Annotated in this window: 52 protein-coding genes and 1 pseudogene; 42 read left to right on the forward strand and 11 right to left on the reverse strand. The window is 69.9% G+C overall.

Translation table 11 applies throughout. The annotated features are described in order from the left end of the window. Nucleotides 1–58 precede the first annotated feature (58 nt). Nucleotides 59–718, reverse strand: coding sequence for a response regulator (locus ABD120_RS36405; protein ID WP_343954921.1), 660 nt, complete (start codon nucleotides 716–718; stop codon nucleotides 59–61). Beyond that, nucleotides 715–1,836 (reverse strand): sensor histidine kinase, encoded by a 1,122-nt coding sequence (locus ABD120_RS36410; RefSeq protein WP_343954922.1) that lies wholly within the window; start codon nucleotides 1,834–1,836, stop codon nucleotides 715–717. The genes ABD120_RS36405 and ABD120_RS36410 overlap by 4 nt, the downstream gene beginning before the upstream one ends. 139 nt (nucleotides 1,837–1,975) lie before the next feature. On the opposite strand from ABD120_RS36410, the gene ABD120_RS36415 reads away from it, so the two are divergent. The 9 genes from ABD120_RS36415 (at nucleotide 1,976) to ABD120_RS36455 (ending at nucleotide 9,100) form a co-directional block, all read left to right on the forward strand. After that, nucleotides 1,976–3,139 (forward strand): acetoin utilization protein AcuC, encoded by a 1,164-nt coding sequence (locus ABD120_RS36415; RefSeq protein WP_343954923.1) that lies wholly within the window; start codon nucleotides 1,976–1,978, stop codon nucleotides 3,137–3,139. 7 nt (nucleotides 3,140–3,146) lie between these two features. Next, nucleotides 3,147–3,929 (forward strand): phosphatase, encoded by a 783-nt coding sequence (locus ABD120_RS36420; RefSeq protein WP_343954924.1) that lies wholly within the window; start codon nucleotides 3,147–3,149, stop codon nucleotides 3,927–3,929. Between the two features lie 311 nt (nucleotides 3,930–4,240). Further along, complete coding sequence (locus tag ABD120_RS36425; protein ID WP_026214222.1) at nucleotides 4,241–4,444, forward strand: helix-turn-helix domain-containing protein; 204 nt, start codon at nucleotides 4,241–4,243, stop codon at nucleotides 4,442–4,444. 175 nt (nucleotides 4,445–4,619) lie between these two features. Beyond that, entirely contained in the window at nucleotides 4,620–4,718 is a 99-nt protein-coding gene (locus ABD120_RS36430; protein WP_018654693.1) for a 30S ribosomal protein bS22, read from the forward strand. 24 nt (nucleotides 4,719–4,742) lie between these two features. After that, nucleotides 4,743–5,729, forward strand: a complete 987-nt coding sequence (locus ABD120_RS36435; RefSeq protein WP_343954925.1) for an NAD-dependent epimerase/dehydratase family protein — start codon at nucleotides 4,743–4,745, stop codon at nucleotides 5,727–5,729. Then, the gene (locus ABD120_RS36440) at nucleotides 5,726–6,565 is read left to right on the forward strand and encodes a lysophospholipid acyltransferase family protein (protein WP_343954926.1); all 840 of its coding nucleotides are present in this window, start codon (nucleotides 5,726–5,728) and stop codon (nucleotides 6,563–6,565) included. The genes ABD120_RS36435 and ABD120_RS36440 overlap by 4 nt, the downstream gene beginning before the upstream one ends. A 127-nt stretch (nucleotides 6,566–6,692) precedes the next feature. Then, the gene (locus ABD120_RS36445) at nucleotides 6,693–7,493 is read left to right on the forward strand and encodes an SDR family NAD(P)-dependent oxidoreductase (RefSeq protein ID WP_343954927.1); all 801 of its coding nucleotides are present in this window, start codon (nucleotides 6,693–6,695) and stop codon (nucleotides 7,491–7,493) included. A gap of 60 nt (nucleotides 7,494–7,553) precedes the next feature. Next, on the forward strand, nucleotides 7,554–8,135 hold the full coding sequence (locus tag ABD120_RS36450; RefSeq protein ID WP_343954928.1) for an RNA polymerase sigma factor: 582 nt from the start codon (nucleotides 7,554–7,556) through the stop codon (nucleotides 8,133–8,135). 2 nt (nucleotides 8,136–8,137) lie between these two features. After that, nucleotides 8,138–9,100 (forward strand): LCP family protein, encoded by a 963-nt coding sequence (locus ABD120_RS36455; protein WP_343954929.1) that lies wholly within the window; start codon nucleotides 8,138–8,140, stop codon nucleotides 9,098–9,100. A 4-nt stretch (nucleotides 9,101–9,104) separates the two neighbouring features. Here the strand turns inward: ABD120_RS36455 and ABD120_RS36460 are convergent, their stop codons facing one another. The 3 genes from ABD120_RS36460 to ABD120_RS36470 form a co-directional block, all read right to left on the reverse strand. Continuing rightward, on the reverse strand, nucleotides 9,105–9,977 hold the full coding sequence (locus ABD120_RS36460) for an HAD family hydrolase (RefSeq protein ID WP_343954930.1): 873 nt from the start codon (nucleotides 9,975–9,977) through the stop codon (nucleotides 9,105–9,107). A 10-nt stretch (nucleotides 9,978–9,987) separates the two neighbouring features. Then, on the reverse strand, nucleotides 9,988–10,680 hold the full coding sequence (locus ABD120_RS36465; RefSeq protein ID WP_343954931.1) for a DUF5667 domain-containing protein: 693 nt from the start codon (nucleotides 10,678–10,680) through the stop codon (nucleotides 9,988–9,990). Between the two features lie 62 nt (nucleotides 10,681–10,742). After that, nucleotides 10,743–11,381 (reverse strand): sigma-70 family RNA polymerase sigma factor, encoded by a 639-nt coding sequence (locus ABD120_RS36470; protein ID WP_343954932.1) that lies wholly within the window; start codon nucleotides 11,379–11,381, stop codon nucleotides 10,743–10,745. 178 nt (nucleotides 11,382–11,559) lie between these two features. On the opposite strand from ABD120_RS36470, the gene ABD120_RS36475 reads away from it, so the two are divergent. Further along, nucleotides 11,560–13,200, forward strand: a complete 1,641-nt coding sequence (locus ABD120_RS36475; RefSeq protein WP_343954933.1) for a hypothetical protein — start codon at nucleotides 11,560–11,562, stop codon at nucleotides 13,198–13,200. Nucleotides 13,201–13,206: 6 nt separating this feature from the next. Here the strand turns inward: ABD120_RS36475 and ABD120_RS36480 are convergent, their stop codons facing one another. Beyond that, nucleotides 13,207–13,443: a glutaredoxin family protein gene (locus ABD120_RS36480; RefSeq protein WP_343954934.1), complete on the reverse strand. Its 237-nt coding sequence runs from the start codon at nucleotides 13,441–13,443 to the stop codon at nucleotides 13,207–13,209. Nucleotides 13,444–13,557: 114 nt separating this feature from the next. Between ABD120_RS36480 and ABD120_RS36485 the strand changes: the two genes are divergently transcribed. From ABD120_RS36485 to hemL, 7 genes are all read left to right on the forward strand, one after another. Continuing rightward, nucleotides 13,558–14,235 (forward strand): redox-sensing transcriptional repressor Rex, encoded by a 678-nt coding sequence (locus tag ABD120_RS36485; protein WP_343954935.1) that lies wholly within the window; start codon nucleotides 13,558–13,560, stop codon nucleotides 14,233–14,235. Continuing rightward, complete coding sequence (locus ABD120_RS36490) at nucleotides 14,232–15,488, forward strand: glutamyl-tRNA reductase (protein ID WP_343954936.1); 1,257 nt, start codon at nucleotides 14,232–14,234, stop codon at nucleotides 15,486–15,488. The genes ABD120_RS36485 and ABD120_RS36490 overlap by 4 nt, the downstream gene beginning before the upstream one ends. Further along, nucleotides 15,485–16,390 carry a hydroxymethylbilane synthase gene (gene hemC / locus ABD120_RS36495; protein ID WP_343954937.1) on the forward strand — a complete coding sequence of 302 codons (906 nt, stop codon included), beginning with the start codon at nucleotides 15,485–15,487 and terminating at the stop codon, nucleotides 16,388–16,390. Before ABD120_RS36490 ends, hemC begins: the two co-directional genes overlap by 4 nt. A gap of 26 nt (nucleotides 16,391–16,416) precedes the next feature. Continuing rightward, nucleotides 16,417–17,928, forward strand: a complete 1,512-nt coding sequence (locus ABD120_RS36500) for a bifunctional uroporphyrinogen-III C-methyltransferase/uroporphyrinogen-III synthase (protein WP_343954938.1) — start codon at nucleotides 16,417–16,419, stop codon at nucleotides 17,926–17,928. Nucleotides 17,929–17,940: 12 nt separating this feature from the next. Then, nucleotides 17,941–18,924: a porphobilinogen synthase gene (hemB, locus tag ABD120_RS36505; RefSeq protein ID WP_343954939.1), complete on the forward strand. Its 984-nt coding sequence runs from the start codon at nucleotides 17,941–17,943 to the stop codon at nucleotides 18,922–18,924. 130 nt (nucleotides 18,925–19,054) lie between these two features. Continuing rightward, nucleotides 19,055–19,696, forward strand: coding sequence for a bifunctional DNA primase/polymerase (locus ABD120_RS36510; RefSeq protein ID WP_343954940.1), 642 nt, complete (start codon nucleotides 19,055–19,057; stop codon nucleotides 19,694–19,696). Nucleotides 19,697–19,731: 35 nt separating this feature from the next. Then, nucleotides 19,732–21,021, forward strand: a complete 1,290-nt coding sequence (gene hemL, locus ABD120_RS36515) for a glutamate-1-semialdehyde 2,1-aminomutase (RefSeq protein ID WP_343954941.1) — start codon at nucleotides 19,732–19,734, stop codon at nucleotides 21,019–21,021. Nucleotides 21,022–21,053: 32 nt separating this feature from the next. Here the strand turns inward: hemL and ABD120_RS36520 are convergent, their stop codons facing one another. After that, a complete protein-coding gene (locus ABD120_RS36520) occupies nucleotides 21,054–21,941 on the reverse strand; it encodes an EamA family transporter (protein ID WP_343954942.1) in 888 nt (295 codons plus the stop codon). Nucleotides 21,942–22,161: 220 nt separating this feature from the next. Between ABD120_RS36520 and ABD120_RS36525 the strand changes: the two genes are divergently transcribed. After that, nucleotides 22,162–23,061: a LysR family transcriptional regulator gene (locus ABD120_RS36525; RefSeq protein ID WP_343954943.1), complete on the forward strand. Its 900-nt coding sequence runs from the start codon at nucleotides 22,162–22,164 to the stop codon at nucleotides 23,059–23,061. Here ABD120_RS36525 and ABD120_RS36530 read toward each other — a convergent pair. Next, a complete protein-coding gene (locus tag ABD120_RS36530; protein WP_343954944.1) occupies nucleotides 23,054–23,911 on the reverse strand; it encodes an EamA family transporter in 858 nt (285 codons plus the stop codon). The genes ABD120_RS36525 and ABD120_RS36530 overlap by 8 nt on opposite strands. A gap of 209 nt (nucleotides 23,912–24,120) precedes the next feature. Here ABD120_RS36530 and ABD120_RS36535 point away from each other — a divergent pair, with 209 nt between their 5' ends. The 5 genes from ABD120_RS36535 to ccsB all read left to right on the forward strand — a co-directional run bounded on the left by ABD120_RS36535 (nucleotide 24,121) and on the right by ccsB (nucleotide 28,597). Further along, nucleotides 24,121–24,762, forward strand: a complete 642-nt coding sequence (locus tag ABD120_RS36535; protein ID WP_343954945.1) for a histidine phosphatase family protein — start codon at nucleotides 24,121–24,123, stop codon at nucleotides 24,760–24,762. A 63-nt stretch (nucleotides 24,763–24,825) separates the two neighbouring features. Next, the gene (locus ABD120_RS36540; RefSeq protein ID WP_343955024.1) at nucleotides 24,826–25,386 is read left to right on the forward strand and encodes a TlpA family protein disulfide reductase; all 561 of its coding nucleotides are present in this window, start codon (nucleotides 24,826–24,828) and stop codon (nucleotides 25,384–25,386) included. Further along, nucleotides 25,379–26,101 carry a cytochrome c biogenesis CcdA family protein gene (locus ABD120_RS36545; RefSeq protein WP_343954946.1) on the forward strand — a complete coding sequence of 241 codons (723 nt, stop codon included), beginning with the start codon at nucleotides 25,379–25,381 and terminating at the stop codon, nucleotides 26,099–26,101. The genes ABD120_RS36540 and ABD120_RS36545 overlap by 8 nt, the downstream gene beginning before the upstream one ends. Then, nucleotides 26,101–27,672 carry a cytochrome c biogenesis protein ResB gene (gene resB, locus ABD120_RS36550; protein ID WP_343954947.1) on the forward strand — a complete coding sequence of 524 codons (1,572 nt, stop codon included), beginning with the start codon at nucleotides 26,101–26,103 and terminating at the stop codon, nucleotides 27,670–27,672. The genes ABD120_RS36545 and resB overlap by 1 nt, the downstream gene beginning before the upstream one ends. After that, complete coding sequence (gene ccsB, locus ABD120_RS36555; protein ID WP_343954948.1) at nucleotides 27,662–28,597, forward strand: c-type cytochrome biogenesis protein CcsB; 936 nt, start codon at nucleotides 27,662–27,664, stop codon at nucleotides 28,595–28,597. Before resB ends, ccsB begins: the two co-directional genes overlap by 11 nt. A 5-nt stretch (nucleotides 28,598–28,602) precedes the next feature. On the opposite strand, the gene ABD120_RS36560 is transcribed toward ccsB, so the two are convergent. After that, nucleotides 28,603–28,926, reverse strand: coding sequence for a PLD nuclease N-terminal domain-containing protein (locus ABD120_RS36560; RefSeq protein ID WP_343954949.1), 324 nt, complete (start codon nucleotides 28,924–28,926; stop codon nucleotides 28,603–28,605). Between the two features lie 308 nt (nucleotides 28,927–29,234). Here ABD120_RS36560 and ABD120_RS36565 point away from each other — a divergent pair, with 308 nt between their 5' ends. Both ABD120_RS36565 and ABD120_RS36570 read left to right on the forward strand, forming a co-directional pair. Next, on the forward strand, nucleotides 29,235–30,086 hold the full coding sequence (locus tag ABD120_RS36565; RefSeq protein WP_343954950.1) for a hypothetical protein: 852 nt from the start codon (nucleotides 29,235–29,237) through the stop codon (nucleotides 30,084–30,086). A gap of 10 nt (nucleotides 30,087–30,096) precedes the next feature. Next, entirely contained in the window at nucleotides 30,097–30,339 is a 243-nt protein-coding gene (locus ABD120_RS36570) for a hypothetical protein (RefSeq protein WP_343954951.1), read from the forward strand. A 269-nt stretch (nucleotides 30,340–30,608) separates the two neighbouring features. Here the strand turns inward: ABD120_RS36570 and ABD120_RS36575 are convergent, their stop codons facing one another. Beyond that, the gene (locus tag ABD120_RS36575; protein ID WP_157248821.1) at nucleotides 30,609–30,830 is read right to left on the reverse strand and encodes a BldC family transcriptional regulator; all 222 of its coding nucleotides are present in this window, start codon (nucleotides 30,828–30,830) and stop codon (nucleotides 30,609–30,611) included. A 279-nt stretch (nucleotides 30,831–31,109) separates the two neighbouring features. Here ABD120_RS36575 and ABD120_RS36580 point away from each other — a divergent pair, with 279 nt between their 5' ends. Then, the gene (locus ABD120_RS36580) at nucleotides 31,110–31,328 is read left to right on the forward strand and encodes a DUF4229 domain-containing protein (protein WP_343954952.1); all 219 of its coding nucleotides are present in this window, start codon (nucleotides 31,110–31,112) and stop codon (nucleotides 31,326–31,328) included. On the opposite strand, the gene ABD120_RS36585 is transcribed toward ABD120_RS36580, so the two are convergent. After that, on the reverse strand, nucleotides 31,325–32,536 hold the full coding sequence (locus ABD120_RS36585; protein ID WP_343954953.1) for a hypothetical protein: 1,212 nt from the start codon (nucleotides 32,534–32,536) through the stop codon (nucleotides 31,325–31,327). The two genes, ABD120_RS36580 and ABD120_RS36585, sit on opposite strands and share 4 nt — an antisense overlap. Nucleotides 32,537–32,614: 78 nt before the next feature. Between ABD120_RS36585 and ABD120_RS36590 the strand changes: the two genes are divergently transcribed. The 16 genes and pseudogenes from ABD120_RS36590 to ABD120_RS36665 form a co-directional block, all read left to right on the forward strand. Then, nucleotides 32,615–33,331, forward strand: coding sequence for a demethylmenaquinone methyltransferase (locus ABD120_RS36590; protein WP_343954954.1), 717 nt, complete (start codon nucleotides 32,615–32,617; stop codon nucleotides 33,329–33,331). A gap of 200 nt (nucleotides 33,332–33,531) precedes the next feature. Continuing rightward, nucleotides 33,532–34,785, forward strand: a complete 1,254-nt coding sequence (locus tag ABD120_RS36595) for a geranylgeranyl reductase family protein (RefSeq protein ID WP_343954955.1) — start codon at nucleotides 33,532–33,534, stop codon at nucleotides 34,783–34,785. Nucleotides 34,786–34,862: 77 nt separating this feature from the next. Next, nucleotides 34,863–35,258, forward strand: coding sequence for an NADH-quinone oxidoreductase subunit A (locus ABD120_RS36600; protein WP_343954956.1), 396 nt, complete (start codon nucleotides 34,863–34,865; stop codon nucleotides 35,256–35,258). A 2-nt stretch (nucleotides 35,259–35,260) separates the two neighbouring features. Beyond that, nucleotides 35,261–35,812: a NuoB/complex I 20 kDa subunit family protein gene (locus ABD120_RS36605; RefSeq protein ID WP_343954957.1), complete on the forward strand. Its 552-nt coding sequence runs from the start codon at nucleotides 35,261–35,263 to the stop codon at nucleotides 35,810–35,812. A 47-nt stretch (nucleotides 35,813–35,859) separates the two neighbouring features. After that, nucleotides 35,860–36,465, forward strand: a complete 606-nt coding sequence (locus ABD120_RS36610) for an NADH-quinone oxidoreductase subunit C (RefSeq protein WP_343955025.1) — start codon at nucleotides 35,860–35,862, stop codon at nucleotides 36,463–36,465. Continuing rightward, nucleotides 36,462–37,787, forward strand: coding sequence for an NADH-quinone oxidoreductase subunit D (locus ABD120_RS36615; RefSeq protein ID WP_343954958.1), 1,326 nt, complete (start codon nucleotides 36,462–36,464; stop codon nucleotides 37,785–37,787). Before ABD120_RS36610 ends, ABD120_RS36615 begins: the two co-directional genes overlap by 4 nt. Further along, nucleotides 37,784–38,440 (forward strand): NADH-quinone oxidoreductase subunit NuoE, encoded by a 657-nt coding sequence (gene nuoE, locus ABD120_RS36620; RefSeq protein WP_343954959.1) that lies wholly within the window; start codon nucleotides 37,784–37,786, stop codon nucleotides 38,438–38,440. Before ABD120_RS36615 ends, nuoE begins: the two co-directional genes overlap by 4 nt. Beyond that, nucleotides 38,437–39,726: an NADH-quinone oxidoreductase subunit NuoF gene (nuoF, locus tag ABD120_RS36625; protein ID WP_343954960.1), complete on the forward strand. Its 1,290-nt coding sequence runs from the start codon at nucleotides 38,437–38,439 to the stop codon at nucleotides 39,724–39,726. Before nuoE ends, nuoF begins: the two co-directional genes overlap by 4 nt. Nucleotides 39,727–39,749: 23 nt before the next feature. Continuing rightward, a complete protein-coding gene (locus ABD120_RS36630; RefSeq protein WP_425564097.1) occupies nucleotides 39,750–42,098 on the forward strand; it encodes an NADH-quinone oxidoreductase subunit G in 2,349 nt (782 codons plus the stop codon). Then, on the forward strand, nucleotides 42,095–43,444 hold the full coding sequence (gene nuoH, locus ABD120_RS36635) for an NADH-quinone oxidoreductase subunit NuoH (protein ID WP_343954962.1): 1,350 nt from the start codon (nucleotides 42,095–42,097) through the stop codon (nucleotides 43,442–43,444). The genes ABD120_RS36630 and nuoH overlap by 4 nt, the downstream gene beginning before the upstream one ends. Then, complete coding sequence (nuoI, locus tag ABD120_RS36640; RefSeq protein ID WP_343954963.1) at nucleotides 43,431–43,946, forward strand: NADH-quinone oxidoreductase subunit NuoI; 516 nt, start codon at nucleotides 43,431–43,433, stop codon at nucleotides 43,944–43,946. The genes nuoH and nuoI overlap by 14 nt, the downstream gene beginning before the upstream one ends. After that, nucleotides 43,939–44,697, forward strand: coding sequence for an NADH-quinone oxidoreductase subunit J (locus ABD120_RS36645; RefSeq protein WP_343954964.1), 759 nt, complete (start codon nucleotides 43,939–43,941; stop codon nucleotides 44,695–44,697). The genes nuoI and ABD120_RS36645 overlap by 8 nt, the downstream gene beginning before the upstream one ends. Further along, the gene (nuoK, locus tag ABD120_RS36650) at nucleotides 44,694–44,990 is read left to right on the forward strand and encodes an NADH-quinone oxidoreductase subunit NuoK (protein ID WP_343954965.1); all 297 of its coding nucleotides are present in this window, start codon (nucleotides 44,694–44,696) and stop codon (nucleotides 44,988–44,990) included. The genes ABD120_RS36645 and nuoK overlap by 4 nt, the downstream gene beginning before the upstream one ends. Nucleotides 44,991–44,999: 9 nt before the next feature. Then, complete coding sequence (nuoL, locus tag ABD120_RS36655) at nucleotides 45,000–46,907, forward strand: NADH-quinone oxidoreductase subunit L (RefSeq protein ID WP_343954966.1); 1,908 nt, start codon at nucleotides 45,000–45,002, stop codon at nucleotides 46,905–46,907. Beyond that, nucleotides 46,907–48,466, forward strand: a complete 1,560-nt coding sequence (locus ABD120_RS36660; protein ID WP_343954967.1) for an NADH-quinone oxidoreductase subunit M — start codon at nucleotides 46,907–46,909, stop codon at nucleotides 48,464–48,466. The genes nuoL and ABD120_RS36660 overlap by 1 nt, the downstream gene beginning before the upstream one ends. Further along, nucleotides 48,463–48,785 (forward strand): annotated as a pseudogene (locus ABD120_RS36665) (NADH-quinone oxidoreductase subunit NuoN); the annotation flags it as partial. The gene ABD120_RS36660 and the pseudogene ABD120_RS36665, both read left to right, overlap by 4 nt.

The following is a 48,785-nucleotide window of genomic DNA, read 5'->3' on the forward strand; positions in this document are numbered from 1 at the left end:
CCCTTCGTCATGCCCGCACTACACGACTCCGTGACTTAGGACTTACTCGTCTAGGGGTTCAGGACAGCTCTCCCGGTGTGATCAGGCCGCACTCGTAGGCGACGATCACCGCCTGGGCCCGGTCGCGGGCGCCGATCTTCGCGAACAGTGAGGTCACGTGGTTCTTGACGGTGCTGGGGGAGACGTCGAGGACCCTGGCGACCTGCGCGTTCGACAGCCCCCTGGCGATCATGACGAGCACCTCGGACTCGCGCTCGGTGAGGTCGGCGATCGACACGGCGCGGGCGCGTGAGCGCGTCGTGCGGACGAAGGTGCCGATGAGCCTGGTCAGCAGCCGGGGTGCGACGGCGGACTCGCCCCTGTGGACGACGCGCACGCCCTCGACGAGTTCCTCGGGGGAGATGTCCTTGGGCAGGAAGCCTCCCGCGCCCGCCCGGAGCGCCGCGAGGACGTTCTCGTCCAGGTCGAAGGTGCTGAGCGCGAGCACGCGGACCTCCGGCAGCTCTTCGGTGATCAGCTGCGTGGCGCGCACGCCGTCCATCTCGGGCATGTGGAGGTCCATGACGACGACGTCCGGCCGCAGCTCACGGGCCAGCCGTACGGCCTGCGCCCCGTCGGCCGCCTCCCCGATCACCTCGATCCCCTCTGCGGAGTTCAGCATGAGCCTGAACCCGGTGCGGACGAGGGCCTGGTCGTCGACGAGCAGCACGGCGATCACAACGGTAGCCTCGCATGAACCCGGAAACCGCCTCCACTTCGCGGCCCGGTAGCGAGCGTCCCGCCGCAGAGCGCCACCCGCTCGGCCATGCCGCGCAGCCCGAAGCCGGGCGGCATGCTCGCGACCGAGGGCACACCGTCGTCGAGGACCTCGACCTCGACCCCGCCCTCGTCGTACGCCAGCCGGACACTGGCCCGCGCGCCCTCGGCGTGCTTCCTGGTGTTGGTCAGCGCCTCCTGGACGATCCGGTAGACGGCGTGGTCGACGTTCGCGGGCAGCGGGAGGCTGTCGCCGCTCACCTCCAGGCTGGTGGGCAGGCCCGCGCCGCTCGCCTCGGCCACGAGCGAGGGCAGCCGCGCGGCGCCCACCCCGGTCGAGGCGTCGGCGCCGTCGGTGCCGTCCGCCCTGAGCACGTGCAGGAGTTGCCGCATCTCGTCCAGCGCCTGCCGCGCGGTCTGCTCGGCGCCTGACAGCGCTTCCTTGGTGGTCTCGTGGCCGGGGGGCAGGCTCGCGCGCGCGCCGCCGACCAGCGCGTTGACGACGGTGAGGTGGTGGGCGACGACGTCGTGGAGCTCGCGGGCGATGCGCCGCCGCTCGTTGCTGACGGCCGCGTCGGCGAGTTCCTTGCGCGAGCGGGCGCGCAGTTCGGCGCGCAGCCGGAAGAGCTGGCCGATGACGACGGCCATCAGGATCCCGAGGGAACTGGAGGAAGACCCGGCCAGGTCACGGTCGAGGTCGGCCAGCACGGAGCCGGTGCCGTAGGCGACCATGCCCAGCACGAGGGCGGCCAGCATCCGGCGGCCCGAGGTGTGCCGGCCCACGCTGTAATAGGCGACCATCACCGCGACTCCGCCGAAGTTGTCGGTGGAGACGAACTTCAGCAGGATCTCGGCCGCCGTGACGAAGGCCGCCACGAGAAGCGGGTGACTGCGGCGGGCCAGCAGGGCGCCGAAAGAGATCAGGGAGATGACGAGCGAGGACGCCGGAGGGAGTTCGAGACCGGTGGCGATCGTCGAGACGATCCCCAACGTCATGATCAGGACCAGGACGACCACGGGTGCGATGTCGTAGACGCGTGGGGAGGTGAGGGCGCGCCAGGCCGCCTTAACGCGTCGCATGACGGGCAGGCTATGCGATGGACACAAACCGTGAAGTGCCGATAAGTGTGATCGTTTCTGGAAATTTCGGGATAATGCGGGGGAGGTCACCGGCCCGTCGCCTGGACGGCGCCCGTTGACGCTGCGATACCGTCGGCCCATGAGCCAGTCGGTGCGTGTCATCTGGGACGACGCCCTCGTGACCTATGATTTCGGCCCCGAGCACCCCCTCGCGCCCGTCAGGGTGGAACTGACCATGGCGCTGGCCCGCGAGCTGGGCGTCCTCGACCGGGTCGAGGTGACCGGGTGCGCGCCCGCCACCGACGACGACCTCGCCCTGGTCCACGACCGAGGTTACGTCGAGGCCGTCAAGCGGGTGTCGGCCACCGGCGAGCCCGACCTGTCCGCCGGCCTCGGCACCTCGGACAACCCGGCCTTCGCCGGGGTCCACGAGGCGTCCGCGCTGATCGCCGGTGCCTCCCTGGCCGCCGCGAGGGCGGTGTGGAGCGGCGAGGTCGAGCACGCCGTCAACGTCGCGGGCGGCCTCCACCACGCCATGCCCGCCGCCGCCAGCGGCTTCTGCGTCTACAACGACCCGGCCGTCGCCATCGCCTGGTTGCTGGCCCAGGGCGCCGAGCGGGTGGCCTACGTGGACGTGGACGTCCACCACGGCGACGGCGTGCAGGCCATGTTCTACGGCGACCCCCGGGTGCTCACCATCAGCCTCCACGAGAGCCCGCGCACGCTCTTCCCCGGCACCGGGCGGCCGGAGGAGACCGGCGCCGACGGCACCGCCGTCAACGTGGCGCTGCCCGCCGGGTGCGGCGACTCCGGGTGGCTGCGCGCCTTCGACGCCGTGGTGCCGCCGCTGCTGCGCGAGTTCCGGCCCGAGGTCCTCGTCACCCAGCACGGCTGCGACAGCCACGCTCTCGACCCGCTGGCCCACCTCATGCTCAGCCTGGACGGCCAGCGCACGGCGTACGCGGCGCTGCACCGGCTGGCGCACGAGACGGCGGGCGGGCGCTGGATCGCCACCGGCGGCGGCGGTTACGAACTCGTGCACGTGGTGCCGAGGGCCTGGACACACCTGATCGCCGAGGTGTCCGGCCACCCCCTGGATCCGGCGACGCCGACGCCCGAGTCCTGGCAGCGGCTCGTGCGGGAGCGTACGCGTGAGAGCCCCCCGCTGACGATGACGGACGGCCGTCATCCGGAATTTCGTGACCTGTCGGCTGGTTATGACCCAGCGGACCCCATTGACCGTGCGATCATGGCCACGCGCAACGCGGTGTTCCCCTTGCACGGCATCGACCCCCTGCCCTAGGAGTGCTGTGCTCACCCGCGACGAACTCCGAGAGCATGTGATCCGCACCCGCATCGCGGGTGACGTGGCAACGCCTCGTGAGAACAACCTCGACCACTACAGTTCGCTCGCCAACCGCGACCCTCACTACATGCTCGGGCTGAGCCTGTCGCAGCCCTGGCCGTACCGCGACATCCTGGCGCTGATGGCCAAGTCGGCGGGGGTGGTGGCCGATGCCGGACACCGTACCGGGCAGGACACCATCGACCCTGACCGGACCATCGACACCCTCGACGCGATGGCCGACCGCATCGCGGCGGCGCTGCGCGAGCCGAGCCCCCGGCTGCTGTTCGCGACCGGGCATCCGACGGGGCTGCTGGCCGTGCACATGCCGCTGGCGCGGTTCGCCGCAGAGCGCGGCGCGACGCTGCTGACCCCGGCGGAGGGCTGGACGTACTGGGGGCAGGGATTCGGCCGCAAGCGGCGCATCCGCTACCTGATGGACGTCGCGCTGCTCGACGACCGGGGTGATCTCGTGCACACCCACGACGCGGCGCCGATGCGGGCGATGCTGGAGGAACTGGGCGGTGACCGTCCCGACCTGGTGATCGCCGACCACGGGTGGGCCGGGGCCGCGGGCGAGGCGGGCGTGCCGACGGTGGGCTTCGCCGACAGCAACGACCCCGCGCTGTTCGTCGGCGAGGCCGAGGGCAAGATCGAAGTGGTCGTCCCGCTCGACGACAACGTGCTTCCGCGCCACTACGGGCCGTTGACGGACTATCTGGTCACACGGGTCTCACAGGCCCTTTGAGTCGATTTCGGTCATCCCCATACCGTCTTTTCGCGCCTGCATTCCAAGAGGCTCGTCGTCCCTTTGCCAACTTTTGTGGGGCGCGGGGACACCCTTATGTGTATGAAGTTGGACAGTTCCAATGCCCTGGAGAGGGGGCCTGTCCGTGGCTGGCCAGCGAGTTTGCTGGTTCGGCTGGCAGGGGGCTCCGCCAACTGAGAAAATAGGGGGTTTGCGCACTCGGAGTCCCGACTTACGCTGACGGCAGTACACGTGCGTGAGCGATGGCACCAGTGGGGATAACCCGGAAACACGTGCGGAAGAGGCGTCCGATGGGTGCAGGCGAAAGACCTCTCAGCGAGGTTAAGTTCCTGACGGTGGCCGAAGTGGCCACGGTCATGCGAGTGTCCAAGATGACGGTGTACCGGCTCGTGCACTCTGGCGAGTTGCCGGCTATCAGGGTCGGCCGCTCGTTCAGGGTTCCTGAGCAGGCGGTGCACGACTATCTGCGAGAGGCCTACATCGAGGCCGGTTGAGTCCGAGTAGCGGCGCCGGAACCGGCCCGCGAATGCGCGGAGGGAGAGTCCTGGCCGACCGCGAACGGCCGGGCTCTCACCCCCAAGGGGCGATCTACCGTGGATCGCCGGTAGTCTGTGTGCCGGCGTGCGCTCGCACGTCGGTTCAGACTTGCTATCAGTACCTGGGGGTCCCGTGGGCTCTGTGATCAAGAAGCGCCGCAAGCGGATGGCCAAGAAGAAGCACCGCAAGCTGCTCAAGAAGACGCGCATCCAGCGGCGTAACAAGAAGTAGTAAAGAAGTAAGCGTGAGGCGCTGATGACCCACACCGTGCTCGTCACCGGGGTCTCGCGCCACATCGGCGCCCGGGTGGCGAGCGTGCTCGCCGCCGATCCGGACGTCGGCCGCGTCATCGGAGTGGACACCGCACCGCCCACCTCGCTCACGCGAGAAGGCGGCGGTTCCCTCGGCCGGACGGAGTTCGTCCGGGTCGATCTGCGCAGCCCCGACATCGCCCAGGTGATCGCGGCCGCCGACATCGACACCGTCGTGCACATGAGTCTGGTGAGCGCCCCGTCACGGGGCACTGGCCGCTCGCTCATGAAAGAGCACAACGTCATCGGCACCATGCAACTGCTCGGCGCCTGCCAGCGGTCGGCGACCGTGCGTCGCGTGGTGGTCCGCTCCACCACGGCCGTCTACGGCTCGTCCCCCAAGGACCCGGCCGTCTTCACCGAGGACGTGGAACCGCACGAGGGGCCCGTCCACGGCTATGCCAAGGACGCCGCCGAGGTCGAGGGCTACGTGCGCGGGTTCGCCCGCCGCCGCCCCGACGTCACGGTGTCCACGGTGCGTTTCGCCAACTTCATGGGGCCGGGCGTCGACTCGCCGCTGACGCGCTACTTCACCCAGCCGGTCCTGCCGACCGTGTTCGGCTTCGACCCCCGGCTGCAGTTCGTCCACGAGGACGACGCGGTCGAGGTGTTGCGGCGGCTGGCGACCGAGAACCACCCCGGCACGTTCAACGCCGCCGGGGCCGGAGTCATGCTCCTGTCCCAGTGCGTACGCCGGGCGGGCGGCCTCGGCCTGCCGCTTTTCTCCCCGGTCTTCCGCACACTCGGCGAGCTGGCGCGGCGCTCCGGGCTGGTCGCCTACTCGCCCGAGCAACTGCGGCTGATGTGCTACGGCCGGGCCGTCGACTCCACCCGCCTCACCACCGCGCTGAGCTGGACGCCGAAGTACACCACCGAGGCCGCCTTCGACGACTTCCTGCGCACCCGCGAGCTTGGAGCCGCACGTCCATGACCGAGCCGGTTCCCCTCGCCGAGGGCCTCGCGTTCCTGCGCAGACGCCTCGCCGGCGACTACGAGGTCGACGAGTTCGGCTACGACGCCGAACTCACCGACAAGGTGCTGCTCGAATTCCTTCGGCCGCTCTACCGCGACTGGTTCCGGGTGGAGACGCTCGGGGTGGCGAACGTGCCGCAGCGGGGCGGGGCGCTGCTCGTCGCCAACCACTCCGGCACCCTGCCCATTGACGCGCTCATGGCCCAGGTCGCCGCCCACGACGAGGTCGGCCGGCCGCTGCGCCTGCTCGGCGCCGACCTCGTCTACCGGCTTCCGGTGCTGGGGGAGCTGGCGCGCAAGTCCGGCCACACCCTGGCCTGCCGCGAGGACGCCGACCGGCTCCTGCGTACGGGGGAGCTGGTGGGGGTGTTCCCCGAGGGGTACAAAGGGCTCGGCAAGCCGTACGCGGAGCGCTACCGGCTCCAGCGGTTCGGCAGGGGCGGTTTCGTGGCGTCCGCGATCCGGGCGGCGGCCCCGATCGTGCCCGTGGCGATCGTGGGGGCCGAGGAGATCTATCCCAAGATCGGCGACCTCAGAACCCTCGCCCGGTTGCTCGGGCTGCCCTATCTGCCGATCACGCCGCTCTTCCCGTGGCTCGGCCCGCTCGGGCTGGTGCCGCTGCCGTCGAAGTGGATGATCGAGTTCGGCGAGCCGATCAGGACCGACGAGTACGACCCGTCGGCCGCCGACGACCCCATGCTCGTCTTCAACCTCACCGACCAGGTACGCGAGACGGTCCAGGCGATGCTCGACCGGTTGCGCCTGCGCCGAGGGGGCGCGTTCGCCCGCATCTGAGCCCTGCCCGATGACCCTGCCCGTCGAGCACCGTCCGATGAGCACCTGTTCGTTGGGCACCTGCCCGTTTTTGAGCACTGTGCGATTCGTCCGTGGGTGCAACCGGGGTGCGGAAGCGGGTGTTCGGATGGGCATGGAACTCGAACTGGGCGGCCGTGTGGCCGTCGTCACCGGTGCCTCCAAGGGCATCGGCCTGGCCGTCGTCCGTACTCTCGCCGCCGAGGGCATGCACGTCGTAGCGGCCTCCCGTACCAGCTCGCCGGACTTCCCGGCCGATGTCCTGCACGTCCCGGTGGACCTCATGGAGCCCGGCGCCCCCGCCGAGGTGATCGCCCGCGCCGTGTCCGCGTTCGGCGGCCTCGACGTACTCGTCAACAACGCCGGCGGCCCGCCGCCCGGCGCCACCCTGCCCAGGTTAGGCTTCCTCACGCCGGACGATGACGACTGGCGGGCGATGTTCGAGTTCAACCTGTTCGCGGCCGTACGCGCCGTCCGCGCCGCGATCCCGGCGATGCTGGAGCGTGGCGGCGGCTCGATCGTCAACGTCTCCTCGACGGCCGCCAGGCAGGCGGCGGCGATGAACATCGACTACAGCGCCGCCAAGGCCGCGCTCAACTACGTCGGCAAGTCGGTGTCGGAGGAGTACGGCCCGCAGGGCATCCGCGTGAACACCGTCTCGCCCGGCGCCACCCTGACCGACTGGTGGACCAAGCCGGGCGGCGCGGCCGAGGTATTGTCCGGAGTGACCGGCGCCGGCGCCGACGCCGTCGTGAAGCAGGTGGCGCCCGAGATGATGCGCCTGTCCACCGGCCGGCTGGTGCACCCTCAGGAGATCGCGGACGTGGTGGCGCTGCTGGCCTCACCGCGCTCGGGCAGCACGACGGGCGCGGACTACGCGGTGGACGGGGGCTACCTGAAGGAGCTGTGAACCCGATGGGCGGGTTGTGGTGAAACACCGGTGACCTGTTCCCCCGGAAGAAGGGCGGAAATGATCACCGAACCCGCCACCCGGTCGAGCGACGCCCAACTGGTTCAGGCGTCGCTGACCGACCCGGAGGAGTTCGCGGCGCTCTTCGACCGCTACTCCGGCATGCTCTACCGGTACGTCTCCAAACGGCTGGGCCCGGAGCCCGCCGAGGACCTGGTGGGCGACACCTTCCTCGCCGCCTTCGCCAGAAGGGGCAGCTACGACCTGACCTACCCGGACGCCAGGCCGTGGCTGTTCGGCATCCTCACCAAGCTCGTCTCCCGCCACCACCGCAGGGAGGCCGCCCGGTACCGCGCGATGCGCAAGGCGCCCTACGACGGGAACGTGGAGCCGCCGGACGACCGGATCGCGACGGGCGTGAGCGCGCAGGCCGCACGGCCCGAACTCGCCGCGGCGCTGGCCGAGCTGCACGCCAGGGACCGCGACGTGCTCCTGCTCATCGCATGGGGCGGCCTCACCTACGAGGAGGTCGCCCAGGCCCTCGACATTCCCATCGGAACGGTACGCTCCCGCCTCAACCGGGGCAGGCGGAAGGTCCGGGCCGCACTGGGGGACACCAATCCGCTGAGCGAGGAGGAGTGACGATGGACGACCTGAAACTGCTCCGAGACCTCGGACGGGACCTGGAGCACGAACCCCCGCCGTCCCTGGCCCGGCAGCGGCGCCGGCTGCTGGAGGGCGGACGGCCGAGAACAGCGCGGCGCAGGCGGACGGGCTGGCTGACGGCGGGTCTCGTGGCCGCCGTCACCGCCTTGGTGGTCGCGGTGCCGACGGTGCTGCTCAGCGACCAGCGGTCGCGGGTGGGCGGCCCGCCGGCGGCGTCGGAGCCCGTCAATCTCCTGGTGATCGGCACAGACCGGCGCACGCCGGTCGGCAAGCGGGCCGAGAGCGTCCTGCTGGTCCACCTGCCGGCGGACGGTGGCCCGCCGAGGCTGGTCAGCGTGCCGCCCAACCTGCTGGTCGGGCTTCCGGACTGTGCCAGAGGCGGGGCCGAGGGGCAGATCGGCGCCGCCTTCGAGGGGGACAGGGGCGCCGAGTGCCTGGCCGGCGCCGTCGAGAAGCTGACGGACATCCGCGTGGACCATCGGATCGAGGTGAACTTCAGCGGGTTCGCGAAGCTCGTCGACACGGTCGGCGGGGTGGAGGTCACCCTCGGCCGGCCGATCGACCATCGCGCCTCCGGGCTGCGGCTGACGGCAGGACGGCAGGTTCTCGACGGGGCGAAGGCACTCGCGTACTCCCGGCTGCTCCTGTCCGGCGACGGGGCCCAGGACAGCCGGGCCAAGCGGCAGTACAAGGTGATGAGGGCGCTGCTGGAGCGGGCCGTGCCCGTCGCGAAGGACCCCGCCCGGCTGAAGCCGCTGCTCGACGCCGTGAACGGGGCGGTCACGACCGACCTCGACGTGGAGGCGATGGCCCGGCTGGCGGGCCGTACGGGGGAGCGGTGGCCGGTGTTCGCCACCGTGCCGTCCGCCTCGCAGGGGGGCCTCCCCACACTCCGGTTGAGAAAGCTGGAGGCCGAGCGCCTGTTCGACGAGCTGAGGTAGCCGCCTACCGCGTGCGGTAGTGCCTGCGCAGCGCGATGCCCGCCGCGATGCCGCCCGCGACGGCGCCGATCCCGGCGGCCACGGGCAGCGCGGCCAGCGTCGCCTTGCGCCCGGTGCGGAAGTCCTTGACCGGCCAGGCGTGCTTCCTGGCGTGCTCGCGCAGCTCGGAGTCCGGGTTGATGGCGACGGCGTGGCCGACCAGCGACAGCATCGGCAGGTCGTTGGCCGAGTCGCTGTAGGCGGTGCACCTGGTCAGGTCGAGGCCCTCGCGGCGGGCCAGCGCGCGCACCGCCTCGGCCTTGGCCGGGCCGTGCAGCAGGTCGCCCACGAGATGGCCGGTGTAGACGCCGTTCCTGGTCTCCGCGACGGTGCCGAGCGCCCCGGTCAGCCCCAGCCGCTGGGCGATCACCCGGGCCAGCTCGACCGGGGTGGCGGTGATCAGCCAGACCCGCTGCCCCATGTCCAGGTGGGACTGGGCCAGCGCCCTGGTGCCCGCCCAGATGCGGTCGGCCATGACCTCGTCGTAGATCTCCTCGCCGAGCCGTACGACGTCTTCCACCTTGCTGCCCGCGACGAAGGCGAGCGCGGCCTCGCGGGCGACCGCGATGTGCTCGGGGTTCTCGTTGCCGCGCAGGCGGAAGGCGGCCTGCCCGATGGCGAAGCGCATCAGGTCGGAGGTCGTGAACAGGCCCCGCGTGGCGAGCCCCCTGGCGAAGTGGTAGATCGAGGCGCCGCGCATCATGGTGTTGTCGACGTCGAAGAAGGCCGCCGCCTCCAGGTCGGGCTCCGCGGGCGCGGTCGTGACCGCCGCCGCGGCGGCAACCTCTCCGGCGACGTGCGCCTCAGTGTGGTGCGTTCGTCGCAGTAGCCGCCTCATGGACAGCAGCTTACCTAGGGGCAGCAAGGCCATCTATGTAGTGCAAATAGGTGTTCGCCTGGTCTTGCTCGGGGCCGTCCAGCCGCTCCAGCAGGGGTTCGACCAGATCACGTTGATCTTCGGCGAACCGGTTCAGCCGGGGCGAGCGCGGCTGGGCGCGTTCGAGGCGTTCGATGGCCGAGCGGGTCGAGCGGTCCATCTCCTTCAGCGTGGAGGACACCAGCGGGCCCTTGCCCGTGGAGTTGAGCAGTTCGGACACCTCCGAGGCCCGCTCGCGGGCCGAGACCAGCTCGCGCTCGCCGCGTTCGACCTCGTCGGAGCTGAGGCGGACGAGCGTGCTCTCCGCCGCCCGCTTGAGCGGGTAGAGCGTGTCGCCCGGCACCGCCTGGTAGGTGAGGTAGGCCATGGACACCATGGCCGCCGTCAGGCCCACGGTGACCAGCTGTGACACCCACGGCAGCCGGACCGGCCCGGCGTGCCGCCGCCGGCGGCGCTCCACGCGGCTGTCCTGCGGCTCCTCAGCGGCCTCAGCGGCCTCAGCGGCCTCGGCGCGCAGGAGCCGCTCGCGCAGGTCCGCACGGAAGTCCGTGCTCGGCCCGCCGCGCAGCGGTTGCTCACGCAGCTCCTCAAGCTGGTCCAGGACCCGTTCCTGCGATCTCCGGGTGGCGCCGAACGGCCGGCGGCCAGGTCGGGACCTACCCATGCCTGCTCCCTGTCGCCCCCGTCCTCAGTGACACCCTCCTAACGAGGCGCGGGGCTGGGAGGTTACGCGAGGTCGGGTCGCAGCGCCCGGCCCAGCGCGCGAATCGCACGGAACTGCAGCGCTTTGATCGCTCCACTCTTCTTCCCCATGATCAACGCGGTTTCGGCGAGTGTCAGGCCGTGCAGGAACCGCAGGACCACACATTCCTGCTGCTCCGGATTCAGATCTCGGACGGCACGCAGAACGCGGTCGTTGATGATGGCCGTGACCACGGCGTTCTCGGGAATGTGCGGCCCGTCGAGCGGTACGTCCAGCACTTCGCCGGTGGCGACCTCCAGGCGGTAGCGCCCGGACTTGAAATGATCGGTCACGAGATTGCGCGCGATGGTCACGAGCCAGGCGCCGAAATCGCGGCCCTGCCAGGTGAAGTCGGCGATTCTGCGGAGGGCGCGCAGGAATGTCTCGCTGGTGAGGTCCTCGGCCAGGGGATGGGAACCGACGCGGTAGTAGATGTATCGGTAGACGAGATCCACATATCGGTCATAGAGCGTGCCAAAGGACTCCGAGTCGCCGGTCTTGGCGCGTAACACCAGGGTGCGCACGTCGTCGGGAACCTCTTCACGCACAGCAAGCTCGTTCGACCGGGTGTCGCCAGCGGCTGCTGGCGCCAGTAGCCCGGCGAACGGCCACGAGTCAGGCATCCGGTATCCCTAGGGGTAAGGGGTGCGGCGTGCTCGAACACTCTAGAAATGAACTGGAAATTCCACAATCTGCTTGAGGGTGGCGTGACTAGCCGTAACCGGCGGATACGGTGTGGACCGACCCGTTCCCTCTTCGGCTACCGGCTGGGAGGCATCGTCCGGCAGCATTGGAGTCACCATGGAGATCCTTGTTGCTGTCATCGCGTTCGCGGGAGCGATTCTGTCCGCGGTCGCCGCAGGTGCCCTGATCCGAAGCCTCCGTGAAGACCGTGAGGGCTGGCTGATCGCCTGGTCCGTGGCCGCGATCGCGCTCTTCCTGGCACTGGGCGCGGTCGGTACCGGCTATTTGACCGGCTTCGGTGCGGCGACATTCAAGATTTTCCAACTGGGCGGCTCCCTGCTCGCGCCGCTGTGGATGGCCGTCGGCCTGGTCCAGCTGCTCGCCGAGAAGGCGCCGCCGAAGTTCCTCGCCTGGCTGTTCGGCGCCGCCTTCTCGCTGGTCGCCGGAGTGATCGTCGTCCTCGACCCGATCCTCAAGGCGGGCGACATGGGCAGGTCGATGCCCTTGGGGAGCGTGCACTGGGGCCTGATCCCCGGTTACCTCCTCGTCGCCGCCCATGTGATCGTCGCGCTGCTCATGCTGGTCTGCGTGGTGATCGCGGCGTTGCGCTGGCGCAGCGGCGACGAGTACGACCTCGACAACCTGCACGCCACGCTGGTGGTCGCGCCCACGGGGCTGGCGCTGCTCGGCGCGATGCGCTTCACCGTCCCCGGTGTCTTCACCACCGCGTTGCTGGTGGTGGCGGCGGCCGGGCTCTGGTACTCCCTGCTGCGGCCGCTGGCGCCGTACGAGGACGACGAGGAGGGCGAGGAGGGCGAGGAGTGGGGCGACAAGGAGCCCGCCCGGCGCTCCGAACGCCAGGGCAGGCAGGAACGCGGCGGACAGGACCGCGACGAGCGGAACCGGGTCACGCAGGAGCGGCCGTTGCCGGCCGACCGGCCGGTGGCGGGTCACCGGGCCGTGCCCGAGCACACCGGGGCCCGTGCCGAGACCGTCGCCGCCGTCGAGCCGCCCCGGGCGCGCAACTCCGGCCTCGGCGACCTGGTCGCCGAGTACCGCGCCGACCAGCAGGCCGAGCCCGTCGCGCGGCTGCCCCAGGGCGACCCGGGCCCCTCGACCGGCTACATCATGGGCGCCGGACACGAAAGGAGCCCCGAACAGGGCTACGAACAGGGCCAGGGCATGGGCGCGGGCCAGCAGGCCCACAGCATGGCCGCGGGCCGGCAGCAGGCTCACGGCATGGGCGCGGGCCAGGAGCAGGGCCACGGGCGTCACGGCGGCGGCCAGCACGTCGGCTCCCCGACGACCCCCCACCGGGGCGTGCACACCGGCCCCCAGCACACCGGCCCCCAGCACAGCATGCCCGGCGCCTCCGGCGCCGAGCTGTTCAGCCCGGCCGCCCAGCAGGGCGGCGGCTCCGGGCGGCCCTCACCCAGCATCTACGGCCTGCTGACCGTCTTCACCCTGATGGACGGCTCCGGCGAGCTGTTCGACCGGCTCGCCGAACAGACCGTCGAGGCCGTACGGCGCGGCGAGCCGGACACCCTCGTCTTCGCCTGCCACGCGGTGAAGTCGGCCCCGCTGCAGCGTATCGTCTACGAGCTCTACCGCGACGAGGTCGCCTACGGCGACCACCAGCGCCAGCCGCACGTGGTGCGCTTCATCAACGAGCGCCAGTCGATGGTCCTCGCCACCAACGTCATCGAACTGTCGGTCAACGCCGCCAAGTTCGTGCCGCTGCCGACGGCTCACTTCTGAGCCCGTTCACCCCCCGCAGGCGGCCCGGAGCCTGGATTCGTCCACTCGCCAGTAGTCGTGCTGGACGCCGTCCACGAGCGTGACGGGGATCATCTCGCCGTACTTCTCGCGCAGCTCAGGGTCGGTGTCGATGTCGACCTCACGCCAGGAAACCCCCAGGTCAGAGGCAACTTTCTCGATTATGCGGCGGGCATCTTCGCACAGATGGCACCCTTGCCTGCCATACAACGTGATCTCGTGCATGACGTCCACCGTAGCGTCGACTTTGTGCATCGGTTCACAAAGGGATTAACCTGAAAGACGGTCCGATCCCGAGACGCGGCCGCAAGGCCGCCCGTTCCCCTGGAGCTCCGGCACGTGAAGCGCCCGTCCCAACCCCGTGACCGGGGCATTCCCGAAGCGACGGTCGCGCGGCTCCCGCTGTATCTGCGCGCCTTGCATGGGATGGCGGAGCACGGGGTGGCCACCGTCTCCTCCGAGGACCTCGCGGCGGCGGCGGGGGTCAATTCCGCGAAATTGCGCAAAGACCTCTCGCATCTGGGCTCGTACGGAACGCGGGGGGTCGGCTACGACGTTGAATATCTCGTGTACCAGATCTCCCGCGAGCTCGGCCTCACCCAGGACTGGGCCGTGGCCATCGTCGGAGTGGGCAACCTCGGCCGGGCGCTCGCCAACTACGGCGGCTTCGTCTCGCGAGGGTTCAGGATCGCCGCGCTGCTCGACGCCGACCCCGAGATCGTGGGCGACGACATCGCGGGATTGAATGTGGAGCACATCGACGCGCTGGAAGCCGTGATCAAACGGCGTGGAGTCTCGATCGTGGTGCTGGCGACACCGGCGGCGGCCGCTCAGAACGTGTGCGAGCGGGTCGTGGCAGCGGGCGTGACCAGTATCCTGAACTTCGCCCCCGTCGTGCTTTCCGTGCCGGACAGCGTCGATGTCCGTAAGGTCGATCTATCCATCGAACTGCAGATTCTGGCGTTCCATGAGCAACGCAAAGCTGGGGGGCCACTCATGGCCGTGGACAGTCAATGAGTGTTCTGACTATCGGTCTCAGCCACCGGACCGCACCGGTGGCCATGCTGGAGCGCGTCTCGCTGTCGGGTGACGCGCTCGCCAAACTCCTCCACGATGTCCAGCAGGACGTCTGTGTGGCCGAGACCATGGTGGTCTCGACCTGCAACCGGGTCGAGGTCTACGCGGCCGTCGACCGCTTCCACGCGGCCGTCACCTCGGTGACCAGGCTGCTGAGCGAGCACACCGGCGTACCCGCCGCCGAGCTCACACCCCACCTGTACGTCCACTACGAGGACCGCGCGGTCGAGCACCTGTTCTCCGTCGTGTGCGGCCTCGACTCGATGGTCGTCGGCGAGGGGCAGATCCTCGGCCAGGTACGCAGGGCGCTCAAGCTCGGACAGAAGCACGGCACGGTCGGCGCCACCCTCAACGAACTGGTGCAGCGGGCGCTGCGCGTGGGCAAGCGGGCCCACACCGACACCGGCCTCGACCAGGCGGGCGCCTCGCTCGTGCACGCCGGTCTGGCCTTCGCCGGGCCGATCGAGGGCAGGCGGGCCCTCGTCGTCGGCGCGGGCTCGATGAGCGCGCTGGCCGCCGCCACCCTGCGGCGCGCGGGCGCCGGTGAGATCGTCATCGCCAACCGGACCTTCGAGCGCGGGGCCCGCCTCGCGGAGACGGTCGGCGGCCGGGCCGTACGGCTCGGCGAACTGACCCGCGAACTGGCCGCCGCCGACCTGGTCATCACCTGCACCGGCGGTGGCGACCACGTCATCACACCCGGCATGCTGGGGCGCGAGGTGTTCCTCCTCGACCTCGCGATGCCCCACGACATCGACCCCGCCGTACGGCAGGTGCCCGGGGTCACGCTCGTCGACCTGGAGACCATCCAGGAGTCGGGCATCGGCTCACGCGAGGGCGACGCCGTCCAGAGCGTGCGCGAGCTCGTGGCGGAGGAACTGGCGGCCTTCCTGGGCGCCGAGCGGGCCGCCAGGGTCACCCCCACCGTCGTGGCGCTGCGCAGCAAGGCGGCGGGCGTGGTCGAGGCCGAACTGGGCAGGCTCATGATGCGCCTGCCGGAGCTCGACGGCCGGGCCAGGGGCGAGATCGCGCAGACGGTGCAGCGTGTGGTGGACAAGCTCCTGCACGAGCCGACTGTGCGTGTCAAACAGCTCGCCACCTCGCCAGGAGGCGATCATTATGCGGAAGCGCTGCGCGAGTTGTTCGACCTTGATCCGAAGATGCCAGAGGCCGTGAGGGAGGTGGAGCTGTGACTCTGCGACTGGGAACCCGCCGCAGCACGATGGCGATGACGCAGTCCGGGATGGTGGCCGACGCCTACAGCGCGCGCACCGGCCGGGCGATCGAGCTCGTCGGCATCACCACGTTCGGTGACGTGACCAAAGCCCATCTGGCCCAGCTCGGCGGCACCGGCGTGTTCGTCAGCGCGCTGCGCGACAAGCTGGCGGAGGGCGCGATCGACTTCGCCGTCCACTCGCTGAAGGACCTGCCGACCAAGCCGGACCCGCGCTTCACGCTGGCCGCGCTGCCCGAGCGTCACGACCACCGCGACGCGCTCGTCGGCTCCAAGAAGCTCGCCGACCTGCCCCCCGGGTCCAGGGTCGGCACCGGCTCGCCGCGCCGGATCGCGATGCTGCGGGCGCTGCGCTCCGACCTTGAGTACGTCCCGATCCGCGGCAATGCCGACACCCGCATCGGCAAGGTGACCTCCGGCGAACTCGACGCCGTCGTGCTCGCCAGCGCCGGGCTGGCCAGGCTCGGCCGCGACGCGGAGATCGCGCAGATCTTCGAGATCGAGGAGCTGCTGCCCGCGCCCGGCCAGGGCGCGCTGGCCGTCGAATGCCTGGTGGATCGGGCCGACCTGGTCGAATTCCTGGGCGTGCTCGACGACCCTCGGACCCGCTCCGCCGTGGTGGCCGAGCGGGCCGTGCTGTCCGCCCTTGAGGCAGGATGCTCCGCCCCGGTGGGTGCCTTCGCCGCCGATGACGGGCAGAATCTGAACCTGACCGCCGCCGTCGTCGCACTCGACGGGCAGGCTGCGGTCCGCAAGTCCGCCGCCGGCCCCTCCTCGGAGGCCGATCGTCTCGGGCGCCTGCTGGCGGCCGAGATGCTCGCCGAGGGGGCCGACAGATTGATGGGGGAGCAGTCCCATTGAGCTCCGATAGTCCAACCTCCGGTTTCGTGGCGTTCGTCGGCACGGGTCCGGGCGACCCGAACCTCCTCACGCTGCGAGGCGCGGAGTTGCTCGGCAAGGCCGATGCCGTCGTGCTCGACGGCGAGGCGTCCAGCGCACTGCTGAAGCACTGCCGCGAGGGCGTCGAGGTGGTCGAGGGCGCATACCTCGACCGTGCCAAGGCCGGTCAGCTTGTCGTACGCCTGTGCGAGGGCGATCCGATGGTGTTCTCCTCGATCACCGAGGAGGTCGCCGCCTGCGCCTCTGCCGAGGTGGACTTCGAGGTCGTGCCCGGCGTGCCGCCCGCCACGGCGGTGCTCGCCTACGCGGGCATCCCGGCGGCCGTCGGCGTACCCGAGTTCCGGGTCGTGGACGCCGCCCAGGACCAGGACTGGTCCGCGCACGCGGCCTGTCCGGGCACGCTGGTGATCTACAACGGCGTCGCCGAGGCCGTCGCCATCGGCAAGGCGCTCGTCGCGGGCGGCAAGCCCGACAGCACACCCGTCGCGGTGAGCAGCGGCGGCACCACCACCGACCAGTTCACCGTGGTCTCCACGCTGGGCAGGCTGCAGCCCGACCTCAAGCACGCCGGGTTCACCGAGCCCGCGCTGATCGTGGTCGGCGACGCGGTCGGGCAGCGCGAGAAGCTGTCGTGGTTCGAGACCAAGCCGCTGTTCGGCTGGCGGGTGCTCGTCCCGCGTACCAAGGAGCAGTCCAAGGCGCTGTCGGAGCAGCTCGTCTCCTACGGCGCGGTGCCCGACGAGGTGCCGACGATCTCGGTCGAGCCGCCGCGCACCCCGCAGCAGATGGACCGCGCCATCAAGGGTCTGGTCACCGGCCGTTACGAGTGGGTCGCCTTCACCAGCGCCAACGCGGTCAAGGCGGTGCGGGAGAAGTTCGAGGAGTACGGCCTCGACGCGCGGGCCTTCGCCGGGCTCAAGGTCGCCGCCGTGGGCGAGGCCACCGCCAGGGCGCTGGTCGAGTTCGGTGTCAAGCCCGACCTGCTGCCTTCGGGCGAGCAGTCCTCCGAGGGCCTGGTCGCCGAGTGGCCGCCCTACGACTCGATGCTCGACCCGATCAACCGGGTGCTGCTGCCCAGGGCCGACATCTCCACGGACACGCTCGTGGCCGGGCTCACCGAGCTGGGCTGGGAGTGCGACGACGTCACCGCCTACCGCACCGTGCGGGCGGCCCCGCCGCCCCAGCCGATCCGCGAGGCGATCAAGGGCGGCGGGTTCGACGCGGTGCTGTTCACCTCGTCCTCCACCGTGCGCAACCTCGTCGGCATCGCCGGCAAGCCGCACAACGTCACCGTGATCGCGGTCATCGGCCCGCAGACGGCCAAGACCGCCGAGGAGTTCGGCCTGCGGGTGGACGTCATGGCCGACAAGCCGTCGGCCACGGCCCTCGCCGCCGCGCTGGCCGAGTACGGCGCCAAGCAGAGGCAGGCGGCCGTTGCCGCGGGCGACACCCCGCGCAAGCCGTCGCAGAACCGCAGGGGCGCACGCCGCCGTAAGTAGGAGACATCCAAGATGAGCGCTGAATTCCCCGTCGCGCGGCCGAGGCGGCTGCGCCGTACCCCCGCGATGCGCACGCTGGTCGCGGGCACCCACCTGCACCCGTCGCAGTTGATCCTGCCCGTCTTCGTCAAGGAGGGCCTCACCGAGCCGAACCCGGTGGCCTCGATGCCGGGGGTGGTGCAGCACACGCGCGACTCGCTGCTGAAGGCCGCCCACGACGCGGCGGAGGCCGGGGTCGGCGGGCTGATCCTGTTCGGCATCCCCGCCGTCAAGGACGCGAGAGGCTCGGCCGGCGACGACCCGGACGGCATCCTGCAGAAGGCGCTGCGCGAGGTGAGCGCCGAGGTCGGCGACGCCCTCGTGGTGATCGCCGACACGTGCCTCGACGAGTTCACCGACCACGGGCACTGCGGCCTGCTCACCCCGGACGGCGAGGTCGACAACGACGCCACCCTGCAGCGCTACGCCGACATCGCGGTCGCGCAGGCACGGGCCGGGGCCCAGATGGTGGCGCCGAGCGGCATGATGGACGGCCAGGTCGCCGCCATCAGGTCCGGCCTCGACGGGGCCGGGTTCGCCGACATCCCGATCATGTCCTACTCGGTGAAGTACGCCTCCGCCTTCTACGGCCCGTTCCGCGACGCCGCCGAGTGCGCGCCGCAGTTCGGCGACCGCGCCTCCCACCAGCAGGACCCCGCGGGCACCGCGGGCGAGGCGCTGCGGGAGATGCGGCTCGACCTCGCGGAGGGCGCCGACCTCGTCATGGTCAAGCCCGCCCTCGCCTACCTCGACATCATCGCGGCCATCCGCGCCGAGGCCGAGGTGCCCGTCGCCGCCTACCAGGTGAGCGGCGAGTACGCGATGATCGAGGCCGCCGCCGCCAACGGCTGGATCGACCGCGAGCGGATGATCATGGAGTCGCTGGTCGGGATCCGGCGTGCCGGTGCCGACCTGATCCTCACCTACTGGGCCAGCGAGGTGGCCCGGCGCCTGTGAGGGGGTTTCCCGTCGATCCCTGAGACCAGTGCGTTAGAGTGCGATGACAAGTGCTGGTGTGTCCCAGGTGGTGCGTTAGGCCCCCGGGGTCAGGGACCTCCTCAGGCGCGCGGATCGAACGGGAGACACCATGGTCGGGGTACCACTCGCTCGGCGTACGCGGAAGCGGACGCGCAAACTCGCCCGCCCGGCAAGGACCGAGGCCGTTCTCGGCTACGCGGCGCTGGGCTGGCCCGTGGTCCCCGGCGCACACCCGCTCCGCCACGGCCCGCGCGCGTGTTCCTGTGACCGCGTCGGCTGTCCCGATCCCGGTGCGCATCCGCTGTCTCCCGCCTGGCACGTGCAGGCCACGACCGACACGGCGCGGCTGACGCACTGGTGGCAACGCGAGCCGGAGGCCAACGTGATCCTGCCCACGGGGCGGGTGTTCGACGTCTTCGACGTACCGCTGGCCTCGGGGTTGTCCGCGCTCGCGCGTATCGACGCCGCAGGTTCCCATCAGGGCCCGGTCGCCGCCAACGGCGACCGGGTCCTGTTCTATGTGGCCACCCGTGGCAACCCGGACGACGAGCACGAGTGGTGGTCGTGCCATCTCGACTGCGACCCGGCCACCATCGACGCCTCACCGGGCCTGCGCTGGCACTGCCGCGACAGCTACGTGCTCGCCCCGCCCTCGACGCTGCCGACTGGGCAGCCGGTGTCGTGGCTGCGCCCGCCGGACGGTCGCCCGCTCCCCGACCCGCTGCGGGTGCTCGAACAGCTCGCCGACTGACTCTCCCCGCTCGCCAGTCCGCATAGGCTGGCCGGGTGAGCCGTACTCAATCCTCCGAGAGCCTGTTCCACCGCGCGACGGCCGTCGTGCCCGGCGGTGTCAACTCGCCGGTCCGCGCGTTCGGTGCCGTGGGCGGCACGCCGCGTTTCATGGCCGAGGGCCAGGGCCCGTACATCACCGACGTCGACGGCAACCGCTACGTCGATCTCGTGTGCTCCTGGGGCCCGATGATGCTGGGCCATCGCCATCCCGCCGTGGTCGAGGCGGTCACCGAGGCGCTGTCGCGCGGCATGTCCTTCGGCGCGGCCACCCCCGGCGAGGTCGATCTGGCCGAGGAGATCGTCTCCCGGGTGGCGCCGGTGGAGAAGGTGCGGCTGGTCAACTCGGGCACCGAGGCCACGATGAGCGCGGTACGGCTGGCCAGGGGCTTCACCGGCCGGGCCAAAGTGATCAAGTTCGCGGGCTGCTACCACGGCCATGTGGATGCGCTGCTGGCCTCGGCCGGTTCGGGTGTGGTGACGTTCGGGCTGCCGGACACCCCCGGTGTCACGGGCGCGTCGGCGGCCGACACGATCGTGCTGCCCTACAACTCGCGCGAGGCCGTCACGGCGGCTTTCGAGGCGGGCGAGATCGCCTGCGTGATCACCGAGGCGGTTCCCGCCAACATGGGCGTGGTGCCGCCCGAGCCCGGGTTCAACGCGTTCTTGCGCGACATCTGCACCCGCAACGGGGCGCTGCTCATCATGGACGAGGTGCTGACCGGCTTCCGCGTCTCGGCCGCCGGGTGGTACGGCATCGACCCGGTCGAGGCCGACCTGATGACGTTCGGCAAGGTCATGAGCGGTGGCCTGCCCGCCGCGGCCTTCGGCGGCCGGTCCGAGGTCATGTCACGGCTGGCGCCGGAGGGCCCGGTCTACCAGGCGGGCACGCTGTCGGGCAACCCGCTGGCCTGCGCGGCCGGGCTGGCGACGCTGCGCGCACTGGACGCCGCCGCCTACGAGCGGGTGGACGCGGCCGCGCGGACCGTGTCCGAGGCGGCCTCGGCGGCGCTGTCGGCGGCCGGGGTGCCGCACCGGCTGCAGAGCGCGGGCAACCTGTTCTCGATCTTCTTCACCGAGCGCGAGGTCAAGGACTTCGACGCCGCCAGGGGCCAGAACACCGCCGCCTACACGGCGTTCTTCCACTCGATGCTCGACCAGGGGGTCTACCTGCCGCCTTCGGCGTACGAGGCGTGGTTCCTGTCGGCCGCCCACGACGCGGAGGCGCTGGAGATCGTCGCGGCGGCGCTCCCCGCTGCCGCGAAGGCGGCCGCAGCCGCAGGCTGAGGTGTCCGGAGAAGGCCGGGCGACCCTGTGCTCTAACGGACCGGCTGGCCGGCGGGTTCGGGCTCTGGGGCGACGGCGGCCGTGCGCGACCGGGTGCCCGCGTAGAGGACGCCGCAGACGATGAGCACCGCCGCGGCCACCTTGGCCCAGGTGATCGGCTCGCCGACCAGCAGGGCCGACGACGACATGCCGAACACCGGGATCAGCAGCGTGTACGGCGCGACCACCGACGCGTCGTAACGCCGCAGCAGGAAGCCCCACAGGCCGAACCCGCCCAGCGTCGAGACGAACGCGACGAAGGCCAGCGACGCCCATCCGGCCAGCGGGGCGGCCAGGTCGGGCGGGCCTTCGACGACGTACGAGAGCAGGAAGAGCGGCGGGGTCGCCAGCGCGCTCACCCACACCATGAAGCGCAGCGAGTCGGGCGGCGCCGCCCGACGCTGGATGACGGTGCCCGCGCTCCACGAGGCGGCGGCCGCCAGGCACAGCGCGAAAGCCGCGAACGGTCCGGACAGCCCGAAGTCCACGGCGACGATCACCAGGCCGCCGAGCGCCAGGCCGAGGCCCGCGACACGGCGGCGGGTCAGTCTCTCGCCCAGCAGGAGCACCGCGACGACCACGGTGATCAGCGATTGCGCCTGCAGGACCAGGGAGGCGAGACCGGGTGGCATGCCCATGCGCATGCCGATGAGCAGCAGGCCGAACTGACCCACGCCAACGGTCGCCGCGACCCCCGCCACCCAGCGCCACGGTACGCCCGGCCGGCCCACGATCAGCAACGCGGGGAAGGCGGCCAGGGCGAACCTGAGCGCGGCGTACAGCAGGGGAGGGAAGTGGCGCAGGCCGACTTCCATGACGACGAAGTTGACGCCCCACACGGCCGCGAGGCCGACGGCTAGGGCCAGGTGCCTCGCTCTCACTTGCCGGTGGGCCTCTTGGCGCGGACGCGCTGCTCGCGGGCCTGCTCAGCCAGCTTCTTGAGGTAGGAGATCTCGGTCATGGGGGCCTTGTTCTTTCTCATGCATATATTTTCTCGCACTACATAATCAACCACAAGCGAGACTTCCTACGCTAAACCCTTTAGACTGGCTTACATGTCCGCCGTGGAAACGGCAGCAGTCCTTGGAAGGTCGGCCGAACATGCTGGATCTCAACAGGCTCAAGGCTCTCCACGCAGTTCACGTCTACGGCTCGGTCGGCGCCGCCGCCGACGCGCTCATGGTCACCCCGTCCGCCGTGTCCCAGCAGATCGCCAAGCTCGAACGGGAGACCAACTCCCGGCTCATGGAACGCAACGGCAGAGGAGTACGGCTGACCGACGCCGCCGGCCTGCTGGCCGAGCACGCCGAGCGCATCCTGGCCCTGGTCGAGACCGCGGAGGCCGACTTCGAGGCGCTGCGCGGCTCCGTCGTCGGCCGGCTCCACCTCGCCGCCTTCCCCACGGCCGCGCGCGGCCTGGCCCCCCACGCCCTGAAGACCCTGAGCCTGCTCCACCCCGACCTGCAGATCCACCTGCACGAGCGCGAACCGGAGCGGGTGGTGCGCGAGATCGCGCGCGGCGAACTCGACCTCGGCGTGATCCAGGACTGGCTCAACCGGCCGATGGCCATCCCCGAGGGCCTGTCCAAGGCGGTCCTGCTCGACGACATCGCCGACGTGGCCCTGTGGGCCGACCACCCGCTCGCCGACCGGAAGGAGATCGACCTGGCCGAGCTGTCCGGCGAAACGTGGATCAGCGGCTCGCCCGGCACGATCTGCCACGACTGGCTGGTCTACACGCTGCGGGCGGCCGACCTGGAGCCGGAGATCTCCTGCATGGCCGAGGAGTACCCGACCCAGCTCGCGCTGGTCGCCGCCGGGCTGGGCTGCGCGATCGTCCCGAGGCTGGGCCGTACGCTGCCGGAGGGGGTGCGGGCGGTGCCCACGCTGCCCCGGCAGACCCGCCGCATCTACGCCCTGTGGCGTACCGACGCGGCGCGCCGGCCCGCGATCAGGGCGGCCGTCGAGGCGCTGAAGGCGGCCGGGCGCGCGGTCAGCTGAGCGCGATGGCCACCACACCGCCGAGGATCACCGCCGCCGCCACGAGCCTGCGGCGCAGGCCGCCCTCGGCCAGCAGGTGGCCGCCCAGCAGAACCGCTATGAGCACGCTGACCTCCCGGGTGGGCGCGACGACGCTGACCGGCGCCATCGTGAACGCGTAGAGCACCAGCAGGTACGACAGCGGCATCAGCACCCCGGCGCCCACGATCCGCCACCGGTGCGCCCGCCAGGTGGGCCGGACGAGCCCCCGCCGCCCGGCACGGAGGACGGCGGGGGTCAGCACCGCCGCCCGTACGGCCTCGCCCAGGTAGTTGAGCAGGAGCGGAGCCACGGCGAACACGCCGACGACCCGGGAGTCCCAGAGCGTGTACGCGGCGATGAACACCCCGGTCGCGAGGCCGTAGGCGACGCCCTTCGGATCGACGGCGCCGCCGCTGCTCATGAGGAACACCCCGGCGCCGATCAGCAGGATCCCGGCCACCCCCCAGGGCCCCGGGCTCTCGCCGAGGAACAGCACGGCCACGAGCCCCGCCAGCATCGGCCCGGTGCCGCGCGCGACCGGGTAGACGGTGGACAGGTCGCCTTCGCGGTAGCCGCGTTGCAGCAGGACGAAGTAGCCGAGGTGCAGCATGGCGCTACAGCAGATCACCGCGAGGTCGCGCCAGCTCGGACGGGCGTCCTCGGCCAGGACGTACCAGAGGAAGACCGGGCTCCACAGCGCGCTCGCGGCGACGGCGACCAGCCACAGGAAGACCGTGCTGTCGGCCTTGGCGGACTGCTTGCTGAGGAGGTTCCAGCCGGCGTGCGCGGCCGCCGCGACGATGACGAGGGCGAGGGCCCACGGGCTCACGATGACTCCATGCGGCGACGGCGCCGCTCAGAGCGGGCTTCCGGCCAAAATTGTGGGGAATCTCCTGGATGTGGAGAATCTACGGGACGGAAGCGGAACCTTCGCCGCAGACAGGGCGACCTTACCGTGGCCCTACTTTTCGGTTGAACCCGACGCGTCCATTTTCGACGCCTATACGGTGCTGAGAAGCGGATAGGCTGGGCCCCACCATGGCTGAGACGACCGTCGTTCACCTGCTGCGTCACGGTGAGGTGCACAATCCCGACGGCATCCTGTACGGCAGGCTGCCGGGTTACCACCTGTCCGAAGCCGGCAACCAGATGGCCGAAACGGTCGCCAAATCGGTGGCGACCCGCGACATCGTCGCCCTGTTCAGTTCCCCGCTGGAACGTGCCCGGGAGACCGCCGCGCCGCTGGCCGCGACCCTCGGGCTGCACGTCCGGAGCGACGAGCGGCTGATCGAGGCGGGCAACCTGCTCCAGGGCCGCACCGTCGGCGACGGGCTCGGCATCCTGCGCAGCCTGCGCAACTACCGCTACTTCTACAACCCGCTCCGGCCGTCGTGGGGCGAGGCGTACCTGGAGATCAAGAAACGCATGCGCGAGGTCGTCGAGGACGCCCGCGAGGCCGCCAGGGGCCACGAGGCCGTCCTGGTCAGCCACCAGTTGCCCATCTGGACCATCCGCCGGGCCGCCGAGGGCCGCCGCAGGCTCTGGCACGACCCACGGCGCAGGCAGTGCGCGCTGGCCAGCCTCACGACCCTCACCTTCGACGGCGACCGCCTCGTGAGCGTCGCATACAGCGAGCCCGCCGCGTCCGTGCCGAGGGGACCCAGAGTCCCGGGCGCCTGAGCCCGCCGGTAGAGTGTTGAGCTCTACCGGCTGTAGTACAAGGAGATCTCCTCCGTGCGCGCGATGTCCGCCTCCCTCGCCCTGCTGGCCCTGCTGGCCGCAGGCTGCGCAGGCAACTCCCAGAGCGGCCAGCCGCAGGTCGGCGACACGCGCTTCGTCGCCGGCGACGGCAAGATGCAGATCTTCGCCGCCGCCGACCGCAGGCCCGCTCCCTCGGTCGAAGGACCCGGCCTCGAAGGCGGCACCCTGTCGCTCGCCCAGTACAAGGGCAAGGTCGTCGTGCTCAACTTCTGGGCCTCCTGGTGCGGCCCCTGCCGGGCGGAGGCGCCCGTGCTCAAGGACGTCGCCGCCAAGACCAAGGCCGGCGGCGTCGAGTTCCTCGGCGTCGACTTCAAGGACCGCAAAGCCGACGCGCTCGCCTTCGAACGCACCGAGAAACCGGGTTACCCCAGCATCTTCGACCAGCCGGGCAAGGTCGCGCTCGCCTTCCAGGGCACCGTGCCCCCCGCCGCGATCCCCTCCACGCTCATCATCGACGAGCAGGGGCGCATCGCCGCGCGGGCGCTCGGCGCGGTCAAGTACACCGACCTCATGGACGCGGTCACGAAGGTCCGCGATGAATGACATCGTCGCCACGGGTTCGCTCCTGCTGGCCGTGCCCATCGCCGTGCTCGCGGGCATCGTCTCCTTCCTGTCGCCCTGCGTGCTGCCGCTGGTGCCCGGCTACCTGTCGTACGTCACCGGGATGAGCGAAGACCCCAAACGCGGCCGGCTCGTGCTCGGCACGGTGCTGTTCGTCGCCGGGTTCGCCGTCGTCTTCGTGCTCAGCGGGGCGCTGTTCGGCGGCCTCGGCGCGCTCATGCTCGGCAACGCCGAGATCATCACCCAGGTGCTCGGCGTCCTCACGATCCTGCTCGGGCTGGCCTTCATCGGTCTCGTCCCCGGCCTCATGCGGGACGTGCGCATCCACCGGAGGCCGGCCGCCGGGCTCGCGGGCGCACCGCTGCTCGGCGTGGTCTTCGGCCTCGGCTGGACCCCCTGCATCGGCCCCACCCTGGCCGTCGTGCTCACCCTCGGCCTCAACGAGGGCAGCGCCTCGCGCGGAGCGTTGCTCGCCGTCGCCTACGCCCTCGGCCTCGGCCTGCCGTTCGTGGGCGCCGCCCTCGCCTACAGCCGGGCGCTGCGCACCTTCCAGGCCATCCGCAAGCACACCCGGCTCATCACCCGCATCGGCGGCGGCATGATGGTCGCCGTCGGCGTACTCCTGGTGACGGGACTGTGGGGGAAGATGATCGCGAGCTTGCAGGGGCTCATCGGCGCGTTCCAGCCGGTGATCTGATGACGGTGCGGGAGCAGGACCAAACGCGGCAGGAGACACCCGGGAACACGGGCTTCGGCCTCGTCGCCTGGGTGCGGTGGGGCTGGCGCACGCTCACCTCGATGAAGACGGCGCTCATCCTGCTGTTCCTCTTCGCCGTGGCCTCGATCCCCGGCTCGCTCATCCCGCAGCGCGGCGTCGAGCCGGAGAAGGTCGGCCAGATCTACCAGAACGACCCCACGCTCGCCGAGTGGTACGAACGCTTCCAACTGTTCGACGTCTTCGGCTCGTTCTGGTTCGCCGCCATCTACCTGCTGCTGTTCACCTCGCTGATCGGCTGCATCATCCCGCGCACCCTCACCTACGCCAAGGAACTGCGCCGCAGGCCGCCGGCCGCGCCCCGCCGTCTGTCGCGGCTGCCCCACCACGCCGAACTGCCCGAGGGCACCACGGTCGAGGAGGTGGCGCGACGGCTGCGCAGGCTGCGCTTCCGGGTGCAGGTCGGCGACGGATGGGTGGCCGCGGAGAAGGGCTACCTGCGCGAGGCGGGCAACCTGCTCTTCCACGTGTCGCTGCTCGGCATCCTCGTCGCCGTCGGCGCCGGGGCGCTGTTCGGCTACCGGGGCAACGTGCTGGTCGTCGAGGGCGACGGCTTCGCCAACACCGTCGCCGCCTACGACCGCTACATCCCGGGCAGCCAGGTCTCCGCCGAGTCGCTGGAGCCGTTCTCCTTCACCCTTGAGGACTTCAAGGCCACCTACCAGGTCGGCGGCGACCCGACGAAGCTCGGCCAGGCACTCGACTTCTCCGCCCACCTCAAGGTCAGCGACGCGCCCGGCGCCCCCGAACGGCCCTACGAGCTCAAGGTCAACGAGCCGCTGGAGGTCAACGGCACCCAGACCTACCTCATCGGCAACGGCTACGCCCCCGTCTTCAAGGTCACCGACGGCAAGGGGCAGGTCGCCTTCGAGGGCGCGGTCCCGTGCCTGATCGACTTCGTCCCCACCCGGGTCTCCGAGTGCGTCGTCAAGGCGCCGGACGCCCAGCCGGGCCAACTCGGCTTCCTCATCCGCTTCCTGCCGACCGTCGCCCCCGCCCAGGGTGGCGGCTGGACCTCCAGCTTCCCCGCCGACCTCATGCCCCGGGTGCAGATCTTCGGCGCGTTCACCGGTGACTTCGGCGTCCGCTCCGGCCTGCCGCAGTCGGTCTACCAGCTCGCGCCCGACGAGGTCATGAAGAAGCTCAAGCCGCTCGTCATGCCGTCGAAGACGCCGGAGCCGCTGGCCCCCGGCCAGTCCTTCGAGCTGCCGGAGGGCCTCGGCACCATCGAGTTCGTCGGCTCCAAGGAGTGGATGACCCTCCAGATCGCCTACGACCCGGGCCGGATGGCCGCCCTGGTATTCTCGGCGCTCGCCACTGTGGCCATCACGTTCTCACTGCTGATCCGCCGCCGCCGCGTGTTCGTCCGGGTCTCCGGCGAAGGCGCCGAGCTCGGCGGACTCACCCGCACCGAGGGTTCCGCAGCGGGCTTCGCCGAGGAGTTCGCCGGCATCGTCAAGGTCCTATCCGCTGGAGACAGGGATGTCCGCTGAAACACTCGCCGAGCTGAGCGACCAGCTCGTTCTCGGCTCCGTCCTGCTGTATGTGGCCTCCATGCTCGGCTTCGCCCTGGAGCTGGCCTACGGCAGGGCCGCCGTCAGCCAGAGCAAGGCCAAGGCGCGGCAGCCCGTCCCGGTGGGCGCGGTCGGGCTCGATGTCTCTGGGCCCGACGACGCCGCGCCGCAGCCCCCGGCCTGGGCCGTACGGGCGGGGACCTTCGCCCTCGCGCTCGGCTGGGTGGGCTGGGCCGCCACGCTGGGCGCCATCGTCACCAGGGGGCTGGCGGTCAGCCGCTGGCCCTGGGGCAACATGTACGAGTTCGTGGTGGCGATCTGCTTCGCCGCCGTGACCGCGTTCCTCGCCACCCAACTGCGCAACAGCGTCCGCTTCCTCGGCCCGTTCGTGATGGTCACCGCCGCGCTGGGGCTGGGCTTCGCGGTCAAGTTCCTCTACACGGCGGCCGGCCCGGTCGTGCCCGCCCTGAACTCCTACTGGATCGCCATCCACGTCTCCGCCGCGATCCTGGCCTCCGGCCTGTTCATCCTGGCGGGCGTCGCGGGCGTGCTCTACCTGGTACGCCGCGAGGGCCTCTCGCGCCTGCCCACCCGTGAGCAGCTCGAAGCCGTCGCCCACCGGGCCATCGTGCTGGCCTTCCCCGTCTGGACCTTCGCCGTCATCGCCGGCGCCCTCTGGGCGGACAAGGCGTGGGGCCGCTACTGGGGCTGGGACCCCAAGGAAGTCTGGTCGTTCATCACCTGGGTCGCCTACGCCGCCTACCTGCACGCCCGCGTGACCGCGGGCTGGCGCGGCAAGGCCGCCACGGCGGTGCAGCTCGTCGCGCTCGGCTGCCTGCTGTTCAACCTGATCGGGGTCAACATCTTCCTCGGCGGTCTGCACAGCTACGCCGACGTCAACTAGGAGGCTCAGCCGTCCCCGCGCATCCGCTTGTCGATGTCGCGCAGGAAGTCGGGATCGTCGTCGGGGCCCTTCGGGGCCTCGCCGCGTGACCTTCTCGGCGCCGCCGCGCCGCCTGCTGTGCCGCCTTCTGGGCCGCCTTCTGGGCCTCCGGCGAGCGGACGGCCGAGCAGGAACCAGAGCAGACCGCCCGCCACCGGAATGAAGATCACGACGAGGGCCCACAGAGTCTTCGGGATGCTGCGTGCCTCGTCCTCCGGCGTCGTGACGACGTCGAAGAGGGAGTAGAGCCAAAAGCCCAGCACCGCCAGGCTGACGAGTACACCTGCCATTCCCGAACTGTAAGCCATCCGCGTCGTGATCGTGCTTGCCTGGTGCCCCATTTCGGATGACTAGGGAAGATCCGCGTCGTACGGTGGAATGCGCGCCCGGCACGGCGACCCGCCATGTCCGGTCGCCAAGCCCGACTGTCTGGCCCGATCGTGGCCGTGCGTAGCGAGGTGGGATGGCCTTCACCCCCGACAAGGGCCGGCACCGGCGAGGACGTTGGTGGCGCCGTGGCTCGTACCTCTTCTCCAGACGTGGCGACGCGCCGCCGGACGCCGACCGCTCCTTCTGGTCGTTACACAAGGAGGCCCCCGTGGAGTCCCCCGAGTCCTACGGAGCCGCACCGCGCCTGCCAGGACGGGAGCGAGCGCCTGAGGGCGTGCGGGAGACGGCCTGGCGGGTGCCGCCCGACGGATTCCGCGCCGCGGAGCGTGAACGCCCCAGAATCGGTCGTGAGCGGCTGCCGGCCGCCGTGGTGGAGCGGCCCCAGTACACCTGGCAGGACTTCGAACTCCCCGACGTGCAGCCGAGGGCGCAGCCCAACCGTCCGGACACGCCCGACCTGGGCGACGGCCTGCTCCACTGCGGCCCCCTCGAAGCCGTGCTGCACCGTCAGTGGGACGCCCGCCAGGGCCCGCCCCCGCCGGAGACGGTCCGGGCCGTCGAGAGCCTCGCCCGCCTGCCGGAGCGGTTGAAGAAGAAGCTCGCCATCAGCCTGGAGGGCATCTACGTCGGCCCCGGAGGCGTTCCGGACCTCGACGACATGGGCTACCTGCGCGGTGCGCCGCTCCCCTCGGGCCGGGCCTCCTGGGACATCTGCGCCGGCGCCTACGGCGACCGCAAGATCGTCGTCGGTGACCGGCCCTCGCCGACCCCCGACGTGATGATGCACGAGGTCGGCCACGCCATCGACGACGTCGACTCGGCACCCGGCGAATGGGTCTCGGACTCACCCGAGTTCGTGGCACTCTACGAACAGGCCACGCCGCTGCTGGCCTCCGCCTTCCACCGCCAGGCAGGAGGGCTGGGCCGCAAGGAGTTCTTCGCGGACGCGTTCGCCGCGATCGCCTCGCGCCAGCGGCCGGCCCTCGTCGACATGCTGGGCGGCGACACGCGGATGGCACTCGACGTCATGCTGTTCTTCAACCGGCGCTACGGAATCTAGGTGATGAGCGATGTACGTCATCCGGCTCGCCGATGGGACCCTGCGCGTGCCCCAGAGCCTGAGCAGCGAGGACGGCCGTCTCATCGGCAACGCGTACGTCGAGGTGACACCCGGCGAGCCCGGCTACGACCAGTGGCTGCCCGAGTCGATCACGGAGGCGGAACTGGAGGACCGGCGGGAGCGCTGGCTGAGCGGCAACGACGATCTGGAACAGGAGTTCCTCGCCTTCAAGGCCCGGCAGGAGGGGCGTTGACGCAGGGACAGCGCCTGGTCGACCTGGGGGGTGGGGGTCGGCCGTGCGGCCCTGGGGTTCGGGCTCGGGGCTGTCCGTGCGCTTTGTGAAGGGCGACGGGCCGGACACGCCGGAGTCGGCGTGCCGGACCGGTCATCGGGGGCGGACTGGGGCTGTGCCGTACGGTGCCGGCGGCTGCCGGTCGTGTGGCGGGGCCGTGCGGGAAACGCTCGCACGGCGTCACCCGGGCAGGTGATCCTGCGAAGCAGGATCACCGACCGGACTGAACGTCAGACTCGCGGGGACTCACCTGCCGGCCGTTCGGCCGTAAGAACGTCCTCGCCTCGCAGAAGGGCGTGCACTTCCGACTCGCGGAAGCGCCGGTGCCCTCCGGGGGTGCGGATACTGCTGATGCGGCCTGCCGCAGCCCAGCGCGTAACCGTCTTCGGGTCTACCCGGAAGAGGGCGGCAACCTCTCCTGGGGTCAGCAGACGCTCGCTGCTACTCTCCACCAATCTCTCCCCCTCGCATCCCGCTTCCTGCCAGCGGGCGGACAGGCAACCAGTGTGTCGAGCGAAGCCTGATTTATCCGTGGTTTTCGACAAAGATCACGGGTTGTTATCGGCTAACTGCCCGATTGTTATATGATAGAGCCTCTTTGGGGCTCTCGTGGGTGTTTCTTTACGAAACACCCTGACTGGGCACAGTAGCAGCGCTCGCGCCCCGTGCGTAGACCGCCAGCCGGGGGAGTGGACGGGAGAGCACGCCCCAGGCCGAGTAACCTCGAACCCGTGCGTCCCGTTCTCGTTTACACCGCGTCGCGGATCGGCCTGTTTCTCGTGACCCTCGGTGTGCTGTATCTCCTCGGCCTGCAGAACCTACTGCTGCTCGTCGCCGCGTCGTTCCTGATCAGCGGTGTCGCCAGCTATGTCCTGCTGTCCAAGCAGCGTGACGCCGTGAGCGCACGCATCAGCGACAAGGTCAACCGACCAAAGCCGCAGAACGACTAGGGCAGGGGGAACATGCCAATTCGGGCATGGTACTCCCGTCCGAGTCTCGTTGTGTCGCTACCAACGAGTAGACCCCCGTTGTGCGCCAGGAATGCCTTCACCCCGATGCCACGCTCACGTCCTGGATTCCAGGACAGCGCCTTTCCCGTACGCGGGTGAATGGCCGCGATGCCCTCCCGTGACACCGCCCCTGACCCGGCCGAATCCCGGCCATGGGGATTGTCCATCCAGCGCTGGTGACCGCCGACATAGACCGCGGCGCCTGTCACGGACACTGAATACAGAGAGTCGCCGCCGGTGTAGTTGACCCAGGTGGGAGCGACTTTCTGGCCTGTGGCGTACGTCTCGAACCGAGTCGCGGTGTCGCACAGCTTGCCCGTGGTGTGCCTGCCGCCCGTCGTGACCACCACGAACCAGCGGCCGTCGGGCGACAGGTCGAGCCCCCGCACGTACGAGGGGAAGACCGACTTGCACTCCGGCTCGTACGCCGAGGTCCGCCAGTCGGCCACCCGCGCGGGCGAGGACCGGATGTCGATCAGCCCGAGCTGCGGCCGCGAGTGGCCGTCGAGCGTGGTGAAGCTGCCGTCCACGATCAGACGGTCGGCCGTCGCCGCCAGTGAGTACACCTTGACCCTCGGCGTGCGCGGGGTGCCCGGCGTCACCGTGAAGTTCGGGTCGGTCGCGCCGGTCACGGCGTCGAACCGGGCCAGCGCCGTACGGGGGCCGGTGAAGTCGCCGCCCGCGTACAGGTGGGCGCCACGCCTGACCAGGGCCGTGACCATGCCGCCGGTCAGGCGCGGCGCGAACTCGCGCACCCGCTCGCCGTCGGACAGCCGCAGCCGCGTCAGCGACATGGCGCGGCTCCTGTTGACCGTCGGGAAGTCGCCGCCCACGTAGACGGTGCCGTCCGGCCCGGCCGTGAGCGCGTGGACGGGGCCGTCGACGTCAGGGGCGAAGTCGGGCAGGATCCGGCCGCTGGCCAGGTCGAAGGCGAAGACGTTGCTCCGGGGCAGGGTGCGGGTGCGACCGGCGTCGGCGACCTCGCTGAACGAGCCGCCCACCACGACCGTGCCGCCGACCAGGGCGAGGGCGCTGACGATGCCGTCGAGCACGTGGGGCGTGGTGTCGACCGGATCGGCTGAGACGACCCTCGGGTGTGTGACGGGAGCCATCGCGACCGCGGCCGCAAGGAAGGCGCGAGCGAGCATGCGCCCAGTAGTAGCAGACCGTGCGTGTTGGGGTCGCTACTTTCCGTTGAATACCGGCTTGGGCCTAGTCTTTGGGATATGACGCGTGCTCAGTTGGACAAACAACCGCACGAGGTCGCCGCGATGTTCGACCGCACGGCCCGGCGCTACGACCTCGTCAACGACGTGATCTCGTTCGGCCAGGTGCGCCTGTGGCGCAGGGCGGTCGCCGCCGCCGTCGACGCCGGGCCCGGCGAGGTCGTCCTCGACCTCGGCGCCGGCACGGGCACCTCGACCGACGCCTTCACCACGCTCGGCGCCAGGGCCATCGCCTCCGACTTCTCCCTCGGCATGCTCAGGACCGGGGTCGGGCGCCACGGCGGCAACGCCCTGAGCGGCCCCGGCATCCCCTTCGTCGCGGGCGACGCGATGCGGCTGCCCTTCGCCGACGACAGCTTCGACGCCGTCACGATCTCGGTCGCGCTGCGCAACGTCCACGACACCGGGCAGGCGCTGCGCGAGATGCTGCGCGTCACCAAGCCGGGCGGCAGGCTCGTCATCCTGGAGTTCTCGCACGTGACCGTGCCGCTGTTCGACCGCGTCTACCGTGAATACCTGATGCGGCTGCTGCCGCAGGTGGCCACCGTCCTCGGCAGCAACGACGACTCCTACGAGTACCTCGCGGAGTCCATCCGCGACTGGCCGGACCAGCCGACGCTGGCGCGCACGATCCAGCAGGCCGGCTGGGAGCGGGTCGCCTGGCGCAACATGAGCCTCGGCATCGTCGCGCTGCACCGGGGCCGCAAACCCGCGTGATCTCTTCCCGGTCTGTGGGAGATCACGCTAGGTTGCCCTTCGTCGGAGTGCTCGCCCGGCCCGCCGTCCAGACGGGCCCCGACTGCCCCTTTGTGCCACGAAGGGGTTAGACTTGCGGACCGACAAGTTTGTGAAGGGGTTCACAAAGGAACGAAGGCGCCACACCCCGAGCCTTCGAGTGTGTAGGACAGGACAGTCCAGTGACCGTGCCAACAGCCAATCAGGCTGACGCCGACGTCATCGTCGTCGGCGCCGGTCCCGCCGGTTCCGCGACCGCTTTCTACCTGGCAGCCGCCGGCCTCGACGTGCTGCTGCTGGAGAAGACCGAGTTCCCCAGGGAGAAGGTCTGCGGCGACGGGCTGACCCCGAGGGCCGTCAAGCAGTTGCTCAACATGGGCATCGACATCGACGCCCCCGGCTGGGTGAGGAACAAGGGCCTGCGGGTCGTCGGCGGCGGCCATCGCTTCGAGCTCGACTGGCCCCGGCTGGAGAGCTTCCCCGACTTCGGCCTCGTGCGCACCCGCAAGGACTTCGACCAGATCATGGCCGCCAACGCGGTCGAGCACGGCGTCCGCCTCATGGAGGGCGTCAACGTCACCGGGCCGGTGCTCGACGACCGCAGCGGCCACGTGATCGGCGTCACCACCAAGGACGGCCGCACCTTCCGCAGCCGCGTCGTCGTCGCGGCCGACGGCAACAGCACCCGCCTCGCGCTCGGCATGGGCCTGCACAAGCGGGAGGACCGCCCGATGGGCGTGGCCGTGCGCACCTACTACCGGAGCCCGCGCCACGACGACGACTACATCGAGACCTGGCTCGAACTGTGGGACGCCGAGACGCTGCTGCCCGGCTACGGGTGGATCTTCCCCGTCGGCGACGGCACCTGCAACGTCGGCCTCGGGCTGCTCAACACCAGCGACGCCTTCAAGAACATCGACTACCGAGACCTGCTCAAGCGGTGGGTACGCAACATGCCGGAGGACTGGGGCTTCGGCGAGGCCACCATGACCGCCCCGATCAGGGGCGCCGCGCTGCCGATGGCCTTCAACCGCCAGCCCCACTACACCCGGGGGCTCGTCCTCGTCGGCGACTCGGGCGGCGCGATCAACCCGTTCAACGGCGAGGGCATCGCCTACGCCATGGAGACCGGTGAGATCGCCGCCGAGGTCATCGCCAGAGCACTGCGCACGAGCACGCCCGCGCACCGGGAACGCGTCCTGCGCACGTATCCTGACGTGCTGAAAGACGCGTACGGCGGCTACTTCACGCTGGGCCGGTGGTTCGTCGAGGCGATCGGGCGGCCGGGGGTGATGAGCTTCGGAACCAGGCACGGCCTGCCTCACCCCAGGCTGATGCGCTTCGCGCTCAAACTCCTTGGTAATCTCACCGACCGGCGAGGCGATGCCTCAGACAGGCTCATCAACGCACTTTCGAAGGTCGCCCCACCAGCATGAACCTCATACCCACCAGGCACAACCGTCCGTCCGACCGCGCGCCCGCACGCGTGGCGACAGTAGAGGAGGCGTAGCGGATGGATCTATATGTACCCATCTTGGTGCTCGCCATCATCGCGGGAGGGTTCGCGATCTTCTCGGTCGCCATCGCCCCGTTCACCGGCCCCAAACGCTGGAACCGCGCGAAGCTCGACGCCTACGAGTGCGGCATCCAGCCGACGCCGCAGCCGACGGGCGGTGGCCGTTTCCCGCTGAAGTACATGATCACCGCGATGCTTTTCATCGTGTTCGACATCGAGATCATCTTCCTCTACCCGTGGGCGGTCTCCTTCGCCCCGCTGAAGGGCCCCGACGGCCAGGTGATCGCGTCGGGACTCGGAGTGTTCGCGCTCGTCGAGATGGTGCTGTTCATCGCCACCGTGCTTGTGGCCTACGCCTACGTGTGGCGCCGCAAGGGTCTGGACTGGGACTGAAAATGGGACTTGAAGAGAAACTCCCCAGCGGGTTCATCCTCACCACGGTCGAGCAGGCCGCGGGCTGGGCGCGCAAGAACTCCGTGTGGCCCGCGACCTTCGGCCTCGCCTGTTGCGCGATCGAGCTGATGGCGACCGGTGCCTCCCACTACGACCTGGCCCGCTTCGGCATGGAGCGCGCCTCGGCCTCTCCCCGCCAGGCCGACCTCATGATCGTGGCCGGGCGGGTGTCGCAGAAGATGGCGCCGGTGCTGCGTCAGATCTACGACCAGATGGCCGAGCCCAAGTGGGTCATCGCCATGGGCGTGTGCGCCTCCAGCGGCGGCATGTTCAACAACTACGCCATCGTGCAGGGCGTCGACCACGTCGTACCCGTGGACGTCTACCTGCCGGGCTGTCCGCCCCGGCCGGAGATGCTCATCGACTCGATCGTGAAGCTGCACGACAAGATCCAGAACATGAAGTTCGGCGCGCACCGCAAGAAGCAGATCGACGAACTCGAACTGCAGGCGCTGCGCACCGTCCCGCTGATCGACCAGGGGGCAGGGAAGTGAGCGACAACCTCCCCGAGGTGCCGGAGACCCCCGTCGCGCGCCACGGCATGTTCGGCGCGGACGGCACCGGCGACACCTCCGGCTACGGCGGCCTCGTCGTACGGCGCCCGCCGCAGATCTCCACCCCGCGCCCGTACGGCGGCTACTTCGACGAACTCGTCGACACCCTCGGCCTCGACGACGCCATCGAGCGCGTCGTCGTCGACCGTGGCGAGCTGACGCTGCACGTCAAGCGCGAGCGTTTGCTGGAGGTGCTGGGCAAGCTGCGCGACGACGCCGCGCTGCGCTTCGAGCTGTCCCTCGGTGTCACCGGCGTGCACTACCCCCACTTGCAGGGTGAGGAACTGCACTCGGTCGTCCACCTGTGCTCGATCACCCACAACCGGCGGGTCCGGGTGGAGACGAGCGCGCCCGACGGCGACCCCCATATCCCGTCGTCGGTCGCGATCTACCCGACGCACGACTGGCACGAGCGCGAGACCTTCGACTTCTTCGGGATCGTCTACGACGGCCACCCGGCACTGACCCGGATCATGATGCCGGACGACTGGGACGGTCACCCGCAGCGCAAGGACTACCCGCTGGGCGGCATCCCGGTCGAGTACCGGGGCGCCACCATCCCCGCGCCCGACGAGAGGAGGTCTTACTCGTGAGCACCGGATACGACGAGGCGACAGAGGGCAAGGTCTACTCCGTCCAGGGCGGCGACTGGGAAGAGGTCGTCAGCGGCGCGCGCTCCGCCGAGGACGAGCGCCTGGTCATCAACATGGGCCCGCAGCACCCGTCCACGCACGGCGTGCTCCGCCTGGTCCTGACCCTCGACGGTGAGACGGTCACCGAGGCGCGCAGCGTCATCGGCTACCTGCACACCGGCATCGAGAAGAACATGGAATACCGGACGTGGACCCAAGGCACCACGTTCGTGACCCGCATGGACTACCTCGCGCCGATCTTCAACGAGGTCGCCTACTGCATGGGCGTCGAGAAGCTGCTCGGCATCACCGACCAGGTCCCCGAGCGGGCCCAGGCCATCCGCGTGATGATGATGGAGCTCAACCGCATCGGCTCCCACCTGGTCGCCATGGGCACCTTCGGCATGGAGCTGGGCGCGACCACGCCGTTCATCTTCGGTTACCGCGACCGCGAGATGATCATGGACCTCTTCGAGTACATCACCGGCCTGCGGATGAACCACGCCTACATCCGCCCCGGCGGTGTGAGCGTCGATCTGCCCGCCGGCGCCGTCGACAAGGTCGGCGAGTTCCTCAAGGAGATGCCCAAGCGGATCAAGGACATCCGCAAGCTCCTCGACGCGAACCCGGTCTACCTGCGGCGTACCAAGGGGGTCGGCTACCTCGGCCTGTCCGGCTGCATGGCGCTCGGCGTCACCGGCCCGATCCTGCGCTCCGCCGGACTGCCGTGGGACCTGCGCAAGTCGCAGCCCTACTGCGGCTACGAGACCTACGACTTCGACGTGGCGACCGAGCGTGGCGCCGACGTCTACGCCCGCTACCTCGTGCGCATGAACGAGATGGAGGAGTCCCTCAAGATCGTCGAGCAGGCCCTCGACCGGATCGCCGGTCCGCTCAAGGGCAAGCCGGTGATGGTCGAGGACAAGAAGATCGGCTGGCCCGCGCAGCTCGCGCTCGGCCCCGACGGCTTCGGAAACTCGCCCGACCACATCGCGCACATCATGGGCAGCTCCATGGAGGCCCTCATCCACCACTTCAAGCTGGTGACCGAGGGTTTCCGGGTGCCCGCAGGCCAGGCGTACGCTGCCATCGAGTCGCCCAAGGGCGAGCTCGGGGCGTACGTGGTGAGCGACGGCGGCACCCGGCCGTTCCGCGTGCACTTCCGCGAGCCCTCCTTCACGAACCTCCAGGCCATGCCCGCCATGACGGAGGGCGGCCAGGTGGCCGACGTGATCGCCGCGGTGGCTTCTATCGACCCGGTTATGGGAGGTGTTGACCGGTGAGCTATTCACCGGAGGTCCGCGAGCGTCTGGAGCGGGACGCCAAGGAGATCATCGGGCGTTACCCGAAGGCTCGCTCGGCACTGCTCCCGCTGCTCCACCTCGTGCAGTCCGAGGAGGGCTACGTCTCCGACGACGGCCACGCGTTCTGCGCCGAGATCCTCGGCCTGAGCAAGGCCGAGGTCGTGGGAGTCTCGACCTTCTACACCATGTACAAGCGCAAGCCCGCCGGTGACTACCACGTGGGCGTCTGCATCAACTCCCTGTGCGCGGTCATGGGCGGCGACCAGATCTGGGAGGAGCTGTCCGAGCACGTCGGCGTCGGTCACGACGAGGCGACCTCGGACGGCAAGGTCTCGCTGGAGCGCATCGAGTGCAACGCGGCCTGCGACTTCGCGCCCGTCATGATGGTCAACTGGGAGTTCTTCGACAACCAGAACCCCGAGTCGGCCAAGCAGCTCGTCGACGACCTGCGCGACGGCAAGAGCGTGTCGCCGAGCCGGGGCCCGAAGAAGCTCTGCACCTTCAAGGAGGCCTCAAGGGTCCTCGCCGGGCTGCCCGACGACCTGGCGGGCGACGGCCCGTCGGCCGCCGGCCCCTCGCTGGAGGGCCTGAAGGTCGCCAAGGCCAACGGATGGAAGGCCCCCGAGGCATGAGCACCACACTGACGCCGGTCCTCACCGCCAACTGGGACCAGCCCAACTCCTTCACCCTGGAGGGCTACGGCCCTTACGAGGCGGCGCGCAAGGCCCTCGCCATGGACCCCGACGCCGTCATCCAGGCCGTGAAGGACTCCGGTCTGCGCGGCCGAGGCGGCGCGGGCTTCCCCACCGGCATGAAGTGGGGCTTCATCCCGCAGGGCGACGGCAAGCCGCACTACCTCGTCGTCAACGCCGACGAGTCGGAGCCGGGAACCTGCAAGGACATCCCGCTCATGATGGCCAACCCGCACTCGCTGATCGAAGGCATGATCATCGCGTCGTACGCCATCCGCGCCAGCCACGCCTTCATCTACGTGCGCGGCGAGGTGCTCCACGTGATCCGCCGCCTGCACGCGGCGGTACGCGAGGCGTACGAGCGCGGCTACCTCGGCACCGACATCCTCGGCACCGGGTACGACCTGGAACTCGTCGTGCACAGTGGCGCGGGCGCCTACATCTGCGGCGAGGAGACGGCGCTGCTCGACTCGCTCGAAGGACGGCGGGGTCAACCTCGGCTGAAGCCTCCGTTCCCTGCGGTGGCGGGCCTGTACGCCTCGCCGACTGTTGTGAACAACGTGGAGTCTGTGGCCAGTGTTCCCGCGATCATCTCCAACGGGGCCGACTGGTTCGCCGGCATGGGCACCGAGAAGTCCAAGGGCTTCGGCATCTTCTCGCTGAGCGGCCACGTGACCAGGCCGGGCCAGTTCGAGGCGCCGCTGGGCATCACGCTGCGCGAACTGCTCGACATGGCGGGCGGCATCCGCGCCGGCCACCGGATCAAGTTCTGGACGCCGGGCGGCTCCTCGACGCCGATCTTCACCGACGAGCACCTCGACGTGCCGCTCGACTTCGAGGCCGTCGGCGCCAAGGGCTCCATGCTCGGCACCCGCGCGCTGCAGATCTTCGACGAGACCACCTGCGTGGTCCGTACCGTGCTGCGCTGGACGGAGTTCTACGCGCACGAGTCCTGCGGCAAGTGCACGCCGTGCCGCGAGGGCACCTACTGGCTCAAGCAGGTGCTCAGGCGCCTGGAGGCCGGTCAGGGCACCGAAGAGGACCTGGCCACGATCACCGACATCGCCGACAACATCCTCGGCCGCTCCTTCTGCGCCCTGGGCGACGGCGCGGCCAGCCCCATCCACTCGTCGGTGAAGTACTTCCGCGACGAGTACCTCAAGCACTTCGAGATCGGCGGCTGCCCGTTCGACCCGAAGAAGTCCACCGTCTGGGGTGACCAGTGACGACCACAGCCGTAGAAACCTCCCTGGTGACCCTGACGATCGACGGGTTCCAGGTCAGCGTCCCCAAGGGCACGCTGATCATCAGGGCCGCCGAACTGCTGGGCATCCAGATCCCGCGCTTCTGCGACCACCCGCTGCTCGACCCGGCGGCCAACTGCCGCCAGTGCCTCGTGGACATCCCCGACGCCGGCAACGGCAGGGGCTTCCCCAAGCCGCAGCCGTCGTGCGCGATCGAGGTCGCCGAGGGCATGGTCGTGCAGACCCAGCTCACCTCCCCGGTCGCCGAGAAGGCGCAGCGGGCGGCGATGGAGTTCCTGCTCCTCAACCACCCGCTCGACTGCCCGGTGTGCGACAAGGGCGGCGAGTGCCCGCTGCAGAACCAGGCGATGTCCAACGGGCAGGGTGAGTCCCGCTTCCACGAGCACAAGCGGACCTTCCCCAAGCCGCTGCCGCTGTCGACGCAGGTGCTGCTCGACCGCGAGCGCTGCGTGCAGTGCGCACGCTGCATCCGCTTCTCCGAGCAGATCGCCGGCGACCCGTTCATCGAGTTCTTCGAGCGCGGGGCCAAGGAGCAGGTACGGGTCGCCGACGGCGAGCCGTTCGAGTCCTACTTCTCCGGCAACACCGTCCAGATCTGCCCGGTGGGCGCGCTCACCGGCGCGGCCTACCGCTTCCGCGCCAGGCCGTTCGACCTGATCTCCACGCCGAGCGTGTGCGAGCACTGCGCCTCCGGTTGCGCCCAGCGCACCGACCACCGGCGCGGCCGGGTCACCCGGCGCCTCGCCGGTGACGAGCCGCAGGTCAACGAGGAGTGGAACTGCGACAAGGGCCGCTGGGCGTTCACCTACGCCACGCAGCCCGACCGCCTGAAGACGCCGCTGGTCCGCAACGAGGACGGCGTGCTCGTGCCCGCCTCCTGGCCGGAGGCGCTCAGCGTCGCGGCCGAGGGCCTGGCCAAGGCGCGCGGCAAGGCCGGGGTGCTGGTCGGCGGCAGGCTCACCGTCGAGGACGCCTACGCCTACGCCAAGTTCGCCCGGCTCGCGCTCGGCACCAACGACGTCGACTTCCGCGCCCGGCCCCACTCGGCGGAGGAGACGCAGTTCCTCGCCCACGTCGTCGCGGGCAAGGGCATCGAGACCTCCTACACCGACCTGGAGCACGCCCCGGCGGTCGTCCTCGTCGGCTTCGAGCCGGAGGACGAGTCGCCGATCGTCTTCCTGCGCCTGCGCAAGGCGTGGAAGAAGCACGGGCTCAAGGTCAGCTCGATCGCGCCGTTCGCCTCCAAGGGGCTGGCGAAGATGGGCGGCACGCTCATCCGTACCGCCCCCGGAGCCGAGGCCGAGGCCATCGGCGACCTGATCGGCACCCTCGCCGAGGGCACGGTCGTGCTCGCCGGCGAGCGCCTGGCCAGTGTGCCCGGCGCTCTGTCGGCCCTGGTCCGGCTGGCCGCCGCGACCGGTGCCCGGGTCTCCTGGGTTCCGCGCAGGGCGGGTGAGCGCGGCGCCCTCGAAGCGGGTGCGCTGCCCAACCTGCTGCCCATCGGCCGCCCGGTCGACGACGAGGCCGCCAGGGCCGAGATCGCCCGCGCCTGGAACGTCTCCTCGCTGCCCGCCACGCCGGGCCGCGACACCGACGCCATCCTGGCCGCCGCCGGGGCCGAGGAGATCGACGCGCTGGTCATCGCCGGTGTCGACCCCTACGACCTGGCCGACCCGGCCGCGGCCCTCGCCGCGCTGGAGAACACCCCGTTCATCGTCAGCCTGGAGATCCGCGCCAGCGCCGTCACCGACCGCGCCGACGTGGTGCTGCCGGTCGCGGCCGTCCAGGAGAAGTCCGGCACCTTCGTCAACTGGGAGGGCCGGGGCCGCTCCTTCGAGGCGCCCATCCGGGTGCCCGGCCTGCAGGGCGACCTCGCGGTCATCGGCAACCTGGCCGACCGCATGGACGTCCACCTCGGACTGCCCGACGCCAAGGCCGCCCGCCGCGAACTCGGCGAGATCCGGGCCTGGAAGGGCGCCCGCGTGGCCGCCCCGAACGTCAGCGGCGGCGCCAAGGGCGTGGCCGAGGCCGGTCAGGCGCTGCTGGCCACCTGGCACCTGCTCCTCGACGACGGCCGCATGCAGGACGGCGAGCCGTACCTCGCGGGCACCGCCCGTACGGCCGAGGCCCTGGTCTCCGAGAGCACCGCCGCCGAGATCGGCGTCGCGGACGGCGACAAGGTCGTCGTCGGCGGAGTCGTCACGCTGCCGGTGCGCGTCGCCGAGCTGCCCGATCGCGTGGTCTGGGTGCCGGCCAACTCCGGCGGCTGCTCGGTCACGCGCGATCTGCGCGCGGTGGCCGGCGACATCGTCACGATCGGGAGCGCGTCATGATCACCCTGGTTACCGACCCGACGCTTGCCGACTTCGGCAAGGACCCGCTCTGGATCACCATCGTCAAGGCGTTGATGCTCTTCGTCTTCCTGATGCTCTGCGTCCTGTTCGGCGTCTGGTACGAGCGCAAGCTCATCTCCCGGATGCAGAACCGCTACGGCCCCAACCGGGCGGGCAAGTTCGGCCTCCTGCAGTCGGTGGCGGACGGCATCAAGATGGGCCTCAAGGAAGACCTCTTCCCGAGGACCGTCGACAAGGTGCTCTACCTGATGGCGCCGGTCATCATGGTGATCCCGGCGTTCCTCGCCTTCTCGATCACGCCGTTCGGCCCGATGGTCAACCTGTTCGGCGTCGAGACGCCGCTGCAGCTCGTCGATCTGCCGGTGGCCGTGCTGTTCATGCTGGCCATGGGCGCGGTCTCGGTCTACGGCGTGGTGCTGGCCGGGTGGTCGTCGCGCTCGCCGTACGCGTTGCTGGGTGGGTTGCGCAGCGCCGCCCAGGTGGTCTCCTACGAGATCGCCATGGGCCTGTCGTTCGTCGGCGTGTTCCTGTTCGCGGGCACGCTGTCCACCTCGGAGATCGTCAAGGCGCAGGCGTCCGGCGGCGAGTTCCTGGGCATCCCGATGCCGTCGTGGTTCGTGGTGCTGCTCCTGCCCTCGTTCCTGATCTTCGTGATCTGCGGGTTCGGCGAGGCCGCCCGAATCCCGTTCGACCTGCCCGAGGGCGAGGGCGAACTGGTCGGCGGCTTCCAGACCGAGTACTCCTCCTCGCTGAAGTTCGCCCTGATCATGATGGGCGAGTACCTCCACACCTTCACCGCGTCGGCGATGGCGATCACGCTGTTCCTGGGCGGCTGGCGGGCGCCGTGGCCGATCTCCGCGATCGACGGCGTCAACGAGGGCTGGTGGGGACTGCTCTGGTTCTTCATCAAGTTCGTCCTGGTCTTCTCCTTCGTGGTCTGGGTGCGCGCCTCTCTGCCGCGCATCCGCTACGACCAGCTGATGTCGCTCGGCTGGAAGGTCCTGATCCCGCTGAACCTGGCGTGGATCATGCTCGTCGCCACGGTGCGCGCGTTCATGTACGCCAACGACCCGCAGTCGGGCTTCGGCGGCAGCACGGTGCTGGTGCTGATCGTCGGCGGTCTCGTCGTCATCGGCGGGCTGGCGATCTTCTTCCGCTTCGACACCGTCAACCAGCGCCGCAAGGAAGCCGAGCGGGCCGAGGTCGAGGCCGAGTACGAGGAGCTGGACAGCGAGCCCACCGCCGGTGGCTTCCCGGTGCCGCCGCTCGACCTGCCGCACTACCACGGGGTGCAGCGTAAGGAGGTTCCCAGTGGGACTAACTGATTGGCTGAACCCCGTCAAGGGCTTCGGCGTCACCTTCCACACGATGTTCAAGAAGCCGGTCACGGTCAACTACCCGGAGGTGAAGCGGCCCACGGCCCCGCGCTTCCACGGCCGGCACCAGCTCAACCGCTGGCCGGACGGGCTGGAGAAGTGCATCGGCTGCGAGCTGTGCGCCTGGGCCTGTCCGGCCGACGCGATCTTCGTCGAGGGCGCGGACAACACCGACGACGAGAGGTTCTCGCCGGGTGAGCGCTACGGCCGCACGTACCAGATCAACTATCTGCGGTGCATCCTCTGCGGTCTGTGCATCGAGGCGTGCCCGACTCGGGCCCTCACGATGACCAACGAGTACGAGCTTGCCGACACCGACCGTGAGAGCCTCATCTACACCAAGGAGATGCTGCTCGCACCGCTGACTCCGGGCATGGAGCAGCCGCCGCACCCCATGCGGCTCGGCGAGACCGAAGAGGACTACTACCGGCTGGGACGGACCAATGGGTGAGACGGTCACTTTCTGGGTGTGCGCCGTCGTCTCCGTCCTGACCGCGCTCGGCGTGGTCTTCAGCCGGAGGGCGGTGTACTCGGCGCTCATGCTGGGCGCCACCATGCTCTGCCTGGCGGTGCTCTACGCCGCCCAGGACGCCCCCTTCCTGGCCGCGGTGCAGATCATCGTCTACACCGGCGCGGTCATGATGCTGTTCCTGTTCGTGCTGATGCTCATCGGCGTCGACTCCTCGGATTCCTTCGTGGAGACGCTGAAGGGCCAGCGGGTGTGGGCGGTCCTCGCGGGCATCGGCTTCGCCTCGCTGGTCGTGCTCGCGATCGGCAACGCGGCCTTCACCAACATCAAGGGGCTCGCGGCGGCCACCTCGCAGGGCGGTTACATCCGCTCGATCGCCGGGCAGCTGTTCACGAAGTACGTCTTCGCCTTCGAGGTCACCTCCGCGCTGCTGATCACGGCGGCGCTGGCCGCGATGGTGCTGGCGCACCGCGAGCGACTGGTCCCCAAGGCCACGCAGAAGGACCTCTCGCGGGCCCGCTTCCAGGGCGAGCAGCCGACGCCGCTGCCCGGCCCCGGCACCTACGCGCACAGCAACGCCATCGACATGCCGGCGCTGCTGCCCGACGGCTCGGTCTCCGAGAAGTCGGTCAACCGCTACATCGCGCGCTACGACGTGGAGCAGGGCCACCTTCCCGCCGATCCCAAGCTCGCCGAGGCGATCAAGCACTCGGTTGAGGAGGAGTCGAAGTGACGACGCACTACCTCGTCCTTTCGGGCCTGCTGTTCTCCATCGGTGCCCTGGGCGTACTCATCAGGCGCAACGCGATCGTGGTGTTCATGGGCATCGAGCTCATGCTCAACGCGTGCAACCTCGCGTTCGTCACCTTCTCCAGGCAGGTCGGCAACCTCGACGGCCAGGTCATCGCCTTCTTCGTGATGGTGGTGGCCGCGGCGGAGGTCGTGGTCGGCCTGGCCATCATCGTGACGATCTTCCGAACCCGCAGGTCGGCATCCGTTGACGATGCCAACCTGCTGAAGTACTAGAGGTGACTGATGGAATCTCCCGCTGAGATCCACGCTGTCACCGGTGGCGTGATCGGGGCATCCTGGCTCATGATCGCCCTTCCGTTGCTGGGGGCGGCGATCCTGCTCGTCTTCGGCCGGAAGACAGACCGGTGGGGACACCTGCTGGGCGTGGTCATGTCCCTGGGCGCGTTCGCCGTCGCCGTCCTGGCGTTCATCGAGATGCTCGGCCTGCCGGAGAACATGCGTCGGCAGTCGGTGCTGCTGTACGAGTTCATCCCCGGACTCGCGAACATGGGGCTGCTGGTCGACCAACTGTCGATCAGTTTCGCCCTGCTGATCACCGGTGTCGGCTCGCTGATCCACATCTACTCGATCGGCTACATGTCGCACGACCCGGACAGGAGGCGCTTCTTCGCCTACCTGAACCTGTTCGTGGCGGCCATGCTCCTGCTGGTGCTGTCCGACAACTACCTGGGGCTGTTCATCGGCTGGGAGGGCGTGGGCCTGGCCTCGTACCTGCTGATCGGCTTCTGGCAGTTCAAGCCGACGGCGGCGGTCGCGGCGAAGAAGGCGTTCGTCGTCAACCGGGTCGGTGACTTCGGCCTGCTGATCGGCATGTTCATCATCTGGACGTCGTTCGGCACGCTGGCCTTCGCCGACCTGCCCGGCAAGGTGGGCGACGCCTCCTCCGGCACGCTCACGGCGATCGGCCTGCTGCTCCTGCTCGGCGCGTGCGGCAAGTCCGCGCAGTTGCCGCTGCAGTCCTGGCTCCTGGACGCCATGGAGGGCCCGACCCCGGTCTCGGCCCTCATCCACGCCGCGACCATGGTCACGGCCGGCGTCTACCTGGTGGTCCGCTCGGGCGCGTTCTTCTTCCCGCTCGGCTCCACGGCCGCGCTGGCCGCCGCGATCGTCGGCTGCGCCACGCTGCTCGCCGGTGCGATCATCGGTTGCGCCAAGGACGACATCAAGAAGGGCCTGGCCGGTTCGACGATGTCGCAGATCGGCTACATGATGCTCGGCGCCGGCTTCGGCCCCGTCGGGTACGCCTTCGCGATCGGCCACCTGATCACGCACGGCTTCTTCAAGGCCGACATGTTCCTCGGCGCCGGTTCGGTCATGCACGCCATGAACGACGAGGTGGACATGCGCCGCTACGGCGGCCTGTTCTCCAAGATGAAGATCACCGCGGTGACCTTCCTCATCGGCTACCTGGCGATCATCGGTTTCCCGCTGCTGTCCGGCTACTTCACCAAGGACGGCATCATCGAGACCGCGATGCACCACAACCAGGTGCTCGGCTGGCTGGCCGTCCTGGGTGCCGGTCTGACCGGCTTCTACATGTCGCGCATGATCTTCATGACGTTCTTCGGCAAGCCGCGCTGGGACAAGGACGCCCACCCGCACGAGTCGCCGGCCGTCATGACGATCCCGCTGATCATCCTGTCGATCGGGGCGATCGGCCTCGGTGCCTTCCTGGTGCTCGGCGGCCGTCTGTACCTGTGGCTGGTGCCCGCCGTCGGCGGCAACCCGGCGGAGGCCCCGGCCTTCCACCCGTTCAGCGTCCCCGGTCTGGCCACGCTCGCGCTCGTCGCGGTCGGCGTCGGCATCGCCTGGCTGCGCTACGGCCGGGTCGAGGTGCCGGTCACCGCCCCGCGCGGCTCCTTCCTCACCACCTTCGCCCGGCGTGACCTGTACGGCGACGCTCTCAACGAGTCGCTGTTCATGCGCCCCGGCCAGTGGCTGACCAGGATCGCCGTCTTCTTCGACAACCGTGGCATCGACGGCTTGGTCAACGGCCTGGCCGCCGGCATCGGTGGGAGCTCGGGCCGCCTGCGGCGGCTGCAGACGGGCTTCGCCCGAACATACGCGCTGTCCATCCTGTTCGGTGCTGCCCTGCTGGCCGGCGCCCTGCTCCTCGTTGGGAACATGTGATGTCACCCTGGCTCCCGATCCTCATGGCGGTGCCCGTACTGGGCGCCATCGTGGTGGCCCTGCTTCCCAAGGGCAGCGACAAGCTGGCCAAGCAGGTGACCCTGCTGGTCTCGCTGGCCGTGATGGTGCTCACGCTCGTCATGGCGGCCGGCTTCGACCCCAAGGGCGAGCGCTTCCAGTTCGTCGCCGAGTACAACTGGATCCCCAGCTTCGGGGTGAAGTTCGGCGTCGGCGTCGACGGCGTGGCCCTGGTGCTCATCGCCCTGTCGGTGGTGCTGGTGCCGATCGTCGTGCTGGCCTCCTGGCACGACGCCGACGGAGTGAAGTCGGCCGACGGCACGGTCATCGCGCCGAAGCGGTCGGTCAAGACGTACTTCTCGCTCCTGCTGGTGCTGGAGACGATGATGATCGGCGTCTTCGCGGCGACCGACATCTTCCTGTTCTACGTCTTCTTCGAAGCCATGCTGATCCCGATGTACTTCATGATCGGGTCGTACGGCGGCGCCCAGCGGTCCTACGCGGCCGTCAAGTTCCTGCTGTACTCGCTGTTCGGCGGCCTGCTCATGCTGGTGGCCGTCATCGGCCTGTACTTCGCGGCCGGCAAGGCCACCTTCATGTTCCCCGAACTGGTCGGGGCCATCCAGGACCCGGTCACGCAGAAGTGGCTGTTCGCGGGCTTCTTCATCGCCTTCGCGATCAAGGCGCCGCTGGTGCCGGTGCACACCTGGCTGCCCGACGCGGCCGCCCAGGCGCCCGCCGGCGCGGCTGTACTGCTCGTGGGCGTGCTGGACAAGGTCGGTACGTTCGGCATGCTCCGCTTCTGCCTGGAGCTGTTCCCCGACGCCGCCAAGGCGTTCACGATGCCGATCGTCGTCCTCGCGGTGGTCAGCATCATCTACGGCGCGATCGTCGCGATCGGCCAGACCGACCTGAAGCGCCTGATCGCCTACACCTCGATCTCGCACTTCGGCTTCATCGTCATGGGCGTTTTCGCGATGTCGCAGCTCGCCCAGTCCGGCGCGGCGCTGTACATGGTCAACCACGGCTTCGCCACCGGTGCGCTGTTCCTGGTCGCGGGCTTCCTCATCGCCCGCAGGGGCTCGCCGTACATCTCCGACTACGGAGGTGTGCAGAAGGTCGCGCCGGTACTGGCCGGATTCTTCCTGATCGCCGGTCTCGCCGGCCTCTCGCTGCCGGGGCTGTCGTCCTTCGTCAGCGAGTTCATGGTCATGATCGGCACCTACTCCAGCGAGGCGTTCGGCTCCGGTGCGCTCGCCGCCGCGGCGATCGTCTCCGCGGTGGCCGTCGTCCTGGCCGCCGTCTACATCCTGTGGATGGTGCAGCGCGCGATGAACGGCCCGACCGCCGACTCGGTGAAGGGCTTCAAAGACCTCAACGTGCGTGAGGTCTTCGTACTCGCCCCGCTGGTCGCGCTGATCATCGGGTTCGGCTTCTACCCCAAGCCGCTCCTGGACGTGATCAACCCGTCGGTCCAGCACACGCTGACCAACGTGGAAGTCAAGAACCCCGCCATCGCTGAGAAGGGGGCCGGACAGTGAACGGCTTTGAGGCGCCGACGATCGAATACGGGCAGCTGGCGCCGTTGCTCCTGGTCTTCGGCGCGGCGGTCGTCGGCGTGCTCGTGGAGGCGTTCGCGCCGCGTTACCTGCGTAAGTCCATCCACGTCCCGCTGAGCCTGCTCAGCCTGCTCGGCGCCTTCGCGCTGGTCATCGTCCAGATCGCCAGGGGCGGGGTGCCGACCTCGGCCTCCGCCATGGGGGCGATCTCGGTCGACGGGCCGTCGCTGTTCATCTGGGGCGTCGTCCTGGTGCTCTCGGTCGGCGCGGTGCTGCTGATCAACGACGACGGGCACTTCGT

This window comes from Nonomuraea longicatena, assembly GCF_039525605.1.
Taxonomy (GTDB): Bacteria; Actinomycetota; Actinomycetes; order Streptosporangiales; family Streptosporangiaceae; genus Nonomuraea; species Nonomuraea longicatena.

What these genes read in the sequence shown, in the direction of transcription:
- ABD120_RS36410 (WP_343954922.1), bottom strand. Translation starts at nt 1,836, where the DNA reads ATGCGACGCGTTAAGGCGGCCTGGCGCGCCCTCACCTCCCCACGCGTC.
- ABD120_RS36415 (WP_343954923.1), top strand. Translation starts at nt 1,976, where the DNA reads ATGAGCCAGTCGGTGCGTGTCATCTGGGACGACGCCCTCGTGACCTAT.
- ABD120_RS36425 (WP_026214222.1), top strand. Translation starts at nt 4,241, where the DNA reads ATGGGTGCAGGCGAAAGACCTCTCAGCGAGGTTAAGTTCCTGACGGTG.
- ABD120_RS36435 (WP_343954925.1), top strand. Translation starts at nt 4,743, where the DNA reads ATGACCCACACCGTGCTCGTCACCGGGGTCTCGCGCCACATCGGCGCC.
- ABD120_RS36440 (WP_343954926.1), top strand. Translation starts at nt 5,726, where the DNA reads ATGACCGAGCCGGTTCCCCTCGCCGAGGGCCTCGCGTTCCTGCGCAGA.
- ABD120_RS36445 (WP_343954927.1), top strand. Translation starts at nt 6,693, where the DNA reads ATGGGCATGGAACTCGAACTGGGCGGCCGTGTGGCCGTCGTCACCGGT.
- ABD120_RS36450 (WP_343954928.1), top strand. Translation starts at nt 7,554, where the DNA reads ATGATCACCGAACCCGCCACCCGGTCGAGCGACGCCCAACTGGTTCAG.
- ABD120_RS36455 (WP_343954929.1), top strand. Translation starts at nt 8,138, where the DNA reads ATGGACGACCTGAAACTGCTCCGAGACCTCGGACGGGACCTGGAGCAC.
- ABD120_RS36460 (WP_343954930.1), bottom strand. Translation starts at nt 9,977, where the DNA reads ATGAGGCGGCTACTGCGACGAACGCACCACACTGAGGCGCACGTCGCC.
- ABD120_RS36465 (WP_343954931.1), bottom strand. Translation starts at nt 10,680, where the DNA reads ATGGGTAGGTCCCGACCTGGCCGCCGGCCGTTCGGCGCCACCCGGAGA.
- ABD120_RS36470 (WP_343954932.1), bottom strand. Translation starts at nt 11,381, where the DNA reads ATGCCTGACTCGTGGCCGTTCGCCGGGCTACTGGCGCCAGCAGCCGCT.
- ABD120_RS36475 (WP_343954933.1), top strand. Translation starts at nt 11,560, where the DNA reads ATGGAGATCCTTGTTGCTGTCATCGCGTTCGCGGGAGCGATTCTGTCC.
- ABD120_RS36480 (WP_343954934.1), bottom strand. Translation starts at nt 13,443, where the DNA reads ATGCACGAGATCACGTTGTATGGCAGGCAAGGGTGCCATCTGTGCGAA.
- ABD120_RS36490 (WP_343954936.1), top strand. Translation starts at nt 14,232, where the DNA reads ATGAGTGTTCTGACTATCGGTCTCAGCCACCGGACCGCACCGGTGGCC.
- hemB (WP_343954939.1), top strand. Translation starts at nt 17,941, where the DNA reads ATGAGCGCTGAATTCCCCGTCGCGCGGCCGAGGCGGCTGCGCCGTACC.
- ABD120_RS36510 (WP_343954940.1), top strand. Translation starts at nt 19,055, where the DNA reads ATGGTCGGGGTACCACTCGCTCGGCGTACGCGGAAGCGGACGCGCAAA.
- ABD120_RS36525 (WP_343954943.1), top strand. Translation starts at nt 22,162, where the DNA reads ATGCTGGATCTCAACAGGCTCAAGGCTCTCCACGCAGTTCACGTCTAC.
- ABD120_RS36535 (WP_343954945.1), top strand. Translation starts at nt 24,121, where the DNA reads ATGGCTGAGACGACCGTCGTTCACCTGCTGCGTCACGGTGAGGTGCAC.
- ABD120_RS36540 (WP_343955024.1), top strand. Translation starts at nt 24,826, where the DNA reads ATGTCCGCCTCCCTCGCCCTGCTGGCCCTGCTGGCCGCAGGCTGCGCA.
- ABD120_RS36545 (WP_343954946.1), top strand. Translation starts at nt 25,379, where the DNA reads ATGAATGACATCGTCGCCACGGGTTCGCTCCTGCTGGCCGTGCCCATC.
- resB (WP_343954947.1), top strand. Translation starts at nt 26,101, where the DNA reads ATGACGGTGCGGGAGCAGGACCAAACGCGGCAGGAGACACCCGGGAAC.
- ccsB (WP_343954948.1), top strand. Translation starts at nt 27,662, where the DNA reads ATGTCCGCTGAAACACTCGCCGAGCTGAGCGACCAGCTCGTTCTCGGC.
- ABD120_RS36560 (WP_343954949.1), bottom strand. Translation starts at nt 28,926, where the DNA reads ATGGCAGGTGTACTCGTCAGCCTGGCGGTGCTGGGCTTTTGGCTCTAC.
- ABD120_RS36570 (WP_343954951.1), top strand. Translation starts at nt 30,097, where the DNA reads ATGTACGTCATCCGGCTCGCCGATGGGACCCTGCGCGTGCCCCAGAGC.
- ABD120_RS36585 (WP_343954953.1), bottom strand. Translation starts at nt 32,536, where the DNA reads ATGCTCGCTCGCGCCTTCCTTGCGGCCGCGGTCGCGATGGCTCCCGTC.
- ABD120_RS36590 (WP_343954954.1), top strand. Translation starts at nt 32,615, where the DNA reads ATGACGCGTGCTCAGTTGGACAAACAACCGCACGAGGTCGCCGCGATG.
- ABD120_RS36600 (WP_343954956.1), top strand. Translation starts at nt 34,863, where the DNA reads ATGGATCTATATGTACCCATCTTGGTGCTCGCCATCATCGCGGGAGGG.
- ABD120_RS36605 (WP_343954957.1), top strand. Translation starts at nt 35,261, where the DNA reads ATGGGACTTGAAGAGAAACTCCCCAGCGGGTTCATCCTCACCACGGTC.
- ABD120_RS36610 (WP_343955025.1), top strand. Translation starts at nt 35,860, where the DNA reads ATGTTCGGCGCGGACGGCACCGGCGACACCTCCGGCTACGGCGGCCTC.
- nuoF (WP_343954960.1), top strand. Translation starts at nt 38,437, where the DNA reads ATGAGCACCACACTGACGCCGGTCCTCACCGCCAACTGGGACCAGCCC.
- nuoH (WP_343954962.1), top strand. Translation starts at nt 42,095, where the DNA reads ATGATCACCCTGGTTACCGACCCGACGCTTGCCGACTTCGGCAAGGAC.
- ABD120_RS36645 (WP_343954964.1), top strand. Translation starts at nt 43,939, where the DNA reads ATGGGTGAGACGGTCACTTTCTGGGTGTGCGCCGTCGTCTCCGTCCTG.
- nuoL (WP_343954966.1), top strand. Translation starts at nt 45,000, where the DNA reads ATGGAATCTCCCGCTGAGATCCACGCTGTCACCGGTGGCGTGATCGGG.
- ABD120_RS36660 (WP_343954967.1), top strand. Translation starts at nt 46,907, where the DNA reads ATGTCACCCTGGCTCCCGATCCTCATGGCGGTGCCCGTACTGGGCGCC.